Below are 45,376 nucleotides of genomic sequence, written 5' to 3' on the forward strand. Positions count from 1 at the left end.
GCCGCTGCGCGCCAGCACGGCACGCGCCACCTTGATGCCCATGTCGGTGGGCGACACATGGCCCAGCGGGCCGCAGTAATCGACCATGGGCGTGCGCACGCCGTCCACCAGCCAGGCGTTCAGGGGGGCGGAGAAAGAGCTTGTCGAAGCGGTCGTCATGGTCAGGCCTTGGAAGTGGTTTTGCTGTCGGTCACACGCAGCACGGTGGCATAGCCGGTGTCGCCCGCAGCGCAGCCGGTGAACAGGCCCACGCCGCCCCCGCGCAGCACCAGCTCTTCGATCAGTTCGATGATGGCGCGCATGCCGGTGGGTGCCTGGGGGTGGCCCCAGATGATGGAGCTGCCGTAGTTGTTCATGCGCTCCCAGGCAAAGCCGGTGTCGCGCGCCAGGGCGATGTCGTTCACGGCGAAGGGGTTGTGGGTCTTGATCGCGTGCACATCGGCGATGGACAGGCCTGCGTGCTTCAAAGCATTGAACGCCGCAGGCGACGGCGCCATGGGCATGAAGCCAGCCTCCACCCGCGACATGCCGAAGCCCAGGATCTCGATCTCGATGCCCGCGTCGATGGCCGCAGCGCGCGCCCGGTCACGCGTGGTGACGATGGCGCCCGCATTGCCGTCGGCCGGGTGCGTCTGGCCGCCGAAGGTCACGGTGCCGCCTTCCTTCACCGGCTTGAGCTTGGCCAGGCCTTCGGCGGTGGTGGGGAAGATGCCTTCGTCGGCGCTGAGCGTGCCCGTCTGCTTGCGAAACTTCGAGTCGGTGACAGGCACCTCGGCCATGTAGCGCTTCTGGAAGGCGCGGTCGTTGGCCAGCGCATCCTGGTATTGCGTGTAGCGGTGCAGCTTGAGCGCGTGCTGCTCTTCGGTGCTGATGCCATAGCGCGCGGCCACGTTCTCGCCGGTCTGCAGCATGGGGTTCTTGGCATACGGATCGTGGCCCATGTTGTCGGGCACCCAGTGCTCGGTGATGCCATAGCCACCCGTGCCGCTCGAATCCGGGTAGTAGACGACGGGGCCGTTGGACTGGCGGTCGGCCATCACCAGCAGCGCGCTGGTGGCCGTGCCGCAGGCCACCTCTTGTGCGGCCATCTGCAGCGCACGCACGCTGGTGGCGCAGGCCTGCTGCACCGTGGGGCCGGCCACCCGGTCGATGCCCATGAGGCCCGTAACCCAGGGCAGGCCATAGAAGCTGCCCTTTTGCGGGTTGGTGATACCCAGGATGGCCAGGTCCACGGCCGACAGGTCGTAGCCCCGCGCTGTGAGCGCCCGCTTGCCCACAGCGGCGGCCAGCGGCAGTGCATTGAGGTTGGCCAGCGTGCCCTGCCACTTGGCAAACGGGGACGACCAGTAGATACCGTAGGGGATGAAGGCGTTCATGGCGGTTCCTTGCAGCTATGGAGTGGCAATTTAGTTATTTATAATAATTAAATGACGGCCCGCAAAAGCTAGGGAAACCACCTAGCAAAGACCAGCGCCACGGCCTTGTTTTAGTTATTTTTAATAACCACAATTTCTCCAACTCACTCACAAAACCATGACCAAGACCTACGACATCTCCCTTGAAATCCGTGGCGACCGCGAGGAAGTCGCGGTCATCCGGCTCACCCGCCCCGCCAAGCGCAACGCGCTCAACGACGGCCTGATCCTGGCGCTGCGCGACGTGATGGAAACCCTGCCCGCCAGCGTGGGCGCTGCCGTGATCGACGGCGAGGGCGAGCACTTCTGTTCGGGCCTGGACCTCTCGGAGCTGAAAGAGCGCGATGCGGGCCAGGGCCTGCACCACTCGCGCATGTGGCACGCCGCGCTGGACCGCGTGCAATTTGGCCCCGTGCCCGTGGTCGCCGCGCTGCACGGCGCTGTGGTGGGCGGCGGGCTGGAGCTGGCCAGCGCCTGCCACATCCGCGTGGCCGACGAGACCACGTTCTACGCACTGCCCGAAGGCTCGCGCGGCATCTTTGTGGGCGGTGGCGGCGCGGTGCGCATCCCCCGCCTGATCGGCACGGCCCGGATGACCGACATGATGATGACCGGCCGCGTCTACAACGCGGTGGACGGCGAAAAGGTGGGCTTTGCGCAATACCTCGTGCCCACCGGCACGGCGTTCGACAAGGCCTTCGAGCTGGCCCAGCGCATTGCGCAGAACGCGCCGCTGACCAACTACGCGCTGATGCACGCCCTGCCCCGCATTGCCGAGCAGCCCGCCGACCAGGGCCTGATGGCCGAAGCCATGATGGCCGCCATTGCCCAGAGCGCGCCCGAGGCCAAGGCCCGCGTGCGCGCCTTCCTGGACGGCAAGGCCGCCAAGGTCAAGAAACAAGACTGAGCAGAACGCCTTCCGTTCACGCGCCAGCACCAGCCCCGAGACAAGCTCCATGACGGCAAACCTCCCCTCCCCCCGCTACCGGCCGCTGCGCTTTGGCGTGACCGAGGTCACCACCCGCCAGGGCGACAACGGCGTGGTCTATGTGCGCGCCACCCAAGACCTGCAACCCCACCCCGTGCGCCTGACCGACCGCCTGGCGCACTGGGCGCAGACGACGCCAGACCGCACCTGGATGGCCCAGCGCGTGAAAAACGCCGACGGCAGCCTGGGCGACTGGCGCCACATCAGCTACCGCGAGGCATGGGACAGCGCACGCCGCATTGCGCAGGCCCTGCTGGACCGCAAGCTCAGCTCCGACCGCCCCGTGGCCATCCTGAGCGAAAACGACCTGGACCACGCCCTGCTGTCGCTGGGTTGCCTGGTGGCCGGTGTGCCGCAGTGCACGGTGTCGTCGGCCTACTCCACCGTGAGCAAGGACTACGACAAGCTGCGCCACGCCATCGACACCCTCACGCCCGGCCTGGTGTTTGCGAGCAATGCCGAGCGCTATGCCGCCGCCATCAACGCCACGGTGGGCACCGACGTGCATGTGGTGCTGGGCCAGGGCACGCTGCCGGGCCGCAGCACCACGCCCTTCAGCGCGCTGCTGACCACCGAGGCGACACCCGCTGTGGACGCCGCACACGCCGCCATCACGGGCGAAAGCATCGCCAAGTTCATGTTCACCTCGGGCTCCACCAAGGCGCCCAAGGCGGTGATCATCACGCACGGCATGTGGGCCGCCAACCTGCAGCAGATGAACCAGTCCATGCCCGTGCTGGTGGAGCAGGACCTGGTGCTGGTGGACTGGCTGCCGTGGAACCACACCTTTGGCGGCAACCACAACTTCGGCATCGTCATCTACAACGGCGGCACGCTGTACCTGGACGAAGGCAAGCCCACACCCGCCGGCATGGTCGAGACCATCCGCAACCTGCGCGAGATCGCGCCCACGGTGTACTTCAACGTGCCCACGGGCTTCGAGGTGATCGCGCACACCATGAAGACCGACGACCAGCTGCGCAAGAACCTGCTCAGCCGGGTGCAGATGTTCTTCTTTGCCGCCGCCGCGCTGTCGCAACCCATCTGGGACTCGCTGTTTGAAAGCGCCGAGCGCGAAGTGGGCGAGCGCATTGTGATGAACACCGGCCTGGGCATGACCGAGGGCTGCCCCTTCTGCGTGGCCGTGAACAGCCCCAACGTGCAGGCAGGCGACATCGGCGTGCCCACGCCGGGGCTGGAGCTGAAGCTGGTGCCCGTGGATGGCAAGGTCGAGGTGCGTTATCGCGGCCCCAACATAACGCAGGGCTACTGGCGCAACGCCGAGGCCACGCACGAGGCGTTCGACGAAGAAGGCTTCTACTGCTCGGGCGACGCCGTGAAGTGGATCGACGAGAACGACCTGAACAAGGGCCTGAAGTTCGACGGCCGCATTGCGGAAGACTTCAAGCTCTCCACCGGCACCTTCGTGAGCGTGGGCCCCATGCGCGCCAAGGTCATTGCCGCTTGTGCGCCCTATGTGCAGGACGCGGTCATCACCGGCATCAACCTCAAGGAAGTGGGCGCGCTGCTGATCCCCACGCCCACCATCCGCACGCTGGCGGGCCTGCCGGACGGCGCCAGCCTGCAGCAGGTGCTGGAGAGCGCGCCCGTGCAACAGCACTTCCAGAAAGTGATCAACCAGCTGGCCGCGCAGGCCACCGGCAGCGCCACGCGCGTGGCCCGCGCACACCTGATGGCCGAGCCGCCTTCGCTCGACAAGGGCGAGATCACTGACAAGGGCTCCATCAACCAGCGCGCCGTGCTCAAGCACCGCGCCGACCTGGTGAACGCGCTGCACGACGGCAGCCTGCCGTTCACCATCGTTCCCCAACATTGAACCGAAGCAACAAGGACACCACCATGCAGATTCAAGGACAAGCCGCCCTCGTGACCGGCGGCGCATCGGGCCTCGGTGAAGCCACCGCGCGCGCACTGGCCGCCCAGGGCGCCAAGGTCGCGGTGCTGGACCGCAATGCCGAACTGGCCGAGAAAGTGGCCAGCGAAATCGGTGGCGTGGCCTGCCCCTGCGACATCACCGACCCCGCCAGCGTGCAGGCCGCCATCGACAAGGCCGCCGCCGCCCACGGCCCCGCGCGCATCCTGATGAACGTGGCTGGCATCGGCAGCGCCAAGCGCGTGGTGCAGCGCGACGGCAGTGCCGCGCCGCTGGAAGACTTTGTGCGCGTGGTCAACATCAACCTGATCGGCACTTACAACGTGAGCCGTCTGTTTGCCGCCGCCTGCAGCAAGCTCGACGTGCTCGACAACGGCGAGCGCGGCGTGATGATGTTCACCGCCTCCGTCGCCGCCTTTGACGGCCAGGTGGGCCAGCAGGCCTACAGCGCCTCCAAGGCGGGCCTGGCGGGCATGACGCTGCCCATGGCACGCGACCTGGCACAGCACGCCATACGCGTGTGCACCGTGGCGCCCGGACTGTTTGCCACGCCGCTGATGAAGGAACTGCCCGAAGCCGTGCAACAGTCGCTGGCCGCCAGCATCCCTTTCCCGCCGCGCCTGGGCAAGCCCGAGGAGTTTGCCGAGCTGGCTTGCCACATCGTGACCAACGGCCATCTCAACGGCGAAGTCATCCGCCTCGATGGCGCACTGCGCATGGCGCCACGCTGATCCATTCCTTCCCCCGCCCCCAGAGCTTTCAACGACACACAGGAGACAACACCATGACCATCACCCGCCGACAACTCGTCCAGGCCTTTGGCGCCAGCGCCGCGCTGGGCGCCCTGCATCCCTTTGCTGCCCATGCCCAGGTAGACCAGGTGAAGGTGTACTTCGGCTTCCCCGCTGGCAGCTCGGGCGACACCGTGGCCCGCCGCGTAGCAGAAAAATGGGGCGGCAGCGCCTTCAGCAAGAACGCGGGTGTGGTGGAAAACAAGCCCGGCGCGGGCGGCCGCATTGCGCTGGAGACGCTGAAGGCAGCGCCCGCCGACGGCTCGGTGCTGGCGCTGGCGCAGGTGTCGGCCATTGCCAACTACCCGCACATCTACAGCAAGATGAACTACACCGACAAGGACTTCGCGCCCGTGTCGATTGCCGCCGTGATGCACCACGGCCTGGCCGTAGGCCCCATGGTGCCCGCCAGCGTGAAGAACGTGAAGGACTTCCTGGCCTGGGCCAAGGCCAACCCCAAGGATGCCAGCTACGGCTCGCCCGGCGCGGGCTCCACGCCCCACTTTTTGGGTGCGCTGCTGGGCATCAACAGCGGCGTGGACCTGCGCCATGTGCCCTACCGTGGCTCCATCCCCGGCGTGACGGACGTGGTGGGCGGCCAGGTGGCTGCCATGGTCACGCCACATGGTGACTTCATCGCCAACTACAAGGCGGGCAAGCTGCGCATCCTGGCCACCTCGGGCCCCAAGCGCTCCATCTACGTGCCCGACGTGCCCACGTTTGCCGAGCAAGGCTTCCCCGAGCTGACCACCGAAGAATGGTTTGGCTTCTACGCCCCGGCCGCCACGCCCAAGCCCGTGATTGCCGCTGCCAACGCTGCCATCAACGCTGCGCTGAAGGAAAAGTCGGTCATCGACAGCCTGGCCATCGTGGGCCTGATGCCCCACGGCTCCACGCCCGAGGAACAAGCGCGCTGGCAGAAGGCCGAGTACGACACCTGGGGCCCGCTGATCAAGAAGATTGGCTTTACCGCAGATTCTTGAGCTCCCCCCTGAGGCGCTGGCGCGCCTTCCCCCCTGAAGGGGGACGCCGCCAGCGCGGCGGGGCGGCCCTTGCGCGGCGGCGCTGGCACGGGCCGCGCCAGTGTCGGCGGGCGTGAGCGCAGCGGTCGTTCATCGCCGTGCCCCCCACCCGTTCGGGCTGAGCCTGGCGAAGCCAGGGCGCACACAGCCACCCGGTTTCTTCCGGCGAAATTTGAAAGAAAACAGCCGTTACCGCGCGTCCATCAAACGTTAATAGCTATCAAATTAAGAGCAATTCATGCAAGCACGCCAGGCCCTCACCGACATCCAGTTCCTGCTGACCGAGGTGCTGCAGGCCCCTGCGCGGTGGCAGGCTCTGGCGCCGTTTGCCGACACCGATGGCGAGCTGGCGGCGCAGGTGCTGGAAGAAGCCGCCAAGTTTGTGGACAGCGCCGTGGCGCCGCTGCAGCGCACGGGCGACGAGGTGGGTTGCCGGTTTGACGCAGGCCAGGTACACACGCCGCCCGGCTTCCGCGACGCCTACCAGGCCTTCTGGCAAGGCGGCTGGCCCGCGCTGGCCTGCGCGCCCGAAGACGGCGGCCAGGGCCTGCCTGCGGTGCTCGAATGCGTGCTGTTTGAATGGCTGGCCGGTGCCAACCACGGCTGGACCATGGCGCCCGGCCTGCTGCATGGCGCCTACGAATGCATCAAGCACCACGCCAGCGACGAACTCAAGGCGCAGTACCTGGAGAAGGTCGCCACCGGCGAATGGCTGGCCACCATGTGCCTGACCGAAGCCCACGCGGGCAGCGACCTGGGACTGGTGCGCACACGCGGTGTGCCGCAGCCCGACGGCAGCGCGCGGGTGAACGGCAGCAAGATTTTTATCTCCGGCGGCGAGCACGACCTGACCGACAACATCGTGCACCTGGTGCTGGCGCGCCTGCCCGATGCACCGGCGGGCCCCAAGGGGCTGTCGCTGTTCCTTGTGCCCAAAGTCTTGCCCGACGGCAGCCGCAACGCCGTGGTCTGCGAGCGCATCGAACAAAAAGATGGGCCTGCAAGGCATCGGCCTGCTGGAAGCCGCATGGCAAAAGGCCAGCGCCTACGCGGCAGAGCGCCGCCAGATGCGCGCGCCCGGCGCCAAAGACACCAGCCTCATCCAGGACCACCCCGCCATCCGCCGCACGCTGCAAACCCAGCGCGCCTGGATCGACGGCGGCCGTGTGCTGGCCTACCACACGGCACTGCAGCTCGATGTGGCCAAACACAGCACCGACGCGGGCGAGCGCGCCGCCGCCCAGCGCTGGTGTGCACTGGTCACGCCCGTGCTCAAGGCCGCACTCACCGACCAGGGCTTCCACGGCGCCAGTGCCTGCCTGCAGGTGTTTGGCGGCCATGGCTACGTGAGCGAATGGGGCATCGAGCAGATCGTGCGCGACGCGCGCGTGGCCATGATCTACGAAGGCACGAACGAGATCCAGGCGATTGACCTGCTGGTGCGCAAGGTGCTGGCCGACGGCGGCCAGGGCCTGGCCGCGCTGCTGGCCACGCTGCCCGGCGCAGCGCCCAGCCCGGCCGCCAGCGCACGCCGCCATGCGCTGGTGGAGATCACACAAACGCTGGCGATTGCCGCGCAGACCGACCCCGAGCTGCCCTATTGGGTGGCCGACGACTACCTGCGCGCCGTGGCGCTGGTGCTGCTGGACTGGGCCTGGGGCGAGATCGGCGCGGTGGCCCAAGGCGAGCGGGGGAGCGAGCCGACCCAGGCTCCCGAACGCTGGAGCACCCCGGCCCAGGCACTGGCCCAGTGGGTGCTGCCCGAGTTCGAGATGCGTGCCGCCATGCTGCGCCAGCGCATTGCCCAGGCGCTGGAAATCAAGCCAAAAATGGCCGCTACCGCCTGATGGATAAGCACCATTAGCTACTGAATTTGTAGCAAAGAAAGTTACCCCACCACCCCATCTCCTACAGCGTGTTGAGGCCACGCTGCGGGTTTCCTTGCGCCTCAAAAAAATGGAGACAACAGCATGAACCGTACGAAAAGAAGAATGCGCTTGCACCCTCTCGCCCTGTCGGCCCTGCCGGTGGCGCTGCTGATCGGTTGCGGAGGGGGATCGTCGGACGCGGGGTTGCCGCAACTGGGCGCGGCCACACCGGGCACGCTGGCCACTTGCGCCGAACTGGCCAGCAAGTTCACCCACCCCAACACACAGATCAGCCTGGCCGAGCCGGTGGCCGCAGGCGTGCTGAAGCGGGGCGAAGTCCCCGTGGCCGCCCACTGCCTGGTGCGCGGCGAGATGTTTGCCCGCACCAGCCCTCAGGACGGCCGACGCTACGCCATCGGCTTTGAGATGCGCATGCCGCTGGCCTGGAACGGCCGGTTCTTCTACCAGGCCAACGGCGGCTCCGACGGCGAAGTGCTGACCGCGTTCGGCGGTGGCGGCCCCATGCCCACCACGGCGCTGCAGCAAGGCTTCGCCGTCATCAGCTCCGACGCCGGGCATGCGGGCGGGCGGGATCTGGTCTTCGGCATCGATGCGCAGGCCCGGCTCGACTACGGCTACCAGGCGGTGGCCAAGCTGACTCCGATGGCCAAGGACTTGATTGCTTCGGCCTACGGAAAAAAGCCCGACCGCTCCTACATCGGCGGTTGCTCCAATGGCGGCCGCCACACCTTTGTGGCCATGACCCGCATGCCGGGTGAATACGACGGCTACCTGGCCGGAGCGCCCGGCTACCGCCTGCCCCTGGCCGCCATCGCCAACCAGTTCGGCGCCAAGCAATACGCCACCATTGCCACCGACCCGGCCGATCTTTCGACCGCCTTCACGGGCGCCGAACGGGCCTTGGTCTCGGCCAAGGTACTGGAGAAATGCGATGCGCTCGACGGAGTGAAGGACGGCAGCGTGCAAGACACGGCCGCCTGCCAGGCCAGCTTCGACTTCCAGCGCGACATCCCGTCGTGCTCCGGCGCGCGGGACGGCAGCTGCCTGACGCCCGCCCAGAAGACAGCCATCGCGCCCATCTTCTCGGGTGCGGTGGACAGCAAGGGCAACAAGTTCTATGCAAGCTTCCCGTTTGACAGCGGTCACAACGCGGCGGACTCGTCGTTCTGGGAGTTCTTTGTATCGACCAACATCGACCCCGCGATGACGGCCATGACCTGGGGTTCGCCACCGGTGTCCTCTACGGGCTTCAGCGGCGCGGCGTATGCGCTGAGTACCTCTATCGACACCATGCTTGCATCGGTGGCAGCCACCAGCGGTGTCTACACCGAGTCGGGCCTGTCGTTCATGCAGCCCGTCAACCCCACGAACCTGGCCACACTCAAGCAACGCGGCGCCAAGGTCATGGTCTACCACGGTGTGAGCGACCCGATCTTCTCGGCCAACGACACGGCCAGCTGGTACGAGGGCCTGCGCACCAACAACAGCGGCGACGCATCGAACTTCGCGCGGTACTACCCCGTGCCCGGCATGTCGCACTGCACCGTGGGCCCGGCCACCGACCAGTTCGACATGCTGACCCCGCTGGTCAACTGGGTGGAAAAAGGCCAGGCCCCAGACAGCGTGGTTGCCGGGGTGAGAGCAGCCGGCAATGTGGCTGGCGCCAACCCCGACCTGCCCGCCAGCTGGTCCGCCAACCGCACCCGCCCGCTGTGCGCCTACCCCAAGGTGGCGCGCTACAACGGCACGGGTGACATCGAAAGCGCCAGCAGCTTCAGCTGCAAGTAGTGCCCCGGCCCTGGCCACTGCGGCCAGGGCCTTTTTTGACTGCGCCCTTCCCCCGCCCACCTGGAGACATCGCATGCCACAACCTCTCACGCGCCCCCTCCCCCTGTCGGCCCTGGCCATGGCCCTGGCCCTGGGCACCGCCACGCTGCTGGCGGGCTGCGCCAGCGCACCGCGCACCACGCCCCCACCGCAACTCGGCGCCGCCACACCCGCCACGCTGAAAAACTGCACCGCGCTGGCCCAGAGCCTCGCGCTGCCCGACACGCGCATCACCTCGGCAGAGATGGTCGCCGAAGGCCCGATCACCCTGCAGGGCAACACCACCCAGGCGCCTGCGCACTGCCTGGTCAAAGGCAAGATGAAAGAACGCACCGGCCCCGCGGACGGTGCCAGCTACGCCATCGGTTTTGAGATCCGCCTGCCCGTCCACTGGAACGGCCGCTTTCTGCACTAGGCCAATGGTGGGCTGGACGGCAGCGTGGTGGCCGCGCTCGGTGCAGTGAGCGGTGCGGCGCCCGTGGCCCCCGGCCTGGTGCAAGGCTTTGCGGTGCTCAGCTCTGACGCAGGCCACGGCGCCCCCACACCCTTCTTCGGGCTGGACCCCCAGGCCCGGCGCGACTACGGCTACCAGGCCGTGGGCACCCTCACGCCCATGGCCAAAGACCTGATCAAGGGCGCCTACGGCAAGGGCCCCGACCGCTCGTACATCGCAGGCTGCTCCAACGGCGGGCGCCACGCCATGGTGGCCGCATCGCGCTATGCCGACCAGTACGACGGCGTGCTGGCGGGCAACCCCGGCTTCAGCCTGCCCAAGGCTGCCACCACCCAGCTGTGGAAGGCCCAGCAGTACGCCAAGGTGGCCACCAAGGACACCAACGGCCAGCCCGACCTGACCAAGGCCGTGAGCCCCGCCGAATTCCAGCTCATCGGCCGCAAGATCGTGGAGCGCTGCGACGCGCTGGACGGCGCCACCGACGGCCAGGTGAACGACGTGCAGGCCTGCCAGGCCGCATTCAACCTGCAACGCGACGTGCCCACCTGTACCGCTGCCAATACTGCGCGGGATGGCTCGTGCATCTCTGCCGAGCAAAAGAACGTGCTGGCCAGCATCTTTGCCGGGCCCAAGAACAGCAAGGGCGAAGCCCTGTACACCGGCACCTGGTTCGACCCCGGCGTGGCAGGCAGCAACTTTGCGTTCTGGCACTTCAACGCCCCCACCACGCGCGACGCGGGCGCCGTGGCCTTCTTGTTCACCACACCGCCGTCCACCCTGGACGCCTTCAAGGCCACCACCGGCCTGCAGTACGCAATGAACTTCAGCATGGAGACGGACTACCCCAAGATGTTCGCCACCACACCGGTCTACACCGAGTCATCGTGGTCGTACATGACGCCGCCCAACCCCGCCGACCTGGGCACCTTGCGCAACCGGGGCGCCAAGATGATGGTCTACCACGGCGTGGCCGACGGCGTGTTCTCGCCCATCGACACCGCGAACTGGATGGACCGCGTGCAAGCAAGCCACGGCGGCAAGGCCGACGACTTTGCCCGCCTGTACCTGGTGCCCGGCATGAACCACTGCTCCGGCGGCCCCGCCACCGACCAGTTCGACATGCTGGCCCCGCTGGTGGCCTGGGTGGAGCAAGGCAAGGCGCCCGACAGCGTGACGGCGAACGCGCGCGGTGCGGGAGCCAAGGTGGTAAACGCCGAACTGCCTGCCAGCTGGTCTGCCAACCGGACACGGCCGTTGTGCGTGTACCCCAAGGTGGCGCGGTACAACGGGACGGGGGATGTGGAGATTGCGGGGAGTTTTAGCTGCAAGTGACGGGTAATTGAAAGTGAGAAGCCCGGCTTGTGCCGGGCTCTTTTCTTTGTGCGGGGGGCGGATAAAAGACTGCTTGCTGGGGTCGCAGACGTTCATAGCTTTCGGCCAGGGTTGTCTACCACTGCGTGACAAACCCAATCGATGAGCCAGCACCCCCCTCTCTCATTCTTGGACAGGCGCTGGCTACTAAAGATTCGCCTGCGACGGGGTCTGCATGACCTTCGCGGACAGATCTGCGCCAGACACGTCTTCATACCGAGCGGGAATGCGTTCCTTCAAGCGGAACAGCCGTTGATGAGCCGACCGTGTGAGCTGGCCATAGGTAACTGCCTGCACCCGCCCGCGCAGGACGCCCTCTTCCTTGAGCTCTATTTCACGGGTGGTCTTCGCAGTGATCTCGTGGCCCACAACGAAAGCGCGGAACATCGGCGTGCCATCGAGCGCGCCGCTGCCGAGAAAGTCCTGCACATAGCCGTTGCCCTGGTTCATCTCCTCCCGGCCGATCGCGGAGTGCCCCTTCTTCAACTCGATGATCAGGACGTTTTGAATCCGTGTGAGCGTGGGGTCGGCCGCATCGAAACCTTCCGTGCCAACGATCGAACAAGTCGCATCGGCAAGGGTCATGATGTCGGGGCGCTGCTTAGCGTTTATAAACGCTTCGCTGGACAATCGCTTCTTGAAGATTTTCTCGGCGGCCGTTCGCAAGCTCACGTTGGACGAGTATTCACTGCTGTCGAACTCGGGGCCAAACAGCCATCGGGCTTGCGTCACCAGCGGGTGCAAGGTGTGTAGCTCGTCGGACGTTTCATCGCCAGCAAGTTTCTCGATAGCCACAATCACCGCTAGGCGATGATCGATTTCGTCAAGTACCGAAAGCGCGTCGCGGACTGTCCACTGGCTCAACAGCCGATCAAGCCCTTCGATATCTGACTCATCAAGCTTCGTGAGTTTTTCGAGTAGAGCTGCGCCGCCGCGAGCCTTCTCGATATTAATCAATGCCTGCACCGCCGCGGAAAGAACGTCCTGTGAAACGGTGGGCGTGGACTTCACCAAATCACGAGCGAAGCTGGCGACCTCGGCGCGGCCCAACGGCGAGAGTTCCTTAAAGTCTTCACGGTTTCTGACGAGGGCCTCTTCGGAACTTTCCTCCACCAACGTCGCCGAGAGCTGCGCGAAGACTCTCTTTGCGTATTCGCGAGCAGCCTCGAAAAGAGCATCGACTTTCTTGTTACTTTTGAATCGAACCCAGTCTTGCTCAACCTCTGTCATCCAGCCATCGTCGGCCTTAATGACGATCGAATAGCGCTTAGCGAAGCGCGCGCGGCCATCGATCACGGCCTCGGAGCCGACTACCCAGCTCGGCATACCGACTAGACGGCCATTGACCCAGAAAGCGATACCTTGATAGAGCGTTGACTTGTTGGACCGCGTCGAGTCCACAACATAGGCCTCCGCTCCTGGGCAACCGTCGATCAGTAATGGAGTCTGTTCGATGAGGCCCGTCTGGTCGGCCAAGGCAACTGACTCTCCATTGACCCTAACGACGAACTGCGGATCATGGACGAAGCGCGCAGCCAGAATCGCGCGGATGGCGTCTGGGTCGGGCAAATGGCGCACAACGATGACAGAGACTTTCGTCCCGTGGCCTTTTTTGATGAAAGCCCCTTCCTTTTCGATCTTGAAGGGGTTCTCCTCGCTATTGGTGCCAATGTCGAAACTTGCCCCTTTGTCCTCGCGCCAGGTCTCCACCGAATACTGGTCGGCAAAACACAGCAGCCCGTGTCGCCCCACGCCATTGCGGCCGTAGGCTTTCCGGCGCCAGCCCTTGCGCTCTGGCGGGAACTCGACCATCGTGCTTTGATGCTTGATGCGGTCGTAGCCCAGCTTCATCCAACGGCCCTTGAACTGAGACGCGGTCATGCCATGCCCATCGTCCTCGACCGTCAAGACAAGCGCGTTAGTCGGCGGAATCGTCAAATCAACAAGAGAGGCGCCTGCGTCCCACGCATTGGCAACCAGTTCGGTGAGCGCGACCTCGGGGTCTTGGGCTATGCGTCCGAGTGTGCGGACCAGATAGTTCTCCTCGAATAGCGATCCTGTCGCCGCAACCGACCTCATCTTGGTTTTCGTCGCCATATCTTCCCCTTGTTGTTCGCCCCGCTGTGTCCACGCGAGAGGGTGTCGCACGTCCCACAGAGCAGTCCAAACGCGCTTAGCCTAGTTTCGGGCACTCAGCTCAACACACCATTTCGTCTAGTCTTCGATGCTAAGCCAAGAGAGTCCTAGCCGAGCTGCCCGACTGATCGGACGCTAGCAGGGTACATAGGGGACCGATACGGTCAAATGGAAAAGACTTGCAAGGGTGAAGCCCATGCAAGCCTTCAAATTCCGACGCGCTTTTGCCTCGGGCTTAACAACGCCGACCCCAAGCAGGCGAGGCTGCAAGCCCTTCCCCAACGCTGAAAACGTCCATCCCTCATAGTTCTCCGCCAACGACCCCAGTGCCTTCTCCGACGAGAACAGATACGCCAAGTCCGTTTCCTGCCGCTTCTGGTCGTGGGCCAGCGACTCGGGGAAGGTGTGCAGCATGGCCGTCATCCACCACGAAAAGCGCTGGGCCTTCCACATACGGGCCAGGGTCTTCTGTGAATACTGGTTAAGGCCAGTGCTGTCGCCGTTTTGGTAGTGAGCCACCATGGCGTGGTGCTGGTAGGCAGAAGTCTGGCCTGACGCCCCGCAGACCATCGCTATGCATCAACCGCCTATTCCGTCGCGCCCGGCATGCGTTCAGTCGGAATTGGCGATTTGCTGGCTTCGTTCTTCGCCTTCTTCCCTTGGTCGTAATGCCACTTGATGGCGAAGAACATGCCGGTGCCGAACACGGCCACCTTGAACACAATGAAGACGATCGGGACCCAATCCATTTTTGAGATTTTCCTGGCTGTTGATTGGCACCATCGGATGTGAAGTGCACTGCCTTAAAACGCTGCATCGGCAGCTTCATCGTGTTCAAGCCATCGTCGAACCTCACATCGACAGCACTGGGCAAATGATCTGAAAACTTGGTGCGATGCTATCGGGCCTGCTGTGCGGGCGTAAGCATCAGTTCTGCATAAATTTCCCGTAGCAGATGGAGACCGCTGCCCAACGCGACTACCTGCACTGAATGCCGATCTGGGCGCAAAAAAGGCTTGCAGGAGGAAACCCCATGCAAGCCTTTGATTGGGTGGCGTGTTAATGCCGAGTGCTCAGAACGGCAACCCCACATAGTTCTCCGCCAGCGACCCCAGCGCCTTCTCCGACGAGAACAGATACGCCAGGTCCGTGTCCTGCAGCTTCTGGTCGTAGGCAATCGAATCCGGGAAGGTGTGCAGCATGGTCGTCATCCACCACGAGAAGCGCTGGGCCTTCCACACGCGGGCCAGGGCCTTTTCGGAGTATTTGTCGAGGCCGGTGCTGTCGCCATTTTGGTAGTGCGCCACCATGGCGTGGTACAGGTAGTAGATGTCGGATGCCGCGCTGTTCAGGCCACGGGCGCCGGTGGGTGGCACGATGTGGGCGGCGTCGCCCGCCAGGAACAGGTTGCCGTAGCGCATGGGCTCGGCCACAAAGGAGCGCAGGGGGGCGATGGACTTCTCGATGGATGCGCCGGTGATGAGCTGGGCGGCCACCTCGGCGGGCAGGCGGCGTTTCAATTCTGCCCAGAAGGCTTCGTCAGACCAGTCTTCTACCGTGTCGGTCAGCGGCACCTGGATGTAGTAGCGGCTCAGCACCTGCGAGCGCAGCGAGCACAGCGCAAAGCCGCGTTCGTGCTTGGCGTAGATCAGCTCGGGCGAGACGGGCTTGGTGCGCGAGAGCACGCCCAGCCAGCCGAAGGGGTAGACCTTTTCATACTCTTTGAGCACATCGCGCGGGATGGACTTGCGGCTCACGCCGTGGAAGCCGTCGGCGCCGATGACGAAGTCGCAGTCAATGCGCACCACTTCGTCGCCGCTGCGGTAGGTGACATACGGGTTGGCGCTTTTGAGGTCGTGCGGCTGCACGTCTTCGGCGTTGTGGATGACGATGCCCTTCATGCGGTCGCGTGCTTCGTACAGGTCGCGCGTCAGCTCGGTCTGGCCGTACACCACCACCGAGCTGCCGCCGCTGTACTTGTGCAAATCGACCCGGTCCATCTTGCCTTCGTGGGCGATGATGAAGCCGTCGTGGATCTCGCCTTCCTTGTCCATGCGCTCGCCGCACTGGGCCTCGCGCATGAGCGCGGCAAAGCCGTGCTCCAGCACGCCGGCGCGGATGCGGCCGAGCACGTATTCGCGGCTTTGGCGCTCCAGCACGATGGTGTCGATGCCCTTGAGGTGCAAGAGCTGCGAGAGCATGAGACCCGAGGGGCCTCCGCCGATGATGCAAACCTGGGTTTTCATGGTGTCTCCTGGTGTGGTTGGTGTGTTCATGACATGGGTCAAACGGACCACCCAAAGATACGTGGCACAGTCGCCGCGTTGAATGGACGGATGGAGCCAGAACATGCACTTTTCGAACATGGCCGCGAACCACAGCAGCATTCAGTCGTACAGCCTGTTCGGCGAGTCGCAGCACCTGCCCGACGTGCTGCACTGCGAGACGATTGCCGCGCGATCGGTGCTGCACGACTGGGAGCTGGCCCCGCACCGGCACACACGGCTGCACCAGGTGCTGCTGATCGAATCGGGCGGCGGCGTGGCGCACCTGGATGGCGAGCAGCACGCGCTGGCCGCCGGTGCGCTCATCAACGTGCCGCCGGGCCATGTGCACGCGTTTCGGTTCACACAGCACACGCAGGGCTGGGTGGCCACGCTGGCCGATGAATTGATGGACGAGATTTTTGTGCGCGTGGGCGATGTGCGGCGCGACCTGGCACGGCCCGCCGTGGTCACCGCCAGCCCACACATCAGCCAGGCCATGGGCCAGGTCTGGCAGGAGTTCTCGGGCCGCGCCAAGGCGCGTGCGCTGGTGCTGCGGGGCCTGAGCGCCACGCTGCTGGGCTGGGTGGCACGGGCCATTGAAGACCACAGCCCGGGCGACACCGCTGCACCAGAGTCCAGCCTGGTGCAGCGGCTGGAGGCGCTGATTGAGGCGCATTTTCTGGAGCACTGGCAGGTGGCGGACTATGCGCTCGCGCTGGCCGTGTCGCCCACGCACCTGAGCCGCGTGGCGCGCGCTGCCACGGGCGTGTCTGCCCAGCGACTGGTGGAGGCGCGCCTGATGCGCGAAGCGCGGCGCAACCTGGCCTACACCCACCTGGGCGTGGCCACCATTGCCTACACGCTGGGCTATGCCGACCCGGCGTACTTCACCCGCGCCTTCACGCGCGATGCAGGCTTGTCGCCCCGCAGCTTTCGCGCGCAGGTTGCGGCATCGAGCCCGGGCCGCAGCACGTGAGCCCGGTGACACGCTGCTGACACTCCGCTGTCAGTAGCCCCCGCACACCATCGAGGCTTCTTTCTTTCACACACAAGGAGCCTCCATGAAAAACGCCATCGCCTGGTTTGAAATCCCCACCACCCAACTCGACCGCGCCCAGGCCTTTTATGAAACCGTGCTGGGCCAGCCCATGCGCCGCGAGAACATGGGCCCGAGCGAAGGCGCCGTGTTTGCCTACGACGGCGCTGCAGACGGCGTGGGCGGCGCGCTGATGATGGGCCCTACGGCACCGCAGGTATCGGGCAGCGGCACACTGGTGTACCTGGATGCCTCGCCCTCGCTCGACGCCGCGCTGGAGCGCGCCGTAGCCCAGGGCGGCCAGGTAGCACTGCCCCGCCAGGCCCTGCCGCCGGGCATGGGGTTTTTTGCACACATCCACGACTTGGATGGCAACCGCGTGGGTCTTCACGCACTGTCTTGAAGCCAGAACGCATTAACGGTCTACGAAAGGAGCACAGCATGGAAGCGCAAGAAATCCACCGGGGCAGGCTGTTTGACCATGTGCAGCTCGTCGTGCGCGACCTGGCGGCCAGCCAGGCCTTCTACACGGCGGTGCTGGAGGCCCTGCAGGTGCCCATGGGCGGGGCGGACGAAGGCTACTTCTGGGCGGACGAACTGTTTGTGTCGTCGGCCGACAGCCCTGCCGCTCAGGGCCACCTGACAGGCCGCGCGCACCTAGCGTTTCAAGCCCGGGACCGGGCGATGGTGGATGCCTTCTACCGAGCAGCACTGGCCCACGGCGGCACCGACAACGGCGCACCGGGCGAACGCCCCTACCACCCCGGCTACTACGCCGCGTTTGTGCTGGACCCGGATGGCAACAACATCGAGGCCGTGTTCCATGGCGACGCGCAGCGCAGTGCGGCGTCGGTGAAGATCACGTTCTGAACGTGTGATTCATCCCGCCTCCGGGCGGGCCAGGCCGCGCAGCGGGATGGGCGTGGAGAACACGATGGATGTGCGTGTTTCTCCATAGCCGTTGATGTCGCCCAGAAAGCGCTCCAGATCAGGCAGGTCGCGCGCCACGACCTGCATCACATACGAGTCGTTGCCGCTGACATGGTGGCATTCAAGCACCTGGGGCAACTGGCGCAGCTTGTCGATCAGCGCCTTCTTACCGGACTGCGGCACGTTGATGCCCACCACCGCCCGCACGCCGTAGCCGACCTTGGCGGGGTCGATGTCGGCATGCACGCCGCGCACCACGCCCGCCTCTTGCAGGCGGCGCAGGCGCTCCAGCGTGGCGGGCACCGACAGGCCCACGGCCTCGGCCAGTTCCTTGAGCGAGGCGCGGCCATCGGCCTGCAGCGCGCTGATCAGGCGCCAGGCTTTGTCATCGACTTCCATAAAAGCCTTTATCGATTGGCACAGAAAAAACCGAAACCAATTTCTGGATTCGCCGAATTTTCTGCATTCTCCACCGCCCGCAGCCGCCCTAGCATCGGTGCATGGACTTCACCTCACTCACCGTGTTTCTGCAAGCCGCCGTCATCGGCGTGCTCATCGCGGCCCCTGTGGGCCCCATTGGCCTGCTGACGATGCAACGCACCCTGGAGCGGGGCCTGGCAGCCGGGCTGGCCACCGGCCTGGGCGCGGCTGCGGCCGATGCGGTGTATGGCGCCGTGGGCGCCTTCAGCGTGCGCTGGCTCATCGATGGGCTGACCCAGGCCAAGACGCCGCTGGCGCTGGGCGGCGGCGCACTGCTGCTGGTGCTGGCCTGGCGCACCTGGCACGCGCCTGTGGCCCACACCGCAGCCCCGGCCCGCGATGCGCGGGGGCTGCTGGGCCTGGCGGCCGGCACGTTTGCGCTGACGCTGGCCAACCCGGCCACCATCGTGTCGTTCATTGCGGTGTTTGGCTCGCTGGGCGGCGGCCGGCCCAGCCTGCCGTCGCCGCTGTGGATGATGGCGGGCGTGCTGGCGGGCTCCGCCGCCTGGTGGCTGCTGCTGACCGGAGCGATTGCCTACCAACGGCAGCGCTTTACGCCCGCCTGGCGCCAGCGCATCAACCGGTCGTCGGCCCTGCTGCTGGGCGGGTTTGCACTGTGGCAGTGGGGGCAGCTGGTCTGATGGCTCAAGCGGCGCTGACAGGGATGCTGCAAAGGTACTGACACTGCGGTGTCAGCAGCACGCCCGCACCATCGGTGGCTTCTTTGACCCGGAGTTTTTCTCATGACCGACGCCGTGCTGCAACACCCCCTTTGGCCGGATGCCGAGCCTGCGCGCAACGACATGCCTGTGCCGGCAGCGACCTCTGCGGCCGCCACGCGCCGCAACTGGATCGCCGTGGCCTGCGCCCAGCACGCCCGCCGGGGCTGCGCCACGCCTGGCGCGGGCTACATGCAGGTGTGCCATGGCAAGGTTGCGCCGCTGCAGCGCATACGGCCCGGCGACCGCGTGGCGTACTACGCGCCCACCATCACGATGGGTGGCAAGGACCGGCTGCAGGCGTTTGTCTCCATCGGCATCGTGTTGCCGGGCGCGCCGTATGCGTTTGACATGGGTGGCGGGTTTGTGCCGTCGCGGCGGGACGTGGCCTATGTGCCTGCGCGTGAGGCGGCGATTGCGCCGCTGCTGGACGCGCTGGAGTTTGTGGACGACCGCCAGCGCTGGGGCAGCAAGTTTCGGTTTGGGCTGTTGGCCGTGAGCGACCACGACATGCGTCTGATTGCGCAGGCGATGCAGGCCGAGCTGCAATTACTACATTTTTGATAGCACCTTGGGCAATAGGCGCGCGCGCAGGCGGCCAAAAAGGCTTCAAATCAGCCCCGTGGTGCCCACGAACAACCCGCAGGCGGGCGTCAGCACACCGCCATCAGCGTGTCCACCACCCGGCGTTGGGCGGCGGTCAGGGCGGCATAGCCTTCGCGCAGCAGTCGCAGCACGATCTCGTGGACTTCCAGTTCGCTAGCGGGCATGGTCTTCTCCTTGGACGACAGTGGGCGGCCGCCGCTGTGGCAAGCCGATGACGTGAGCGCCTGCCGCAACCAAGAGGCGGGTACCCGGGCCTGCCCCACCATGGACCAAGCCCCGATGCCACTGTGCCGAGGTGGCGGCGCAGGCGGTGGGGCGATAAAAGGGGAAGTTCGCGGCTTTTTTTGCGCGCCGCTCTGCAGCCAAAAAGCCTAGGGACCCTCTGCACGAATCTCGCAGGCCAAGTGAGCGCAGCGGATCGGGAGGGGCTGCAAGGCGCAAAACGCAGCAATAGCCATAGCTATTGCGAGTATTTGCAACGCGGCAGACCGCCCGAGCCCGCTGATGCACACGGCGCGCTGGTTCGTGCAGAGGGTCCCTAGGGCACGGTGGCCCCGGGCACGTAGGCGTCGATGACCGGCGGCTCACTGTCCCCCGCAGCGGTGCGGGCCAGCTTGAGCCAGGTCCAGGTCTCCACATCGGGCGCGTTGTAGCTGCCGTAGGACTGCCCGCCCCACGAGAAGTACGAGCCCTTGTTGCCCGTGCTGAGGGTGCGCTTGCCCACGGCCAGCCCGCCATCCTTGAGCAGCGCCAGCCTGAACCCCTGCAGCACGCCCGAGGCCCCAGGCTCCTTGTCCGGCGACACGGTCTGCGGGACCAGGTCGAGCATGCCGGAGCTGCAGCGGGCCTGCGCGCCACCGTAGGTGACCAGGCTCCACTGCCGGGTGAGCGAGGTGCGCACGTTGCGCGCGCGGTTGACGGTGCGCGTGCGCAGCGTGGTTTCGCCGCGCTGCTGCTGCACCCAGACCTGCATCTCCGGCGAGCCGGTGAAAAACGGCAGGCTACCCCGCACACCACCGGGCTCCACCGGCGGCCAGGCGTACACCCCTTGCAGGGACGGGCAGCCGAACCAGCTGCTCTGCACGGGGCCAAACGCCGGGGGCGGCTTGGGCGACCCCTGCACATCCGGCCCGCAGGCCGTGAGGGCCAGGCAACACAGGGCCAACGTTGCGGCCCCGCCTATGCGCTGCACACGCCGGTGCGGGGTGCGCAGGGCGCTGGACGATGGCGAGGGGACGGCTGGCGTCATGGTGTCTGGGCGGTGGTGCAGCCCGATTGTCGGGCTGAACACCGGGCCTGCATTTGCTGCATTTTTGATAGCTGCTTATACATATCCCACAGGCGCAAGAGCCCTAAAAATCTCTAAGAAACTGTTCTAAGGGTGCGCAGGCCCCGCCCTCACACGGGCCAGCGCCTCGGGCACATCGCGCCACGCCGGGCGGCCCGGTGCGTAGCGCTGGCGCATGTAGCCCGCCAGCTCGGTGATCTGCGCGTCGCTGAGCGCGTGGCCGAAGCCGGGCATGAAGCCGATGTCCCGCGCGGCGGGCTCGCGGATGCCGTGCACGATGACCTGCAGCAGGTTGTCGGGCCGGTCGCTGTGCAGGTTGCTGTTGAGCGCAAGGAGCACGTTCACGCCCAGCAGGCGCGGGCCGTCGCCGTCGTGGTGGCAGGCGGCGCAGGCACCGTCGAACAAACGCTGGGCCTGGCCGGGCTGCGGGGCCAGCGCAGCGGCCTGGGCCACAGCGGTTTGGGTGCGCTGCTGCGGGTCAGACACTGGCAGGGTGGCTGGCTGGGTAGCCGCTTCCGTAGCGGTGAACGAGGCCAGGTAGCCCGCCATGGCGCGGATGTCTTCATCGGGCAAATGCGCCAGCTCGCGCACCACCGGCGCCATGGGGCCGGAGGCACTGCCATGCTGCGGACTGTGGCCGTGACGCAGGTAGCCATACAGCGCATCGGCCGTCCAGGGCACGGGCGCCTTCGACAGGCCGGTGAGCGCAGGCGCCTCCCAGCCATCCACCATGGCGCCCGAGAGGAACGCAGCCCCGCCCAACTCTGCCCCCAGCGCGTTGCGCGGCGTGTGGCAGGCGCCGCAGTGGCCCACGCCCTGCACCAGGTAGGCGCCGCGGTTCCACTCGGGGGGGCGGGTCGGGTCGGGCTTGAACGGCGTGGCGTCGTGGAACAGCGCGTTCCAGCCCGCCATGAGGGGGCGCACGCTGAACGGGAAGGTCAACGCGGTCTTGGGCACCTCGGCCCGTACGGCGGGCTGCGCCATGAGGTAGGCGTACAGCGCGGTCAGGTCGTCGTCGCTCATCTTGGCGAACGACGTGTACGGGAACGCGGGGTACAGGTGCTTGCCATCACGCGAGATGCCCTCGCGCATGGCGCGCTGGAAGGCGCTGAAGGACCACTGGCCGATGCCGGTCTCGGCGTCGGGCGTGAGGTTGGTGGTGTAGATCTTGCCGAATGGCGTTTTCATGGCGCGGCCGCCCGTGTTGGGCGTGCCGCCTGGGGCGGTGTGGCATACCACGCAGTCGCCCGCAGCGGCCAGCAGGCGGCCCCGCTCGATGGTGGCAGCGTTGTAGACCGAGGCACCCGCCGTCTGCACCACGGGCGCGATGGAGGGGCGCCAGCCCAGCAGCGCGGCGCCCATGGCGATGCCACCAGCGGCCAGGGCCAGGGCGCGCGCCCAGGGGCTGCGCTGGGTGGGCCATGTGGCGCTGGCTGGCACGGTGGGTGCGGGCAGCTCCAGCGTGGGCAATACCTCGGCCTGTTCAGTGGGTGCGGTGCTGCCTGCAGCCGCCTCGCCTGCGCCACCGGGCAAGGGGTTGAGCCCTGCGCGCACCACCTCGGGCGTGAAGGGCGGCGCGCGAAAGCGCACACCCGTCGCATCAAAGATCGCATTGGCAATCGCTGCCGTGCCCGGCACGGACGACGACTCGCCAGAGCCCAGCGGCGCCTCGTCCTGCCGGGGCATGTGCATGACCTCGATGACCGGCACCTCGCGGAAGCTCAGGATGGGGTAGCTGCCCCATTCGCGGTTGTCCACGGCCTGCTTGACGGGCTCGAACGTCACCTGCTCCTTGAGCGCGCGGCTGGTGGTCTGCAGCACGTTGCCGTGCACCTGCTGCTCCACACCGGCGGGGTTCACCATCAGGCCCGCGTCATGCCCCACGACCACGCGGCGCACATGCACCTCGCCGGTCTTCTTGTTGACCTCCACATCGGCCACCCAGGCCGCCCAGGCTGCGCCAAAGCCGGGCCATTTGCTGTGGATATAGCGGGCATAGGCAAAGCCCTGGCCCTGCACCCAGTCACCATCCAGCTCGCGCTGCTGCGGGCCGGTGCGGCGAATCCAGCCCGCCTTTTCGGCGGTGGCCTGCACCAGCTCGGCGGCGCGCGGGTCATTGAGCAATTGCAGGCGGAAAGCGACCGGGTCCACACCCGCCGCTGTCGCCAGCTCGTCCACATACGATTCGTGCGCAAACGAGTTGGGCAGGGCCGACACGCCGCGCAGCCACGACGCGCGCACGATGGGCGGCATGTCGTTGACGGCCACGCGCAGGTTGTCGTACTGGTAGGGCGGGCGCGCGGTGCGGTCGCCCATCTCGTAGGCCTGGGCCACGGGCTCGATGGTGCGGGTGAGCAGCAGCGCCAGCGTGGGCGCGCCGTTGGAGGGGTAGGACGTTTCAAAGTCGTACGCCGCCACGGTGCCATCGGCCTTGAGCCCGCCGCGCACCTGCATCAGCTGGGCCGTGCCCTTGGGCTCCCAAAAATGCTCTTGCTCGCGCGTGAGCTGCACGCGCACCGGGGCGCCCACGGCGCGCGAGAGCAGCGCGGCATCGGCTGCCACATCGTCGGCACCGTTGCGGCCGTAGCAGCCTGCCGCCTCCATGCGGATGAGGTCGATGTCCACATCGGCCAGGCCCATCAGGCGGGCCAGGTCGGCGCGCAGCACATGGGGGTTTTGCGTGCCAGCCCACACCGCCATGCGCGGGCGGCCCGTGCTGTCATCACTGCGCCATTCGGCCACCGCGCACGATGGGCCGATGGAGCCATGCATCTGGTAGGGCCACACATAGGTGCGTGGCATGGGCTGGCCGTCGGCGGACAGCGCGGCCAGGGCGCCCTCCACATCGCCTTCGTCCACCAGACGGCGCTGCGTGGCGGGGTTGGCGCGGATGGCCTGTTCCAGCGCCTCGGCGCTGTCCTGGCGCGGGAAGCCAGGCCAGTCCTTCCAGTGCACTTTCAAATCGCGCAGCGCCTGCTCGGCCTGCTCCTCGCGCTCGGCGACGATGCCCACAAAGTCGCGGATCACCACCACGGCGCGGATGCCGGGGATGTGGGCGATGGATTGCTGGTCCACCGATTCGAGCGTGTTGCCGATGAAGTCGCCATGGTCCGCCCCCGCATACGGCGGACGCACCACGCGGCCGTGCAGCATGCCGGGCACGCGCATGTCGTGCACAAACACCAGCTCGCCGCTGACCTTGGCGGGGATGTCCACGCGCGGCACGGACTGGCCGACCACGGTGTAATCGGCGGCGGCCTTGGTGGTCGTGGCGTCCACCAGCTCCAGCGTGGTGTGCGCGCCCGCCAGCAGCGCGCCGTAGGCCACTTGGTGCGACGGGTCTGCAGTGACCTGCACGATCCCCGCACGCACCTGCAATTGATCCACCGGCACGCCCAGCCGCTCTGCGGCCTGCGCTACCAGCCAGTGGCGCGCCTGCGCGGCAGCGGTGCGCAGGGGCTTGGCGTGGATCTGGATGGACGCACTCGCAATGGTGGCGCCCTGGTTGGGCGCGCGTGTGGTGTCGCCCAGCACCATGTTCACCTGGGCCAAGGGCGCGTCCAGCTCTTCGGCCACGATCTGCGCGAGTGCGGTGCGGATGCCGGTGCCCAGGTCCACATGGCCGTTGAGTGCGGTCACGCTGCCGTCGTCCCACACGGCGATCAGTATCTCCACGCCCTCGGCCGGGTTGCCCGCCACCAGGGCGGGCTGGCCCTTGACGGGCGGTGGCGCGGGCGGTGGGTTGCGCACCACCAGCAGCACGCCCTGGGCGGCATGGAAGTCGGCGCGGGTGAGCGGGCTGTGGGCGCGCAGGGATGGAGGCGTGTTCATGCCTGGGCCTCGCGCATCAACTGGGCCGCGCGCAGCACAGCGCGGATGATTTCGACATGCGTGCCGCAGCGGCACAGGTTGCCCGACAGCTCGCGGCGCACGGCGGCTTCGTCGGGGTCTGGGTCGCGCTCCAGCAAGGCCACGGCCATCATCACCATGCCGTTCAGGCAGTAGCCGCACTGCGCGGCCTGCTCGTCCACAAAGGCCTGCTGCACCGGGTGAAGACCTTCGGTGCGGCTGCAGCGGCCGGGCAGGCCTTCCAGCGTGGTCACCTCGCGGCCTGCCACGCCCTGCGCCGGGATCACGCAGGCCCGCGCGGCAATGCCATCCACCAGCACCGTACATGCACCACACTGCCCCAGGCCACAGCCGTACTTGGGGCCGTTGAGCGACAGGTCGTTGCGCAGCACGTGCAGCAACGTGGCGCTGGCCAAGGTGCTCTGCGGCAGGGCAAACGGCTGGCCATTAACGACGACCGGGGAGGGTGAAGCGGGCGCGTGCATGTCTCGGTGGATTGTTCTCAGTCAACGTCGCAGCGACCCGCTGCGTGTGTACATCTCCAGGTCCACAAAGTTGGAGCCATTGTGGTTGCCCGGGCCGTACACCAGCGGAAAGTCGCCGATCTTGGTGGTGCCCATGTCTTCCATGGCCTTGATGAAGCCTTCACGCGTGAGCGCTTTGCCCGCACGCTTGAGGCCCTCCACAAACACACGCGCGGCGATATAGCCCTCCAGCATGGTGTAGCTGTCGATCTTTTCGCCCGCGTCCGCGCGGTCCTTGCGGTAGTCGGCCACGATGGCCAGGCGGCTGGCCTGCGGCGAGGGCACGATGCTGGCCGTGACCAGCCCTTCGAGGCCGCCGTTCAGGCGCTGTGCAGAGCCCGGTGCGTCGGTGATGCCCACCGAGATGGTGTACAGCGGCGACGCAGCGCCCGCCGCCCGGTAGTCGCGCAAGAACACCTCCACCATCTTGCCCGCCATGATCATCACCACCGCGCCCGGCTGGGCCTTGGTGAGCTGCGCGACCTGGGGTTTGGCGTCGGTGGCGGCGATCTCCATGGGCACGGAATCGACCACCTTGACCTTCAGGCCCTGGGCGATCTGCAGGCAGGTGTCGAGGTTGGATTTGCCAAACGCGCTGTTCTGGTAGATGACGGCGATGTTGTTGATGCCCAGCGTGGCCAGGTGGCCCACGATCTTGCGCAGCTCGGTCTCGTAGCTGGCGCGTACGTGGAACAGGTAGCGGTTGTGCGTGGTGCGAAACGACGTGGTGCCCACCAGCGGCGCGAACATGGGCACACCCGCCTTCTCTGCCAGGGGCATGGCGGCGATGAGGTTGCCGGTGGCCACGTAGCCGATCAGGGCGAAGACCTTGTCTTCGTCAATGAGCTTGGCCGTGTTCTCGGCGGTCTTCTTGGGCTCGTACGCGTCATCGTGCGACACCAGCTCCAGCGTGCGCCCCTGCACGCCGCCGGTCTTGTTCACCTTGTCGAACGCCAGCGCAATGCCCGCCTTGTAGTCCACCCCGAAATCCTTGGCCGGGCCGGTGAACACGGCCGACTGCCCCACCTTGATGCGGTAGTCGGTCACACCCGTTTCGGCAACCGCCGTGCCTGCCCAGGCCATCCCTGCTGCCGCCAGGCCCACCATGGCGCTGCGGCGGTCGATGCATCCATCCTCCACTTTTCGACACTTCATGTAGTGCTCCTTACATCAAAAGCCAAAGTTTCCGTGCGAGGGCAAACATCGTGCAAGTGCTTGTAGAGGTGTTTTTTGTAACCAACGGCACACGTGGGCCAGACACCACACGCGCGCGTTGACAGCGGGTTCAGACGCTGAGGTAGGCGCGCCGCACCTCTTCGTTGGCGGCCAGCTCTTCCATGCTGGCCTGGTAACGGATCTGGCCCTTTTCGAGCACATAGGCGCGGTCGGAGACCAGTTCGGCAAAGTGCATGTTCTGCTCGGACAGCAGGATGCTCACGCCCTGCTCTTTCAGCTCCAGGATCATGTGCGCCATCTGCTCCACGATGACGGGCGCCACACCTTCGGAGGGCTCGTCCAGCAGCACCAGATAAGGGTTGCCCATGAGCGTGCGCGCCACGGTGAGCATCTGCTGCTCGCCACCGCTCATGCGGCCGCCAGGGCGCTGGGGCATCTCGCCCAGGTTGGGAAAGAGCTTGAACAGGCGCTCGGGCGTCCACACCGGTGCGGCCGCGCCGTCGGGCCAGTGGCGCGCGGGCTGGCGGCCTACCTCCAGGTTCTCCATCACCGTGAGGTCGGTGAACACGCGGCGGTCTTCGGGCACAAAGCCCAGGCCCAGGCGCGCGGCGTCGTGCGGGTCGGTTCTGGAGATGTCCCGCCCCATGAACTGGATACTGCCCTTGCGCTTGGCCAGCATGCCCATCAGCGTCTTGAGCGTGGTGGATTTGCCTGCGCCGTTGCGGCCCATCAAGGCCACGACTTCGCCCCGGCGCACGTCCAGATCCACGTCGTACAGGATTTGCGCGGCACCGTACCAGGCCTGCAGGCCCTTGGCCTGGAGCAGCAGTTCTTTGGGGTTGTGGGTCGTCATGGTCATGCCGCCTCCGCATGGGCTGCGGCTTTCTTCTCAAACGTTTTTCCGGTGCCGAAGTAGACCTCCTGCACCTTGGGGTGGTCGCGCAGCTCCAGCGGCTTGCCCTCGGCAATCAGCCGCCCGCGCGCCAGCACGATCATGCGGTCCGCGTAGGCAAACACCACGTCCATGCTGTGCTCGGTGAACAACACCGCCATATTCCGGTCGATCACCAGCTGCTTGGTCAGCGCCATGAGTTCGTTGCGCTCCTTGGGCGCCATGCCGGCGGTGGGCTCGTCCATGAGCAGCAGCTTGGGAGCGTTGGCCATGGCAATCGCCAGCTCCACGCGCTTCACATCGCCATAGGCGAGCACGCTACAGGGCCGGTCGGCCTGCGACTTCATGCCCACCTGGTCGAGCAACGCCAGGGCTTCTTCGCGTTTGTGGTCGGCAGCCCTGCGCCACATGGAGAACAGCAGACCGTCGTTGGAGATCAGTGCCATCTGCACGTTCTCCACCACCGTCAGCGATGCAAAGGTTTCGGCGATCTGAAAGGTGCGGCCCACCCCCATGCGCCAGATGTCGCGGGGCTTGCGGCCCACCAGCTCCTGGCCGTTGAGCTGGATGGAGCCTGCATCGGCAGGCAGCTGGCCGTTGACCATGTTGAACGTGGTGGACTTGCCCGCGCCGTTGGGGCCGATGAGTGCCAGCAGCTCGCCCGCTGCGAGTTCGAAGTGGATGCCATCCACCGCCTTGACGCCGCCAAACGATTTGCCCAGACCGGTGACTTTGAGGAGGCTCATGCTGCGCCCTCCTTGGTGTTCTTGGCGTCGCGCATGTTGTCAAAAATCTGTTTGATGGTGCCCGCGATACCCTGCGGAAACAGCAGCACCAGGATGAGGATGATGGCGCCCAGCATGGCGCGCCAGTAGTCGGTGTTGCGCGCCACGGTGTCGTGCAGCCAAGTGAAGGTGACCGCGCCCACCACGGGGCCCGCCAGCGTCTGGATGCCGCCGAGCAGCACCATCACCAGCCCGTCCACCGATTTGCCCACGGCCAGCGACTCCGGCGAAATGCTGCCCTTGGAGAACGCATACAGTGCCCCCGCCAGCCCTGCAGCCGTGCCCGCCACCACAAACGCCGCCCACTGCATGCGCTTGACGTCGATGCCGATGGCGTCGGCCCGCAGCACAGAGTCGCGCCCCGAGCGCAGCGCATAACCAAACGGCGAGAACAGCACGCGGCGCAGCCACCACACCCCTGCCCCCACCAGTGCCAGCGTGAGCCAGTAATACATGCGCTTGTCTGCCAGCCAGGCCGCAGGCCAGACACCGGTCAGGCCGTTGCTGCCCCCCGTGAAACTGTCCCACTGGTAGGTGATGGCCCAGGTGATCTGGGCGAAGGCCAGCGTCAGCATGGCCAGGTACACACCCGACAGCCGCACTGCGAACCACCCGTAGACAAACGCCCCGGCCGCCGCCACCAGCGGCGCCACCACCAGTGCGATCTCCATCGGTAGCCCGAGCGAGCGCACCAGCAGGGCCGCGCCATAGGCGCCCAGCCCGAAGTAGGCGGCATGGCCGAAGGAGTGCATGCCCGCAGGCCCCATGATGAAGTGAAGACTGGCCGCAAACAGCGCTGCGATCAGCAGGTCAATCAGCAACACCGTGGTGTACGGCGACTGCGCGGTCAGCAGCGGCGCTGCCGCCAGCAGCAGGCCCAGCACGGCGGCCGCCACCAGGTAGGCCCTGCCAGGCCGACGCAGCGGCTCCTCCTGCATGCCCACGTAGCGGCTGGGCGCCTGCGGCCTGCCGAACAGGCCCCAAGGGCGCCAGACCAGCACCACCGCCATCACCAGAAAATCCACCACCAGGGTCAGCTTGGAAAACGAAACACTCAGGCCAAACACATCGACCACGCCCAGCCAGATGCAGATGGCCTTGATCTCGGAGATCAGCAGAGCGGCGGCGTACGCGCCCGGAATGGAGCCCATGCCACCCACCACCACCACCACGAAGGCGGCACCGATGGTGTGTAGGTCCATCTCCAGCGTCGCGGGCTCGCGCGGCAGTTGCAGTGCGCCACCCAGCCCGGCCAGCATCGCGCCCAGCGCAAACACGGCCGTGAACAACCAGGCCTGGTTGACGCCCAGGGCGCTCACCATCTCGCGGTCTTGTGTGGCGGCACGCACCAGCGTGCCAAACCGGGTGCGCGTGAGCAGCAGCCAGACCGCGCCCAGCACCAGTGGGCCCACCACGATGAGGAACAGGTCGTAGCTGGGGAACTGCCGCCCCAGCAGGTTCACGGAACCCGAAAGGCCCGGCGCGCGCGGGCCCAGCAGTTCGTCGGGGCCCCAGAGCCACAGCACCGCGTCCTTGATGACCAGCACCAGGGCAAACGTGGCCAGCAGCTGGAACAGCTCGGGCGCCTTGTAGATGCGGCGCAGCAGCACCACCTCGATCAACGCCCCCAGCACACCAACGATCAGCGCGGCCAGCGGCAAGGCCACCCAGAAGCCCAAGGCACCGCTCAGGCGCTCGACCAGCGAGTACGCGACGTAGATGCCCACCATGAAGAACGAGCCATGGGCAAAGTTCACGATGCGGGTCACGCCGAAGATCAGCGACAGACCCGCCGCCACGAGGAACAGCGACGACGCGCTCGCCAGCCCGTTGATGAGCTGAACGATGAAACCCGAAAAACTCATGTTCGATAAACCCTCAAGTCATCACCACCCGTGTTGCGCATCACTCGCAGCACATGAAAGAAGCCAGACACGCCCCAGCCAGCGCCACCAGAAATCCGGCTGTGCCGGACCGCCGGTAGCGTCTGCCGGGACCGAGGCGCGGCAGGCGCCTCAGACCTCAGAGGGAATCAATCAGCGCTTCGTGACTTCTTCACGTCGGCAGCGGACGGCTGGTACTTGGCATCGGCACCATCCAGGTAGACGTAATCCACCATCACGCCCTTGCCGCCTTCGTTCTTGGTGCGACCTACAAACGCGCCCATGGTGGCCTGATGGTCTTCAGGCCGGTAGGTGATCTTGCCGAACGGGGTGTCCACCTGCAGTCCCTTGAAGGCAGCGACCAGCTTGTCGGTGTCGGTGCTCTTGGCTTTGGCAATACCGGCCGCAGCCGACTTGATCATGCTGTAGCCCACCACCGAACCCAGGCGCGGGTAGTCCTTGAACTTGGCCTGGTACGCCTGCTCGAACGCCTTGTGTGCGGGGGTGTTGATGCCGTACCAGGGATAGCCGGTCACCAGCCAGCCGTTGGGGGCCTCGTCTTTCAGAGGGTCCAGGTATTCGGGTTCGCCCGTCAGCACGCTGACCACCTCGATGCCCTTGAAGAGGCCGCGCGTGTTGCCTTCGCGCACGAACTTCGACAAGTCTGCGCCAAACAGCACGTTGAAGATGGCGTCGGGCTTGGCATCCGACAGCGCTTGCACCACGCTGCCGGCGTCCACCCGGCCCAGTGGCGTGGCTTGTTCGGCCACAAACTCCACGTCGGGCTGGGCGGCCTTGAGCAGTTGCTTGAACGCCGCCACGGCAGACTGCCCGTATTCGTAGTTGGGGTAGACCACGGCCCAGCGCTTTTTCTTCATCTTGGCGGCCTCGGGTACCAGCATGGCGGCCTGCATGTAGGTGCCGGGACGCAGGCGGAAGGTGTACTGGTTGCCACCCTGCCAGGTCATCTTGTCGGTCAGCGGCTCGCCTGCGAGAAAGAAGAACTTCTTCTGCTTGGCAAAGTCGGCCACTGCGAGACCGGTGTTAGACAGGAAGGTGCCAGCCAGCACATCGACCTTCTCGCGCGACACCAGCTCTTCGGCCACACGAACGGCGTCGCCGGGGTTGGCGTTGTCGTCGCGCGTGATCAGTTCGATCTTCTTGCCATTGACGCCGCCCGCAGCGTTGATCTCATCGACCGCCAGCTCCATGCCCTTCTTGTAGGGCTCCAGGAAAGCGGGCTGCGCCTTGTAGCTGTTGACCTCGCCAATCTTGATCACGCCCTGGGCAAACACAGGGGCCAGGGTAAGGGCCAATGCAGCCGCAGCCGTGGCACGCATGAGGTTTCGTCGCATCGTCATGGGGAGACTCCTGAAGGATGGTTGGAGAGAGATCGAACGGGGGTGGAGACAGGACAGGTGTGTGTTGTAAGCGCGCCGGGCTCAGCGCAGGCCGTCAACGCCTTTTATTTCAGAGGCCGTGAGGCCGCCGACACGTGGCAACGGCCGCCCGCTGTCGGTCACGACAACGGCCACCACGATTTCATTGGCCCGCGGGGCATCGGCTACACGGGCTTCCATGGCGTCGAAATGGCTGCGCACGTAAGCCGCATCCTTGTGGCCCAGGGGCACGTCAATGGCCGTGCCGAGGCCGCCCATTTTCTTGCTGGATGGAACCAATGCAGCACCCTTCTCGACAGCCACACGCAGTGGTGCGCCCAGCTTGGGGTGGAGGATGGCGGCGGCGTGCTCCAGCTCGCCCGCCTCGCCCACGATGGCGGCCTTGCCGTAGCTGTGCGCATCGCCCGGGGCAATGCCCAGGGCCTGCACGCAGCGGGCGCCCAGAAGGCCTCCCAGCTCCTCACCGATGGCGATGAGTTCGTCGAGGTTTTCCACATAGCGTCCGGCAAAGGGGTTCTCGATCACGGCCATGGCCAGCGCCTTGCGCACCGGGGGCTGAACGTCACGCCCCATTTCCACGCGGACCTCGTCGGTCTGGACGATGATCTTTCGAATCTTGGCTGGCATTTTTTGGCTCCTTGGGATCTTGTCTTGTTCGATGGTGTGCGGGTCGGCGGGCGGCTCAGCGCAGGCCGTTCCACTGGCTGATATCTGCCGCCTTGAGCCCTCCGACGCGGGCGTGGATGCGCGGGCCCGTGGTCATGGCAAGTATGAACACGATCTCATCAGCGGATGGCGCGCCCGGAACACGCACTTCGATCGCGTCGAAATGGCTGCGTACGTAGCTGGCGTTGATGTGGGTGAGCGGCACATCCAGCGCTGCACCGGGGCCGCCCACTTTCTTGGTGGAGGGCACGATGGACAGCGCATTCGCGGGCTGCCCGGTCTTCTCTTCGGCCTGGCCCTTGGCGTAGGCGTTGCGGTCGCCATACCAGCCCAGCAGTTCGCGCATGGCGTAGCCGCCGGGCACATGCCACAGCGCGCCGTGTTCCAGCTCACCGGCCGCGCCCACGATGGCGCCTTTGCCATAGGTCTCGATGCGCTCGGCAGGCACCGCCATGGCCTTCAGAAGGCGCTGGGCCATGTCCAGCCCCACGTCCTGCAGCGCGTCCATCATGGGGAGGATGTCGGGCTCGTACCGCCCCGCAAAGGGGTTGGTCAGCACCGCGCCGATGGCACCACGCAGCAGCGGCACATCGGCCACCGGCCCGAATTCGTGCCGGATTTCCTCAAGATGGGTGAAAACGCGTCGTATCTGGATCATTCTGGAGACCTGTGCATTTCGTTAAGCAAATACTGAACCAACTTCCGATTCCACCGCCGGATACCGGGGCCATACCGCATCCGCCAGCGCCTGGGGCGCCGAGGTCGCCACCAACCGCCCCTGGCACGCCAGCAGCGCAAACCACAGCAAGCCGCTGGACTGCAATTCTTGCGCTTTTTGCAGCCCCTGGTGCAATGCCCGGGCCACCAGCTCCTTGGGCAAGGCAGGGACATCCACGGTGACAGGAATGGCACCCAGGTCACTGTCGTCCCGCACCTGCCACGCGGGCCTGCGAACAATCCGCGCATCGGCCACATCCACCGCGTTGGCCACGATGGTTGCCGCCGCATCGGCCTGCGCCGCCGTACGCGTCAGCACCGTCACGCTGTCGGCAATGCCCAGCGACTGGCTGCGCCCGCGCCAGCCGCTGGTGGCCACACCGCGCACCGGCATGGCGCTGTCGATGCGGATCTGCCCATCCAGCACCAAACCGTTGCGCAACTGTGCAGCATTCAGTGCGGCGATGTCAGCGTACACCCCCACCGTGACCGACTGGCTGGGCGCCAAGTGCAGCGCAATGTCGCCGCCGTTGTTGACCCAGGCGCGGTCTATGCCCGGCTGCTCGTAGCACGCCAGAATCTCCTGCGCCACTGCACCCGCCACCGCCGCCATCGGCGTGATGAAGCCTGCGCGGTAGGGACTGCAGGCGGCCCACATGCGACGCGCCACCACGCCCTGCAACGTGCAGCGCTCACCCACCGGCGCCCGCAGGCCGGGGAGTTCATTCACCAACTCCTGCAGCAGCCCTTCAAAACGTTGCCACGCGCGTTCGTGCGCCTGGGCCACGGCGTCGCGCACCCCTTCGGCCTGGAGGATGAGGTCCATCGGACCATGCTGGAAATGCCAGCGGCCATCGGACAGGAGCTTGCGAGCGGCTTGCATGTGCGTTTCAGTACTCACCGCAGGGCGCACCGCCCGCAGCCGTAAACACCGGCGCGGCCCACGCCAGAGACGCCGAGCAAGGGCCGCCCCGCAGCGAGGGTATCGTCCCCCTGGAGGGGGAAGGCGCGAAGCGACTCAGGGGGTGTTTCATATCAACCCAGCAGAGGTGGGCGACCCAGCGGCCACGGATTGGCGGCGGGCAAGGTCTGCCACACGCGCGCCTGCGGTGCACCATCGTTGTGCCACGCACCGCGCTCCAGCACTTCGCGCAGGCTGCGGATCTGTTCGGTGTGGCCACCCAGCGCTTCGTAGTCCGCACGGCGCATGCTGAACTCGATGGGCGCCACGATGGCGGGCGTGGGCACAGTGCCAAAGCTGTTGTCCGGCATGCGCAGCACGTCGGCCATCACGGTGATACCGCCGCCCGGCCATACATAGGCGGGGGCACCGCCACAGGTCACGTTGACCAGCGCATTCTTGATGGAGCGCGTGAGCAGCACCGGGTTCTCGGTAACCCCTGCGCGCAGGCTACCGCCGGCTCCGCCGAGGAACAGCACAGACGCCAGCGAGGGCTCGCAGTTTTCGCCGATGCGGTCCACGATACGGCGCACCTCGGCAGGCATCTCGGCCTCGACCGGATGGAGTTGCTCGTCCAGCACGTACCAGGAGGCATGCTCCCCGGTGGTGGAGGTCATCAACAAGCGCAGCCCCGGCCAGGCCACGGATTCGTCCCAGCCCTCGATGATGGACAGCGGGTCGGCAATGTCGGTGCCGCCCCAGCCGATGCCCGGGTTGGCTACCTGAAAGTAACGGCCCGGTGTGGACTTGCGCCCGCGCATCTGGATGCCCGAGGGCTTCATGTCCAGGCAACGGCCCGCCTGGTGCTCGGTGAGCACGCCGGTGATGTGGTCGTCCACCACCACCACCTCGTCCGCATGGCCGAAGAACTGGCGCGCAAAGATGCCAATGGCCGCCGAGCCGCAGCCCACGCGCATGCGCTGCTCAGCCACACCGTTGACGATGGGCGCACGCCCGGCCTGGATCACGAGCTGCGAGCCGCCGTCGATGGTGAACTCCACGGCCTGCTTGTTGCCCAGCAGCTGCATCATCTCGGCGGTGATGCGGCCTTCCTTCTTGGTGCCACCCGTGAGGTGGTGTACGCCGCCCAGCGACAGCATCTGCGAGCCGTATTCCGCCGTGGTCACATGGCCCACCACCTCGCCCTTGCAGCGCACGTTGGCCTGCTCGGAGCCGAGGAAGCGGTCGGTGTCGATCTTCACCTTGAAGCTGCAGTAGCTGAAGATGCCCTCGGTGACCACGGTGACCATGTCCACGCCATCCGTCTGGGAGCCCACGATGAAGGGCGCCGGCTTGTAGTCTGGGTAGGTGGTGGACGAGCCCACGCCCGTCACGAACACCTCTTCAGACAGCAGCAGGTCGCCGTTCCATGCGGGTTCTGAAGCCACTGCGGTCTCAGCGTCTTGTGCAGCCGTGGCGCGGCCCGCAAACGGCACCAGTGTGGCCTCGCCCGCCTCCAGCGTCTTGCGCAACAGCACCACCGGGTCCAGCCGTAAGAGCACACCCGCCTGGTTGGCGTAGCGGTCGCAAGCACCTGCGCGGCCTTCGGAAATCTGGCACAGCACCGGGCACGCATTGCACTCGACCTTGGCAGCGTTCATGCGCTCGTTGCGAGGCCGGGCGCGCTCGAGCACCTGCGGCAGATCTGGCGCATCCATGCCAGGTAGCCCGTCGGTCTTGGTGTGTTCAGTCATCGTGGCGGCCCATTCATTGCATTGTGGCAAGTGCTTGTACGCGCATTGCATTTTGTGTAGCATTCACTTAACTTAAATGTTGTGAACACTACATTCGATGTCAATGTAGCGGAATCAACCAGACTCTGCAATGGTGTTTTTGCGCCCCCAAAAATGGTGCATGAGGAGCCCCAAAATGACGCACGTTGTGACAGACGCCTGCATTCGGTGCAAGTACACCGACTGCGTCGATGTGTGCCCTGTCGATTGCTTCAAGGAAGGGCCGGAATACCTGGTCATTGACCCGGACGAATGCATCGACTGCGCGGTGTGCATTCCGGAGTGCCCGGCCAACGCCATCTATGCAAAAGACGACCTGCCCGAAGGCATGGAAATCTTTCTGCAGTTCAACAAAAAGCTGGCGCCCACGCTGCCCACAATCACCAAAAGAAAAGCGGCTTTGCCAGATGCGGAACAATGGAGGGTTGTGAGCCACAAGCTTTCAGGCCTGAACATTGCGCTGTAGAGCGCTTGTGGCCCTGAATTTGAGCCAGCTTCAGCCAGATTTCTTATTTGTTTCCAACTTTTCCATCTAACGCACCATGAGCGCCTTTCTTGAAGAACGCGTCCTGTCCGTCCACCACTGGACGGACCGCCTTTTCTCCTTCACCACCACGCGCGACACCGCGCTACGCTTCTCCAATGGCCATTTCACGATGATCGGCCTGCGTGGCGAGAACGGCAAACCGCTGCTGCGCGCCTACAGCATTGCCAGCGCCAACTACGAAGAACACCTCGAATTTCTGTCGATCAAGGTGCCCGACGGCCCGCTGACCTCGCGCCTGCAGCACATCCAGGTGGGCGACACCATCGTGGTGGGCAAGAAGCCCACGGGCACGCTGCTGATCGACTACCTGCTGCCCGCCAAGCGCCTGTACATGCTCTCCACCGGCACGGGCGTGGCCCCGTTCCTGAGCCTGATGCGCGACCCCGAGACCTACGAAAAGTTCGAGGAAGTCATCCTGGTGCACGGCGTGCGCGAGGTGAAGGAACTGGCCTACCACGACTACATCACCGAGGAGCTGCCAAAGCACGAGTTCCTGGGCGAGATCGTGAGCAAGCAGCTCAAGTACTACCCCACCGTGACGCGCGAGCCCTTCAAGAACCAGGGCCGCGTGACCACCGTGATCGAAAACGGCCAGCTGGCGCGCGACCTGGGCCTGCCCGCGCTGAACCCTGCGGAAGACCGCGTGATGATCTGCGGCAGCCCCGAGATGCTGCGCGACCTGAAGCACATGATGGAAGAGCGCGGCTTCAAGGAAGGCAACACCACGAAGCCGGGTGACTTCGTGATCGAACGCGCGTTCGCAGAGCAGTGATCCCCGGCGGCCCCGCCCTGGGGGCCCGCCTCATCCACCAGGACCCGCCATGTCTGCCACCCCCACCAAGACCCGGACCGCGTCCCCCCGCGCAGCCTCTGCCCGCAAGACGGGCGTGCGCGAGCAGGCCGCACAGACCACGCGCGACAACATCCTGAAGGCGGCGACCAAGGTGTTCGCCCGCTATGGCTACGAAGGCGGCAGCGTGGAGAAGATCTCCAAGGCGGCCAAGTCCTTCGACCGGATGATCTACTACTACTTCGGCAGCAAGGAAGGCCTGTTCATCGAGGTGCTGGAGGAAACCTACCGGCGCATGAACGATGCGGAATCCAAACTGGACCTGGACACCGCCAAGCCGGTGGAGGCGCTGCAGGCGGTGATCCGCTTTGTGGTGGGCTACTACCGCAAGAACCCCGAGTTCATCACGCTGCTCAACACCGAGAACCTGCACAAGGGCAAGCACATCTCCAAGTCGATGCGGGCCCGCGAATACTCGTCGCCCGCCATCGAGGTGATCCGCCGCGTGCTCGAAAGCGGCCAGGCGCAGGGCCTGTTCCGCAAGGACGTGTCGGCGCGCGATGTGTACCTGCTGATCGCCGCCACGGGCTACTTCTACATGTCCAACCGGCACACGCTCTCAGCTTTTCTGGGCGAAGACCTGGAGACGGCCGGGGCGCTGGCGCACTGGGAGTCCTTTGTCATCGACAGCGTGCTGCGCACCGTGGCACCCGGCCCCAGCCTGCCCAGGGGCAGGGTCGCAGCGACCTGATTCAACAAGAGATTTTTCCCTGCGGGGTGCCGCGTGGTGCCCCGCCCACCACCCCACGAGGAGAATCCATGGCAGAAGCAGCAGCAAGCGGCAAATCGGGCAAGGTCGTCATCCAGAACATCGGTCTTTTGTTGTCGGGCGACCTGGACCGCCCCATCCTCGACGCCGACACCATCGTGGTGAATGACGGCCTCATCGTGGCCGTGGGCCGCTACAAGGACTGCGACACCGACCACGCCAACACCGTGATCGACGCGCGCCAGACCTGCGTGGCGCCGGGCCTGATCGATAGCCACGTGCACCCGGTCTTTGGCGACTGGACGCCGCGCCAGAACCAGATCGGCTGGATCGACTCGACCATGAACGGCGGCGTGACCACCATGGTCTCGGCCGGTGAAGTGCACCTGCCCGGCCGACCCAAGGACATTGTGGGCCTCAAGGCCCTGGCCATCACCGCGCAGCGCTCGTTCGACAACTTCCGCCCCGGTGGCGTGAAGGTGATTGCAGGCGCCCCGGTCATCGAGAAAGGCATGACCGAGCAGGACTTCAAGGACCTGGCCGACGCGGGCGTGACGCTGCTGGGCGAAGTGGGCCTGGGCTCCGTCAAGGCGGGCTACGAGGCCCAGCAGATGGTGGCCTGGGCGCGCAAGCACGGCATCCAGAGCACCATCCACACGGGCGGCCCGTCCATCCCGGGCTCCGGCCTGATCGACAAGGACGTGGTGCTGGAGGCCGACGCCGACGTGATCGGCCACATCAACGGCGGCCACACCTCCCTGCCCTGGAAGCATGTCTGCGAGCTGTGCGAGAAGTCGTCCCGCGCCATCGAGCTGGTGCACAACGGCAACGAGAAGATCGCCATCCATGCCGCGCGCGCGGCCATTGAACTCAAGTGCCCGCACCGCGTGATCCTGGGCACCGACGGCCCGGCCGGCTCGGGCGTGCAACCCCTGGGCATGCTGCGCATGATTGCGCTGATATCGAGCTTTGCCGACATCCCCGCCGAACTGGTGTTCTGCTTTGCCACGGGCAATACGGCGCGCATCCGTAACCTGAACTGCGGCCTGATCGAGGTGGGTCGCGCGGCGGATTTCGTTTTCATGGACCGTGCCCAGCACACCGCCGGTGCCACGCTGCTGGAGAGCGTGCAGCTGGGCGACATCCCGGGCATTGGCATGGTGATGATCGACGGCCTGGTGCGCTGTGGCCGCAGCCGCAATACGCCGCCTGCCACTGAAATCCCTGTGGTGCTGTAGCCCGCGCCGCACACAAAAAGCAAAGCCCGCGAAAGCGGGCTTTGCTTTTTCCCTACCTGGCTCAGTAGGTGTCCGACACCCGCACAGTGCCCGGCTGGGGCTGTGGCTGCGCATAGGGGTCTGCAGCACGGGCCGAGCCGCCCTGGTCCACGCGGAAGCCCTTGCCCTGCAGCACCACGGGCGTGCCTACAGCGGTGGGTTCTGCGCGCTGGAAGTGGCGCAGCGAGCCATCCTCCATGCGCACGGCGACCTGGTACACGGTGGTGGTGCGCGTGCGCTCTTCCACCTTGTGGCCCACATAACCGCCGCCCACAGCGCCCAGCACGGTAGCAGCGGTGCGGCCGCTGCCCTTGCCGATCTGGTTGCCCACCACGGCGCCCAGCACGCCACCAGCCACCGCGCCCACGCCCGTGGCGGGAGCGGCTTGTTGCACGGCCTGCACCGATTCGACCCGGCCGCAGCTGCGGCACACCGGTGCGGCAGCCCGCACGGGCTGCGCGGGGCCTGCACCCAGGGGGGCGCCCTGGCCGCCCGGCATCTCTGCAGGGCGCTGTGCAGCCTGGCCTTGTGGCGTCCGGCCATTTGCTACTCTATTGATAGCTGACTGGGCATACTGGTCGCGCGCAGAAGGCCTTTTTTCTTCAATAATTTCTGACTCTGGCGTACGAGGCGCGGCGGCCAGCTGCGCGGGGGCCATGGCCGGGGCGGTGGCTACAGCGGGCGCGCGTTGTTGCTGCCACACGAGGGTAGCGCCTAACGCCAGCACGCTCACGCCCAGCACGCCAATGGCGGCCCACATCCATTTCAGGGCGGGCCCGGCAGGGGCGGTGGCGGCACCGGGGGCCAGGGGGGTGGAGGGTCGTACGGTCAGGTTCATGGTGGTGTCCTTGCAGGTGGGTGGCGGGTGGTGGACTCTGCAGCAATCCCCCACCAACGCCCCGAAGCGCCCGAAGGTACACAGGCTGTGCCCCCGCCACGCTGCGGCTTTGTAAAGAGCCGTAAACGCCTGTTGCATTGTTTTGGGGGCGCAGATGCCGCGTTACTGGGCCCAGCGCACGCGCCGCCGCGCGGGGCCCGGGCCACACCACCGCACACAGACTTGCCAATGTTTACAACCGGGCGGCCCCCACCCGGTACCCGCATCCGCCACCCGGCGCACGATCTCGCAGGTGACAGCACAGGTTTTACAGGGGACCGGGCCGCGACTAGCATGAAGCACTGATGCCTGACACACCGCCACCGTGCAGCGCCAGGCAGCCTGCCCCGTCACCGCACCATACACCTGCGCCCGCTCTTCTCCTCCCCAGCACCCGAGCAGCAGCTCCGGCGGCGCGTGGCAATTCCCCTTTCTTTCTCTTTCTCTCTTCACGAAAGCGATTCCCATGAGCGTCAAGCAACTCTTCGATCTCACCGGCCAGGTCGCCCTGGTCACCGGCGGCTCGCGCGGCCTGGGCCTGCAGATGGCCGAGGCCCTGGGCGAAATGGGCGCCAAACTCGCCATCACCGCGCGCAAGGCCGATGAGCTGGCCGAGGCCAAGAAGCATCTGGAGGCGCAGGGCTACGAGGTGCTGACCGTGGTGAACGACCTGCAAAAGACCGAGGACATCCCCGGCCTGGTGGACCAGGTGGTCGAGCGCTTCGGCACCATCGACATCCTGGTCAACAACGCGGGCGCCACCTGGGGCGCCAAGGCCGAGGACTACCCCGACGCCGCCTGGCACAAGGTGATGGACCTGAACGTGAGCGCGCCGTTCTTCCTGTCGCGCGAAGTGGGCAAGCGCTGCATGATCCCGCGCGGCAAGGGCTCGATCATCGTCACGGCCTCGGTGGCCGCGCTCAAGGGCACGCCCCCGGGCATGAACACCATTGCCTACAACACCTCCAAGGCCGCCGCGCTGCACTTTGCGCGCACGCTGGCGTCCGAATGGGGGCACTACGGCGTTCGCGTCAATGCGATCTGCCCCGGCTTCTTCCCGAGCAAAATGGCCAGCGGCCTGATTGAAAAGCTGGGCCCTGCGATGATCGAGCGCACGCCCCTGCGCCGCATTGGCGGCGAAGAGGACCTCAAGGGCGCGGTGGTTTTCCTGGCGTCCAACGCCTCGCGGCACATCACGGGTGAGTCCATCGTGGTGGACGGTGGTGCCAGTTTGATTTGAGCCCCCTGAGGCGCTGCGCGCCTTCCCCCTCAGGGGGACGACGGCCTTTGCTGCGGGGCGGCCCTTGCTGGCCGTCCCTCGCCTGGGTTGCGCCCTGTTTTGCCCGGCCTGTACCCTGCACGAACCAACCCAGAGTTCCGTAACCCATGTCCGACCGCCACCTCGCCCATTGGCCGCCCGGCCTGCCCTGCCACCTCACGCTGCCGCAGACCCATCTGTTCCACAACGCCGAGGTGTCGGCCGCGCGCTACCCGGACAAGCCTTTTCTGGTGTTCTACGACACGCTGGTGACCTTCCGCCAGTTCCAGCAGCAGGCGGAGCACATCGCGGGCTTCTTGCAGCAGGTGTGTGGCGTGAAGGCGGGCAACCGGGTGCTGCTGTACATGCAGAACAGCCCGCAGTGGATTCTGGCGTTTTACGGCATCCTGCGCGCCAATGCGGTGGTGGTGCCGGTGAACCCTATGAACCTCACTGACGAGTTGCGCCACTACGTGCAAGACAGCGGCGCCACCGTGGCCTTTGTGCCGCAGGACCTGCATTCGCAGGCCCAGCCGCTGGTGGATGTAGCGGGCGGTGAGCCTGGCGAAGGCAAGCTTCAGCACCTCATCGTGGCCGCGTACAGCGACTACCTGCAGGTGCCCACCGACCTGCCCGTGCCCGCATTCGTATCGGCGCCGCGCCAGGCCATTGATGCCCCGGGCGTCACGCTGTGGAGCGACATGCTGGCGCAGCAGCGCACCCCCGGCCCCATCACCACCGGGCCGGACGACCTGTGCGTGATGCCCTACACCTCGGGCACCACGGGCCACCCCAAGGGCTGCATGCACACGCACCGCAGCGCCATGAGCACGCTGGTGGGCGGCGTGCAGTGGTTTGCGCGCACGCAGGATTCAATCTACCTCACGGTGCTGCCGCTGTTCCACGTCACCGGCATGTCGGGCAGCATGAACGGGCCGCTGTTTGTGGGCGCCACGGTGGTCGTGCTGCCGCGCTGGGACCGTGACGCGGCTGCCCAGCTCATCCAGCGCTACCGGGTCACCATCTGGCAGGCCATCTCGACCATGGTGGTGGACTTTCTGGCCAACCCGCGCATCGCCGACTACGACATCCGCAGCATCCAGGCCATACGCGGCGGCGGCGCCGCCATGCCCAAGGCCGTGGCGCAGCGCCTGAAGGACCTTACCGGGCTCGACTACGTGGAAGGCTACGGCATGTCCGAAACCATGGCCGCCACCCACATCAACCCGCCCCACCGCCCCAAGCCACAGTGCCTGGGCATTCCGGTGTTCGACGTGGACTCCCGCGTGGTGGACCCGGCCACGTTCGCCGAGCTGCCCCCGGGCGAGATTGGCGAGATCGTGGTGCACGGCCCGCAGGTCATGCTGGGCTACTGGAACAACCCGCAGGCCAGCGCCGACAGCTTTGTGACGCTGGACGGCAAGCGCTTCTTGCGCACGGGCGACCTGGCGCAGGTGGACGAGGACGGCTACTTCTTCATGGTGGACCGGCTCAAACGCATGATCAATGCATCGGGCTTCAAGGTCTGGCCCGCCGAGGTCGAGGCCATGATGTACGGCCACCCCGCCATCCAGGAGGTGTGCGTGATCGCCGCGCGCGACGCGCGCCGGGGCGAGACGGTGAAGGCCCTGGTCGTGCTGCGCGACGCCTTCAAAGGCCAGGTCAGCGAGCAGTCCATCATCGACTGGAGCCACGAACACATGGCCGCCTACAAAAGCCCGCGCATCGTGCAACTGGTGGACAGCCTGCCTAAGTCCGGCACGGGCAAGGTGCAGTGGCGCGAGCTGCAGGAGCAGGAGCGCAGCCGCACTGCCGGGGCTGCGACCTGAGCGGCGGCGCATGACATTTCGAGCAATAGCTACTGTTTTGATAGCTACAAGCGCCTGACTGTCGCGCGCAAACGGTCAAAAATCTTTTGAAATTTCACTGCCCCACCCCATGCATCCCACCGCCCTCGCCCGCCTGCGCTCCGTGCTGCAAACCCATGTGGACCAGAGCCTGCTGCCCGGTGCCGTGGCGCTCATCCACCACCAAGGCCACACGGTGCTGCACACGGCGGTGGGCCACCAGCGCCCGCCCAGCGCCGAATCGGCGGTGCCCGCGATGGCGCCCGACACGGTGTTTCGCATCTACTCCATGACCAAGCCCATCGCCTCGCTGGTGGCGATGATGCTCATGGAAGAAGGCCGCCTGCTGCTCTCGCACCCCGTGGCGCACTACCTGCCCGCGTTTGCCGGCCAGCGCGTTTACGACGAAGCCACCGGCACCACCGCCCCCGTGCAGCGCGAGGCCACGGTGCACGACCTGCTGCGCCACACCGCCGGCCTGAGCTACGCGTGGGAGGCGGGCACCGTGCCCGACGCCTACCGCGCCGCCCGCGTCGGCTCGCGCCGCCACAGCAATGCGGATCTGGTCGCGGCACTGGGCCCCTTACCGCTGGTCCACCAGCCCGGCACCCGCTGGGAATACAGCCGCGCCACCGACGTGCTGGGCGCGGTGCTAGAGGTGATCGAGGGCGAAAGCCTGGGCGCCATCCTGCAGCGCCGGGTGTTCGGCCCGCTGAGCATGCACGACACCGGCTTCTCAGTGCCCGCCGCGCAGCAGCACCGCCTGGCCGAAGCCTTTGAGCGCGACCCGCAGACCGGGCTCGGCATGCCACTGATCGACGTGACCGCGCCCCCCGTGTTCGAGTCGGCCGGTGGCGGGCTGGTGTCCACCGCCAGCGACTACGCGCGCTTCTTGCAGCTCATGCTGGGCCGGGGCACGGCCCCCGGGCCCGATGGCCTTGGCGCCCCTGTTCGCTTGCTGGGCCGCGCCAAGGTGGACTTCATGACCGCCGACCACCTGGGTAGTCTGCCCGTGGCGGGCGACATCCTGCCCACCGGCTACGGCTTTGGCCTGGGCGTGGCCGTGCGCACCGCCACCGGCCAGGCCACGCGCCCGGGATCGGCCGGACACTACAGCTGGAGCGGCCTGGGCGGCACCTTCTTTTTTGTGGACCCTGCGGAAGACCTGTTCGCCATCCTGCTCACGCAGGCGCCGGGCCAGTTGCGGTACCTGTGCGAGCTGTACCCGGCGCTGGTGTATGCGGCACTGTGATTAGGACACCCCCCTAAGCGCACGCCAACGTGCAGCCGCCAGAGGCGGTAGCCCTTCAGGCTGTCCAAGCCTGCGCAGGCAGGCTTTGAGCTGCGGCCCTCAGCCCCCCGCTTCGCGCTGCGCGCGGGCAGGGGGACGACGCCCTCGCTGCGGGGCGGCCCTTGCTCGGCGTCCCTGGCGGGGGCAGCGCCAGTTGCAAAGGCTACGCTCTACGCCCGACGCCAGAGGGGCAGGCTTACACTCAACGCCCAGTCACGGCACGCAACACAGCCCCATCCGCAGTACGCAAGCCCGTCCCCCAGACCTCTTTTTTGAACCTATGCAGATTCGCTGCGCACTGGTCGGCATGCCCGGCTCGGGCAAATCCACCGTCGGCCGGCAACTGGCCCACCGCGCGGGCGTGCCCTTCATCGACCTGGACCACCGGCTGGAACAGACCCTGGGCACCACCATCCGCAGCTTCTTCGAAGCCGAGGGTGAAGCCCGCTTCCGTGACCTTGAAGCCCAGGTGCTGGCCGACGTGGCCCGCCAGCCCGGCGGCATGGTCCTCTCCACCGGCGGCGGCGCCGTGCTGCGCCCGGAGAACCGCGAAGTCCTGCGCCAATTCGGCAACGTGCTGTACCTGCGCGCCTCGCCCGAAGAAATCTTCAAGCGCGTCAAACACGACAAGACCCGCCCCCTGCTGCAAGGCGGCAACCCCATGGACAAGCTGCGCGACCTCTACGCCCAGCGCGACCACCTGTACCGCGAAACCGCCCACTACGTGATCGAGACCGGGCGGCCATCGGTGCACACGCTGGTCAACATGGTGATGATGCAGCTTGAGATGGCGGAGAGTGCGGGTGGGACGGGGTCGCACTGAAGGCGCAAGACAATTTGCGGCTCCAAGCACGGTTAAAGGCCACCAACACACCAACGGCGGACAACGGCCACAGGACTAAACCGCTCGCGCGGTAGCCCGCCGCGAAGGCCCTGACAGTAACTACACATCGCGCCCCTGTCTATGTTGGCGAGCGAGGCAATCGGCCTCTTTCTTCGACAGGAGCGCGATCATGATCTC

General features: G+C 66.3%; 38 protein-coding genes and 2 pseudogenes (1 of these 40 running past the window's edge). 20 read left to right on the forward strand and 20 right to left on the reverse strand.

Annotated features, from left to right (window positions below):
- A protein-coding gene (locus tag ACYZGB_RS14465) for a thiolase family protein (RefSeq protein WP_462389202.1) crosses the window boundary here: on the reverse strand, positions 1-159 show its beginning. Its footprint begins 1,095 nt before the window's first position; the window shows 159 of its 1,254 coding nt (coding positions 1-159); it begins with the start codon at positions 157-159; the stop codon falls past the left edge of the window.
- A 2-nt stretch (positions 160-161) separates the two neighbouring features.
- Entirely contained in the window at positions 162-1,376 is a 1,215-nt protein-coding gene (locus tag ACYZGB_RS14470) for a thiolase family protein (RefSeq protein WP_462389204.1), read from the reverse strand.
- Between the two features lie 157 nt (positions 1,377-1,533).
- On the opposite strand from ACYZGB_RS14470, the gene ACYZGB_RS14475 reads away from it, so the two are divergent.
- The 7 genes and pseudogenes from ACYZGB_RS14475 to ACYZGB_RS14505 all read left to right on the forward strand — a co-directional run bounded on the left by ACYZGB_RS14475 (position 1,534) and on the right by ACYZGB_RS14505 (position 11,612).
- On the forward strand, positions 1,534-2,322 hold the full coding sequence (locus ACYZGB_RS14475) for a crotonase/enoyl-CoA hydratase family protein (RefSeq protein WP_462389206.1): 789 nt from the start codon (positions 1,534-1,536) through the stop codon (positions 2,320-2,322).
- 49 nt (positions 2,323-2,371) lie between these two features.
- Positions 2,372-4,240, forward strand: coding sequence for a feruloyl-CoA synthase (locus ACYZGB_RS14480; protein WP_462389207.1), 1,869 nt, complete (start codon positions 2,372-2,374; stop codon positions 4,238-4,240).
- 23 nt (positions 4,241-4,263) lie between these two features.
- The gene (locus ACYZGB_RS14485; protein WP_462389209.1) at positions 4,264-5,028 is read left to right on the forward strand and encodes an SDR family NAD(P)-dependent oxidoreductase; all 765 of its coding nucleotides are present in this window, start codon (positions 4,264-4,266) and stop codon (positions 5,026-5,028) included.
- Between the two features lie 53 nt (positions 5,029-5,081).
- Positions 5,082-6,071 (forward strand): Bug family tripartite tricarboxylate transporter substrate binding protein, encoded by a 990-nt coding sequence (locus tag ACYZGB_RS14490; RefSeq protein WP_218301277.1) that lies wholly within the window; start codon positions 5,082-5,084, stop codon positions 6,069-6,071.
- A gap of 277 nt (positions 6,072-6,348) precedes the next feature.
- Positions 6,349-7,957, forward strand: a pseudogene (locus ACYZGB_RS14495) (acyl-CoA dehydrogenase family protein).
- Between the two features lie 144 nt (positions 7,958-8,101).
- A complete protein-coding gene (locus ACYZGB_RS14500) occupies positions 8,102-9,787 on the forward strand; it encodes a tannase/feruloyl esterase family alpha/beta hydrolase (protein WP_462389212.1) in 1,686 nt (561 codons plus the stop codon).
- Positions 9,788-9,860: 73 nt separating this feature from the next.
- Positions 9,861-11,612 (forward strand): annotated as a pseudogene (locus tag ACYZGB_RS14505) (tannase/feruloyl esterase family alpha/beta hydrolase).
- A 186-nt stretch (positions 11,613-11,798) separates the two neighbouring features.
- Here the strand turns inward: ACYZGB_RS14505 and ACYZGB_RS14510 are convergent.
- From ACYZGB_RS14510 to pobA, 4 genes are all read right to left on the reverse strand, one after another.
- Positions 11,799-13,748 (reverse strand): ATP-binding protein, encoded by a 1,950-nt coding sequence (locus ACYZGB_RS14510; protein ID WP_462389213.1) that lies wholly within the window; start codon positions 13,746-13,748, stop codon positions 11,799-11,801.
- A gap of 174 nt (positions 13,749-13,922) precedes the next feature.
- Positions 13,923-14,309 carry a hypothetical protein gene (locus ACYZGB_RS14515; protein WP_462389214.1) on the reverse strand — a complete coding sequence of 129 codons (387 nt, stop codon included), beginning with the start codon at positions 14,307-14,309 and terminating at the stop codon, positions 13,923-13,925.
- Positions 14,310-14,374: 65 nt separating this feature from the next.
- Complete coding sequence (locus ACYZGB_RS14520; RefSeq protein ID WP_462389216.1) at positions 14,375-14,536, reverse strand: hypothetical protein; 162 nt, start codon at positions 14,534-14,536, stop codon at positions 14,375-14,377.
- A 324-nt stretch (positions 14,537-14,860) separates the two neighbouring features.
- Positions 14,861-16,033 (reverse strand): 4-hydroxybenzoate 3-monooxygenase, encoded by a 1,173-nt coding sequence (gene pobA, locus ACYZGB_RS14525; RefSeq protein WP_462389218.1) that lies wholly within the window; start codon positions 16,031-16,033, stop codon positions 14,861-14,863.
- A gap of 103 nt (positions 16,034-16,136) precedes the next feature.
- Between pobA and ACYZGB_RS14530 the strand changes: the two genes are divergently transcribed.
- From ACYZGB_RS14530 to ACYZGB_RS14540, 3 genes are all read left to right on the forward strand, one after another.
- A complete protein-coding gene (locus ACYZGB_RS14530; protein WP_462389220.1) occupies positions 16,137-17,030 on the forward strand; it encodes a helix-turn-helix domain-containing protein in 894 nt (297 codons plus the stop codon).
- An 85-nt stretch (positions 17,031-17,115) separates the two neighbouring features.
- On the forward strand, positions 17,116-17,493 hold the full coding sequence (locus ACYZGB_RS14535; RefSeq protein ID WP_010466874.1) for a VOC family protein: 378 nt from the start codon (positions 17,116-17,118) through the stop codon (positions 17,491-17,493).
- 38 nt (positions 17,494-17,531) lie between these two features.
- Positions 17,532-17,960 (forward strand): VOC family protein, encoded by a 429-nt coding sequence (locus ACYZGB_RS14540; protein ID WP_462389221.1) that lies wholly within the window; start codon positions 17,532-17,534, stop codon positions 17,958-17,960.
- 9 nt (positions 17,961-17,969) lie between these two features.
- On the opposite strand, the gene ACYZGB_RS14545 is transcribed toward ACYZGB_RS14540, so the two are convergent.
- Positions 17,970-18,419 carry an Lrp/AsnC family transcriptional regulator gene (locus ACYZGB_RS14545; protein ID WP_462389222.1) on the reverse strand — a complete coding sequence of 150 codons (450 nt, stop codon included), beginning with the start codon at positions 18,417-18,419 and terminating at the stop codon, positions 17,970-17,972.
- A gap of 101 nt (positions 18,420-18,520) precedes the next feature.
- Here ACYZGB_RS14545 and ACYZGB_RS14550 point away from each other — a divergent pair, with 101 nt between their 5' ends.
- Entirely contained in the window at positions 18,521-19,141 is a 621-nt protein-coding gene (locus tag ACYZGB_RS14550; protein WP_462389224.1) for a LysE family translocator, read from the forward strand.
- 102 nt (positions 19,142-19,243) lie between these two features.
- Positions 19,244-19,783 carry an EVE domain-containing protein gene (locus tag ACYZGB_RS14555; RefSeq protein WP_462389226.1) on the forward strand — a complete coding sequence of 180 codons (540 nt, stop codon included), beginning with the start codon at positions 19,244-19,246 and terminating at the stop codon, positions 19,781-19,783.
- A gap of 580 nt (positions 19,784-20,363) precedes the next feature.
- Here the strand turns inward: ACYZGB_RS14555 and ACYZGB_RS14560 are convergent.
- The 12 genes from ACYZGB_RS14560 to ACYZGB_RS14615 form a co-directional block, all read right to left on the reverse strand.
- On the reverse strand, positions 20,364-21,074 hold the full coding sequence (locus tag ACYZGB_RS14560; protein ID WP_462389227.1) for a hypothetical protein: 711 nt from the start codon (positions 21,072-21,074) through the stop codon (positions 20,364-20,366).
- 126 nt (positions 21,075-21,200) lie between these two features.
- The gene (locus ACYZGB_RS14565; RefSeq protein WP_462389229.1) at positions 21,201-24,944 is read right to left on the reverse strand and encodes a molybdopterin cofactor-binding domain-containing protein; all 3,744 of its coding nucleotides are present in this window, start codon (positions 24,942-24,944) and stop codon (positions 21,201-21,203) included.
- A complete protein-coding gene (locus ACYZGB_RS14570) occupies positions 24,941-25,447 on the reverse strand; it encodes a (2Fe-2S)-binding protein (protein WP_462389231.1) in 507 nt (168 codons plus the stop codon). Before ACYZGB_RS14570 ends, ACYZGB_RS14565 begins: the two co-directional genes overlap by 4 nt.
- A 21-nt stretch (positions 25,448-25,468) precedes the next feature.
- Positions 25,469-26,641: an ABC transporter substrate-binding protein gene (locus tag ACYZGB_RS14575; RefSeq protein ID WP_462389233.1), complete on the reverse strand. Its 1,173-nt coding sequence runs from the start codon at positions 26,639-26,641 to the stop codon at positions 25,469-25,471.
- A gap of 130 nt (positions 26,642-26,771) precedes the next feature.
- Positions 26,772-27,515: an ABC transporter ATP-binding protein gene (locus ACYZGB_RS14580; RefSeq protein WP_462389262.1), complete on the reverse strand. Its 744-nt coding sequence runs from the start codon at positions 27,513-27,515 to the stop codon at positions 26,772-26,774.
- A 2-nt stretch (positions 27,516-27,517) separates the two neighbouring features.
- The gene (locus ACYZGB_RS14585) at positions 27,518-28,300 is read right to left on the reverse strand and encodes an ABC transporter ATP-binding protein (RefSeq protein ID WP_462389235.1); all 783 of its coding nucleotides are present in this window, start codon (positions 28,298-28,300) and stop codon (positions 27,518-27,520) included.
- Positions 28,297-30,204 (reverse strand): ABC transporter permease, encoded by a 1,908-nt coding sequence (locus ACYZGB_RS14590; protein ID WP_462389237.1) that lies wholly within the window; start codon positions 30,202-30,204, stop codon positions 28,297-28,299. The genes ACYZGB_RS14585 and ACYZGB_RS14590 overlap by 4 nt, the downstream gene beginning before the upstream one ends.
- Before the next feature lie 167 nt (positions 30,205-30,371).
- A complete protein-coding gene (locus ACYZGB_RS14595; RefSeq protein WP_056057171.1) occupies positions 30,372-31,583 on the reverse strand; it encodes an ABC transporter substrate-binding protein in 1,212 nt (403 codons plus the stop codon).
- 81 nt (positions 31,584-31,664) lie between these two features.
- Entirely contained in the window at positions 31,665-32,249 is a 585-nt protein-coding gene (locus tag ACYZGB_RS14600) for an amino acid synthesis family protein (RefSeq protein WP_063461058.1), read from the reverse strand.
- Positions 32,250-32,304: 55 nt separating this feature from the next.
- Entirely contained in the window at positions 32,305-32,946 is a 642-nt protein-coding gene (locus ACYZGB_RS14605; RefSeq protein ID WP_462389240.1) for an amino acid synthesis family protein, read from the reverse strand.
- A gap of 21 nt (positions 32,947-32,967) precedes the next feature.
- Positions 32,968-33,888 carry a UPF0280 family protein gene (locus tag ACYZGB_RS14610; protein WP_462389242.1) on the reverse strand — a complete coding sequence of 307 codons (921 nt, stop codon included), beginning with the start codon at positions 33,886-33,888 and terminating at the stop codon, positions 32,968-32,970.
- A gap of 152 nt (positions 33,889-34,040) precedes the next feature.
- Complete coding sequence (locus tag ACYZGB_RS14615; protein ID WP_462389244.1) at positions 34,041-35,660, reverse strand: 6-hydroxynicotinate reductase; 1,620 nt, start codon at positions 35,658-35,660, stop codon at positions 34,041-34,043.
- A 175-nt stretch (positions 35,661-35,835) separates the two neighbouring features.
- Here ACYZGB_RS14615 and fdxA point away from each other — a divergent pair, with 175 nt between their 5' ends.
- The 4 genes from fdxA to ACYZGB_RS14635 all read left to right on the forward strand — a co-directional run bounded on the left by fdxA (position 35,836) and on the right by ACYZGB_RS14635 (position 39,043).
- Positions 35,836-36,165, forward strand: coding sequence for a ferredoxin FdxA (gene fdxA / locus ACYZGB_RS14620; RefSeq protein WP_462389264.1), 330 nt, complete (start codon positions 35,836-35,838; stop codon positions 36,163-36,165).
- Between the two features lie 76 nt (positions 36,166-36,241).
- A complete protein-coding gene (locus ACYZGB_RS14625) occupies positions 36,242-37,018 on the forward strand; it encodes a ferredoxin--NADP reductase (protein WP_108618860.1) in 777 nt (258 codons plus the stop codon).
- A 49-nt stretch (positions 37,019-37,067) separates the two neighbouring features.
- On the forward strand, positions 37,068-37,787 hold the full coding sequence (locus tag ACYZGB_RS14630) for a TetR/AcrR family transcriptional regulator (protein WP_462389246.1): 720 nt from the start codon (positions 37,068-37,070) through the stop codon (positions 37,785-37,787).
- A 68-nt stretch (positions 37,788-37,855) separates the two neighbouring features.
- Complete coding sequence (locus ACYZGB_RS14635; RefSeq protein ID WP_462389248.1) at positions 37,856-39,043, forward strand: amidohydrolase family protein; 1,188 nt, start codon at positions 37,856-37,858, stop codon at positions 39,041-39,043.
- 61 nt (positions 39,044-39,104) lie between these two features.
- Here ACYZGB_RS14635 and ACYZGB_RS14640 read toward each other — a convergent pair whose 3' ends face one another.
- Complete coding sequence (locus ACYZGB_RS14640; protein ID WP_462389250.1) at positions 39,105-39,920, reverse strand: outer membrane lipoprotein; 816 nt, start codon at positions 39,918-39,920, stop codon at positions 39,105-39,107.
- Between the two features lie 505 nt (positions 39,921-40,425).
- On the opposite strand from ACYZGB_RS14640, the gene ACYZGB_RS14645 reads away from it, so the two are divergent.
- The 4 genes from ACYZGB_RS14645 (at position 40,426) to ACYZGB_RS14660 (ending at position 45,178) form a co-directional block, all read left to right on the forward strand.
- A complete protein-coding gene (locus tag ACYZGB_RS14645; protein ID WP_056742279.1) occupies positions 40,426-41,199 on the forward strand; it encodes an SDR family oxidoreductase in 774 nt (257 codons plus the stop codon).
- Positions 41,200-41,345: 146 nt separating this feature from the next.
- Complete coding sequence (locus ACYZGB_RS14650; protein ID WP_462389252.1) at positions 41,346-43,046, forward strand: long-chain fatty acid--CoA ligase; 1,701 nt, start codon at positions 41,346-41,348, stop codon at positions 43,044-43,046.
- A gap of 109 nt (positions 43,047-43,155) precedes the next feature.
- Positions 43,156-44,316, forward strand: a complete 1,161-nt coding sequence (locus ACYZGB_RS14655; RefSeq protein ID WP_462389254.1) for a serine hydrolase domain-containing protein — start codon at positions 43,156-43,158, stop codon at positions 44,314-44,316.
- Between the two features lie 319 nt (positions 44,317-44,635).
- Positions 44,636-45,178: a shikimate kinase gene (locus tag ACYZGB_RS14660; protein ID WP_462389256.1), complete on the forward strand. Its 543-nt coding sequence runs from the start codon at positions 44,636-44,638 to the stop codon at positions 45,176-45,178.
- Positions 45,179-45,376 lie beyond the last annotated feature (198 nt).

It is taken from the genome of Acidovorax sp. Q11 (assembly GCF_054950075.1).

Bases quoted from the DNA above. Each gene is read 5' to 3' on its own strand.
- ACYZGB_RS14580 (WP_462389262.1), bottom strand. From the start codon at position 27,515: ATGACGACCCACAACCCCAAAGAACTGCTGCTCCAGGCCAAGGGCCTG.
- ACYZGB_RS14615 (WP_462389244.1), bottom strand. From the start codon at position 35,660: ATGACTGAACACACCAAGACCGACGGGCTACCTGGCATGGATGCGCCA.
- ACYZGB_RS14540 (WP_462389221.1), top strand. From the start codon at position 17,532: ATGGAAGCGCAAGAAATCCACCGGGGCAGGCTGTTTGACCATGTGCAG.
- ACYZGB_RS14605 (WP_462389240.1), bottom strand. From the start codon at position 32,946: ATGATCCAGATACGACGCGTTTTCACCCATCTTGAGGAAATCCGGCAC.
- ACYZGB_RS14660 (WP_462389256.1), top strand. From the start codon at position 44,636: ATGCAGATTCGCTGCGCACTGGTCGGCATGCCCGGCTCGGGCAAATCC.
- fdxA (WP_462389264.1), top strand. From the start codon at position 35,836: ATGACGCACGTTGTGACAGACGCCTGCATTCGGTGCAAGTACACCGAC.
- ACYZGB_RS14575 (WP_462389233.1), bottom strand. From the start codon at position 26,641: ATGAAGTGTCGAAAAGTGGAGGATGGATGCATCGACCGCCGCAGCGCC.
- ACYZGB_RS14635 (WP_462389248.1), top strand. From the start codon at position 37,856: ATGGCAGAAGCAGCAGCAAGCGGCAAATCGGGCAAGGTCGTCATCCAG.
- ACYZGB_RS14565 (WP_462389229.1), bottom strand. From the start codon at position 24,944: ATGAACACGCCTCCATCCCTGCGCGCCCACAGCCCGCTCACCCGCGCC.
- ACYZGB_RS14500 (WP_462389212.1), top strand. From the start codon at position 8,102: ATGCGCTTGCACCCTCTCGCCCTGTCGGCCCTGCCGGTGGCGCTGCTG.
- ACYZGB_RS14645 (WP_056742279.1), top strand. From the start codon at position 40,426: ATGAGCGTCAAGCAACTCTTCGATCTCACCGGCCAGGTCGCCCTGGTC.
- ACYZGB_RS14530 (WP_462389220.1), top strand. From the start codon at position 16,137: ATGCACTTTTCGAACATGGCCGCGAACCACAGCAGCATTCAGTCGTAC.
- ACYZGB_RS14560 (WP_462389227.1), bottom strand. From the start codon at position 21,074: ATGACGCCAGCCGTCCCCTCGCCATCGTCCAGCGCCCTGCGCACCCCG.
- ACYZGB_RS14585 (WP_462389235.1), bottom strand. From the start codon at position 28,300: ATGAGCCTCCTCAAAGTCACCGGTCTGGGCAAATCGTTTGGCGGCGTC.
- ACYZGB_RS14600 (WP_063461058.1), bottom strand. From the start codon at position 32,249: ATGCCAGCCAAGATTCGAAAGATCATCGTCCAGACCGACGAGGTCCGC.
- ACYZGB_RS14485 (WP_462389209.1), top strand. From the start codon at position 4,264: ATGCAGATTCAAGGACAAGCCGCCCTCGTGACCGGCGGCGCATCGGGC.
- ACYZGB_RS14640 (WP_462389250.1), bottom strand. From the start codon at position 39,920: ATGAACCTGACCGTACGACCCTCCACCCCCCTGGCCCCCGGTGCCGCC.
- pobA (WP_462389218.1), bottom strand. From the start codon at position 16,033: ATGAAAACCCAGGTTTGCATCATCGGCGGAGGCCCCTCGGGTCTCATG.
- ACYZGB_RS14535 (WP_010466874.1), top strand. From the start codon at position 17,116: ATGAAAAACGCCATCGCCTGGTTTGAAATCCCCACCACCCAACTCGAC.
- ACYZGB_RS14570 (WP_462389231.1), bottom strand. From the start codon at position 25,447: ATGCACGCGCCCGCTTCACCCTCCCCGGTCGTCGTTAATGGCCAGCCG.
- ACYZGB_RS14550 (WP_462389224.1), top strand. From the start codon at position 18,521: ATGGACTTCACCTCACTCACCGTGTTTCTGCAAGCCGCCGTCATCGGC.
- ACYZGB_RS14545 (WP_462389222.1), bottom strand. From the start codon at position 18,419: ATGGAAGTCGATGACAAAGCCTGGCGCCTGATCAGCGCGCTGCAGGCC.
- ACYZGB_RS14490 (WP_218301277.1), top strand. From the start codon at position 5,082: ATGACCATCACCCGCCGACAACTCGTCCAGGCCTTTGGCGCCAGCGCC.
- ACYZGB_RS14650 (WP_462389252.1), top strand. From the start codon at position 41,346: ATGTCCGACCGCCACCTCGCCCATTGGCCGCCCGGCCTGCCCTGCCAC.
- ACYZGB_RS14590 (WP_462389237.1), bottom strand. From the start codon at position 30,204: ATGAGTTTTTCGGGTTTCATCGTTCAGCTCATCAACGGGCTGGCGAGC.
- ACYZGB_RS14595 (WP_056057171.1), bottom strand. From the start codon at position 31,583: ATGACGATGCGACGAAACCTCATGCGTGCCACGGCTGCGGCTGCATTG.
- ACYZGB_RS14475 (WP_462389206.1), top strand. From the start codon at position 1,534: ATGACCAAGACCTACGACATCTCCCTTGAAATCCGTGGCGACCGCGAG.
- ACYZGB_RS14520 (WP_462389216.1), bottom strand. From the start codon at position 14,536: ATGGATTGGGTCCCGATCGTCTTCATTGTGTTCAAGGTGGCCGTGTTC.
- ACYZGB_RS14470 (WP_462389204.1), bottom strand. From the start codon at position 1,376: ATGAACGCCTTCATCCCCTACGGTATCTACTGGTCGTCCCCGTTTGCC.
- ACYZGB_RS14655 (WP_462389254.1), top strand. From the start codon at position 43,156: ATGCATCCCACCGCCCTCGCCCGCCTGCGCTCCGTGCTGCAAACCCAT.
- ACYZGB_RS14630 (WP_462389246.1), top strand. From the start codon at position 37,068: ATGTCTGCCACCCCCACCAAGACCCGGACCGCGTCCCCCCGCGCAGCC.
- ACYZGB_RS14610 (WP_462389242.1), bottom strand. From the start codon at position 33,888: ATGCAAGCCGCTCGCAAGCTCCTGTCCGATGGCCGCTGGCATTTCCAG.
- ACYZGB_RS14555 (WP_462389226.1), top strand. From the start codon at position 19,244: ATGACCGACGCCGTGCTGCAACACCCCCTTTGGCCGGATGCCGAGCCT.
- ACYZGB_RS14515 (WP_462389214.1), bottom strand. From the start codon at position 14,309: ATGGTGGCTCACTACCAAAACGGCGACAGCACTGGCCTTAACCAGTAT.
- ACYZGB_RS14625 (WP_108618860.1), top strand. From the start codon at position 36,242: ATGAGCGCCTTTCTTGAAGAACGCGTCCTGTCCGTCCACCACTGGACG.
- ACYZGB_RS14480 (WP_462389207.1), top strand. From the start codon at position 2,372: ATGACGGCAAACCTCCCCTCCCCCCGCTACCGGCCGCTGCGCTTTGGC.
- ACYZGB_RS14510 (WP_462389213.1), bottom strand. From the start codon at position 13,748: ATGGCGACGAAAACCAAGATGAGGTCGGTTGCGGCGACAGGATCGCTA.